The organism is Mycobacterium sp. E796, from assembly GCF_001672815.1.
Lineage (GTDB): Bacteria > Actinomycetota > Actinomycetes > Mycobacteriales > Mycobacteriaceae > Mycobacterium.
The window spans coordinates 1-57,671 of sequence record NZ_LZKK01000212.1; the positions used below are offsets into that span (position 1 = coordinate 1).

The following is a 57,671-nucleotide window of genomic DNA, read 5'->3' on the forward strand; positions in this document are numbered from 1 at the left end:
ACGCCACCGGAGGCCGCTACGGACTGCAGACGATGTGCGAGGGCGGGGGCATGGCCAACGCAACGATCATCGAGCGGATCTGACCACGACCGGGGCGACAGCACAGCACCCACCGGCCACCGGGTGCCGACTCGCATCGGCGAGCGGATCTCGCACCACCTGTCCCGCTCGATGATCGTTGCGTTGGCCATGCCCCCGCCCTCGCACATCGTCTGCAGTCCGTAGCGGCCTCCGGTGGCGTGAAGATGATTAACCAGCGTGGCCAGGATCCGCGTGCCAGATCCCCCGAGTGGATGTCCGAGGGCGATGGCACCGCCACGGGGGTTGAGCCGGTCCTCGTCGGCGTTGAACTCGTGGGCCCACGCCACCGGGACGGGGGCGAAGGCCTCGTTGACCTCATAGGCGTCGATGTCGTCGATGGACAGCCCCGATTTCGCCAAGGCCTTGTGGGTCGCGGGGATGACCCCGTCGAGCATTATCAGGGGGTCGGAGCCGGTGACGGCGAAGGTGTGGAATCGGGCCTTCGGTGTCAGGCCGAGCCGACTGGCCTTGTCCTCACTCATGATCAGCGCCGCCGAGGCGCCGTCGGTCAAAGGGGAAGAGTTGCCCGCGGTGATCACCCAGCCGATCTCGGGGAAGCGCGCGGCGAATGTGTCGTCGACGAAGACCGGCTTGAGTTGCGCCAGACCCTCTGGACTGGTGGCGGCGCGTACCGTCTGGTCGTCGGCATGGACTTGCCCGTCGGGCAAGGTGATGGGAACGATCTCCTCGGCGAAGGAACCGTCGGCGAAGTGTGCCGCCGCTCGGGCGTGTGATCGCGCGGAGAACGCGTCGAGTTCCGTGCGATCCAGCTTCCAGCGGGCAGCGACCAGTTCAGCGCCGATTCCCTGGTGGGCCAACCCGTCCGGATACCGCTCCGCCAACGGTGCGTGCGGCTGGGTCCCGGGTAGCGCGGCAGCACCCATAGGCACTCTGCTCATCGACTCCACTCCGCACGCGATCACAACGTCTTGTGCTCCCGAGAGGACCGCCTGGGCCGCGAAGTGGGCGGCCTGCTGGCTAGATCCACACTGGCGGTCGATGGTGGTGCCGGGCACCGACTCGGGGAAACCGGCATGTAACAAGGCGGTGCGCGCGATGTTAAGGGCCTGGTCGCCGGCCTGGCCCACACATCCGGCAATCACATCGTCGATGACCTCGGCGTCGATGTCATTGCGTTGGAGCAGCTGGCGCAGGGTTTGGGAGAGCAGCACTGCGGGATGCACACCGGAAAGTGCCCCCCCGGGCTTGCCCTTGCCCGATCCCGTGCGGACAACGTCGACAATCACAGCGCTAGTCACAAGAGTCCCCATCCATCGCATTAATAGTAATCTGATTTAACCATTAGTCTACGTTGGTCTCAACATGCCGCAGCGCGTCAGGAGGGCCCGTCATGCGCTTCACCGTCGAATACCCGGTTGGGGGACCCGATTACGACCCTGCCTTGCTCACTCATGCCGGTTTGTCGCGGATCGCGGCTGCTGCTGACGAGCTGGGCTTCGATGCGCTGGCGTTTACCGAGCATCCGGCACCGTCGCTGAAGTGGTTACAGCATGGTGGTCATCAGACGTTGGATCCCGTTGCCGCTCTGGCCTTTTGCGCGGCAGCGACCCGAAGAATCGGTTTGATGTCGTATCTGTTCGTCGCGCCCTATCACAACCCGTTCGCTGCGGCCAAGGCCTTTTCCACCATCGACCTGCTCTCCGACGGTCGCCTGACGGTGGTGGCCGGCACTGGGTACCTGCGTTCGGAGTTCCGCGCCCTGGGCGTCGACTTCGATGATCGAAACGCCCTTTTTGACGAGTGTCTGCAGGCGATGCGCGGCGCGTGGACCCACGTTCCGTACGACCATGATGGAGAGCATTTTCAGGCTAAGGAATTGGCCTCGCTACCACGGCCCAGGCGGGCCGGCGGGCCGCCGGTGCTGATCGGCGGCAATTCCACGCGGGCACGCCGGCGGGCCGCCCAGCACCAGGGCTGGAGCCCGCTGCTGGTTTCCGAGCTCGTGGCACAGACTTCACGTACCACCCACATCACGCTCGCGGATCTTGCGGACCGCATTGCCGCTGTGCGCCAAGACGCCGTCTCTGACCAGGGCGACGGGACGACGTTGACCGTTCAGGTGCACTCCGCCGAGTCCGCCGTTCTGCGAGGCGATTTCGACGCAGACTCGCACCGTCAATACCTGGGCGAGCTGGCGCGGGCCGGTGTCGATCAGTTCGTCGTTCAGATCCCCTCCACGAGCGTGTCGGCCGCTACCGAGGGTTTGGCTGCTTACGCCGAGTCGTTCATCGGCAACCCTGAGGACTACAACGTCGGTTGATCGGCGGGGATGCCCGCGCGCAGCGCTTCGGCGATCGCCTGACTGTCAGAGACCGCGGCCAGCAGCGGGATGGTGTTGCGGACCTGCCAGTCGTGGGCTTCCGGGGACGAGCCGGCGATGCAGTCCTCGGCGACGACCACGGCGAAGCCGCGGTTGACGGCTTCCAGTGCAGCGCCCGGAATGCCGACATCGGTGGACACCCCCGCCAGGATGACCGTGTCGATGCGCGCGGCGCGGAGATACGGTTCTAATTCGGTGTTGTGAAACGGTGTTAGCCCATGCACCCGACGGATCCAGATGTCGCTGTCAGCCGTGTACAGTCGCGGATCCAATTGTGCCTGTGGGGTGTCGCCGGTCAGCCCGCCCCTGCGTAGCAGGCTTAACAACAAGCACGACGCGGTCGATCCTTGCCAGTCCGGGCGTGGCTCGATGGTCGACCAGATGACCGGGGCACCGATGTCGCGCATCGCTGAGGCGAGCGCATCGATGCGGGCGGTCGTTTGTCGTGTTTCGGCGTGATCGGCCAGCCCTCGGTTGGAGGACATCTCGGGATCGATCATGCCGCGTTGCCACTCGTGCACAACGAGAGCGGCGCGGCGCGGCGGCTCTAGTCCGCGAGGAAAAGTTGACATAGTTATCCCCCTCGTATCAGGTCCTGCACGTTTCGTGCGTGCTGCGAGGCCGACAAATCTCCACGAGTCGTCCGTCAGGGTCGATGAGATAAGCGAAGTCGGCGTCGGCGCCGCGTCGCAACCCTGAGGGCTCGATGTCGAAACCGTCCACGGGGTGATGAGAGATGTCGACGCCGCGCGCACGCAGGTGGCGCAAGATCTCCTCGAGGGGACTCCGGGTCATCAGCGATAGGTGGATACCACCTGGATGGACCTGTCCGCTGCGCGGGTCATGCGACTGATGGAGCCAAATGAGGACCCCGCCGAGGCGCAACCCGACGACGTCGGTGGCTATCGTGCCATCACGGCTGTGGTCTATCAGTGTCGCTACCACCGTGGCCGCCAGATTGTCCACATACCAACGCACTGACGTGTCGAGATTCTGCGCTTCCAGGGTGACGCTAAGGCGTACGTCCAGCGCCGGGGCATCAGCTTCCGCGGACGCCTCTGATTTGCGTCCGCTTGCACCATATGAGTTATCTGATTGAACCATTTAAGTCAGGGTATCAAACAGCTGCTGAGGTCTGGTGACGTGCACCGATTCGGGGGACTCCGGGCGATGCGTGAGTCTGACATGCGATCGCATCGGCGTCGCTTGACCGGGCAAGCCGAATCGCTTAAAACTAAATTATCTAACCAATAACCTTCCATCCAATGAGCCGATGATGGAACCGACGGCGGCGCCGTGCGCGCTTGACGCGCGGTATTGATTGCCCCGGTCAGCAGGAGCTCGACGGCGTCCTGGCATCCGATGAGCGGGCGGCATAATTCGGCGAGGCGAGGACAGAACCGGGCAACGCGGTTGGATAAGGCGAATCGACTGAGGAGGGCGCGTGGATCTTAGGGAGCACCTGACAAGGGCTAACCCGGCGTTGATCTTGCATCCTTCAGGTTTGCACCTGAGCTTCGATGAGCTCGAGCGCCGGGCCAACAAGCTGGCCCACTACCTAAGGGATGCTGGCCTGGCGGCGGCCGACACGATCGCGATCGTTATGGACAACAACGAACACATGCTGGTCGCGATGTGGGCCGCGCACCGCGCCGGCCTGTACTACGTCCTTGTGAGCACTCACCTCACCGCCCATGAGGCTGCATACATTGTCGGGGACTGCGGCGCGCGGGCCGTCATGGGCGCGGGCGCGACTGCGCCCCTGTGTGAAGGCCTCACCGAACACCTCGGTGAGCGCGCCCCGGCGATTCGGCTGATCGCCGACGCCGAGCTCGCCGGTTGGCACCGTTATCCCGAATGCGTCGCCGAGGACCCTCATACAGCGATCGCCGACGAGAGCGCAGGTGACCTGCTGCAATATTCGTCCGGAACCACGGGGCGGCCAAAGGGCATTCGGCGCGAGTTAAGCGGTGCCGCAACGGAAACGGCCCCGTTGATCCTTGCACCGCTGCTGCGGGCAATCGGGATCGACGCAGGTGCCATCTACCTCAGTCCAGCGCCGCTATATCACACTGCGCCTGCCTATTGGTCGATGTCGGTGCAGGCGGTCGGCGCCACAGCCGTTGTCATGCAACGATTCGATCCCGTGCAGGCCCTTGCCGCCATCGAACGCTACCGGGTCACTCACGCACAGTTCGTTCCCGCAATGTTCGTGCGGATGCTGAAGTTGCCGGAATCTGTTCGCCGCAGCTACGACGTCTCGTCGCTGCGCCGTGTCGTTCATGCCGCTGCGCCGTGCCCCGTCGACATCAAACGGCAGATGATCGACTGGTGGGGTCCGATCATCGATGAGTATTACTCGTCATCGGAGGCGGTGGGCGTCTCGTTCATCACCGCTGAAGAATGGCTCGCCCACCCCGGATCTGTCGGCAAACCTCTTGTGGGGGTGCCCCATATCCTCGATGACGACGACATCGAATTGCCCCTCGGAGTGACCGGAACCATCTTCTACGAAGGGGGTCTTCCCTTCACCTACCTCAATGACGAGGTCAAGACTTCCCATGCGCATAGCCGGCAAGGCTGGGTGACAGTTGGCGATATGGGGCATCTCGATGAAGGCGGTTATCTTTACTTGACGGATCGCCGGCACCACATGATCATCTCCGGCGGGGTGAACATTTATCCCCAGGAAGCCGAGAACCTGCTCCTCACCCATCCAAAGGTGCTCGATGCCGCCGTCTTCGGCGTCCCGGATCGTGATATGGGCCAGTCAGTCCACGCCGCGATTCAGCTGGTGGACCCAGCCGAGGCTGGCGACGAGGTCGCCGCTGAATTGTTGGAGTGGCTGCGGGACCGACTAGCCCATTACAAATGCCCGAAGGCCATCGCCTTTGAAGAACAGCTGCCGCGCACGGACACCGGCAAGCTCTTCAAGCAGCAGCTGGTTACCAAGTACTCGCCGGCGCATCGCATGCTGTGATCGCGCGCCGCGGGCGTACACCTCTATGCCGTACGACCGGTTTAGCGATCAAGCTCTGCTCAGCCCTGCCGATGAAGCGGGTGGCCCGGTTGTCCTGTGTACACAGTGATCGGATGAAGTGCGACTCTACGAGGACCAATGCGTGGGTGGGACAATCTGCATTCATCGAACAAATTCGGCACCTGGCGTTTTAGCGCGCGATCTCGCGCACCTTCGCTCCGTTGAGACCCCGGGTCATCATCTCGCGTGTAACGTCCATGTGGCGTCGCCAATGCGCCTCGGCGCCCTCACCATCGCTGGCCCGTAGGAGCGTCAAGAGCCGGCGGTAGGACCTCAAGAGTCCCTGGTATTGAGGCTGTGTCACTTCGCGCGGATTCTTGATCACCGCAGCGGTGTGGGTCACGGTGATCTCGTGCAACATCCCGGCGATCATGGCCAAAACTGGATTTCCGCACCGCTCGGCGAGTCGGCGGTGAAATACCGCCGTTGCCACGGCGAGCCTGCCTGACCGCCATGCTTCCGGGATGGTGTCGGTCACGAGAGCTTCCAGCTCATCGATCCCGGCCACGTCGCCGGATTCGGCCAAGAACCGCGCGGCCAATGGCTCGAATCCGGCCCGGGCAAACATGACGTCGGCGACCGTGGTGTCTGACAGCTCCAGCAGGAGCCGGGCTGGGCGCGCAAGAATTTCCGGCCCCGGCACGTGCACCCGAGCGCCGGTTCTTGAGCCTCGCCGGACCTCGACAAGTTGTTCGGATTCGAGGACGCGAATGGCCTCGCGCAGCGTTGGCCGACTGATACCGAAGTGTCCTGTTAGTTCGGCCTCGTTGGGTAGATAATCGCCTTCGTGCAAGGCGCCGTCCACGATCATCCGGCGTAGCGTCGCAGCGACCAATTCCGCGGTCTTCGGTGAGCGAAGGCGCTCACCGGGCAAGGCGAGTGTCTCCGCTCGAATCATCTGCGCCAACGGTGGTGTTCGTTCCACCCGCTTCTCCTTGGTAGCGTTTGCCGGACCCGCTCTAGCTACCCAACCTAGTAAACCATGTTTCCGGTGTGGCGCGGCGGCGCGCGTCGATTCCGATCGCCGGATGCCCGCTCGGTCCAATCGCAGGGGCCGCGCGCTGGATATGCTTCGGGACCATCGCAGTCGACCTGGTCGAAGAGTGGCGACGGCGAGAAGGGGCGGAGAGCGGCAACGCCTTCCGTCATCGCCGGGGGCCCACAACTGCCCGTTCACTTGTAGGCACGTCGCAGTCGCCAGTGTGACGACGTTACCCAGCTATGCCCGTACGACGTCGGGGCGTCGGTATCGGCGAGAAGGGAGCTGTCACTATCAATCCATGACGTCGCGCACTTTGATGGTTGGGAGCAGCCGCAGCACGGTGCTGCGTGAATTGTCCATGTGGCGGCGCCAATGGGTCTCAGCCGCGTCCCCGTCGCGGGACCGCAACAGCTCAATGAGGCGGCGGTATGACCGGACAAGTTTGTCGTAGTCGTTCTTCGGGACGCTACGTTTTCGGGCAATTGCGACCGCGGTGTGCCTTTCGGTGATCTCGTGGAGCATCCCTGCGATCATGCTGAGCGTCGCGTTGCCCGAGAGTTCGACCAGCCGGCGGTGGAATCGGGCTGTGGTGGCGGCAAACTGGGAAGCCTCGGTAGACAGTGGAATTTCGTCGACGAGGATCTTCTCGAGGTCGTCGAATGCTTTCGGCTTGCCATGACAAGCGAGCAAGCGGGCGGCCAGGGGTTCGATCGCCGAGCGTGCAATCAGGACATCGGCGATCGTCGCGCCCGACAGTTCCAGCAGCAGGCCGGCTGGGCGTGCCACGATTTCGGGTCCGGGGACGCGAACCCGAGCGCCAGTGCGTGAGCCGCGGCGGACTTCGACGAGGCGTTCTGATTCGAGCACCCGAACTGCCTCGCGCAATGTTGGGCGACTGATGCCGAAGTGATTCATTAACTCCGGCTCATTGGGGAGGAAGTCGCCGTCTTTGAGCTTCCCGTCCACGATCATCCGACGCAGCGTGCCGGCGACCAGCTCGGCCGTCTTCGGTATGCGCACACCCTGTGTGGCGTGCCCGGCGGGACTAGCGATCGTCATCGGGTCGAGCGGCGGAAGCGTTGGCACGAAACCTCCCAATACGTGGTACTGCTGAGCATTTCGCTGCGGAACTCCTCGACTATCCGCTCGGGCAGCTCTTCAGTCAGTGAGTTGAATTATAGAAGTCGAGCAGCATTGCCAGACAAGCATAGAACTTAGTTGCCAAAGTCGACTGGGTGTGCTTCTAACCCGGACGGCCCGGGGGTGCGCTACGGATCCATGATCGCGCCGGCCGCGCAGAGTCACCGGCGCGGTTTCGGGATCGAGAAAGAAATGGCCATCTTGGGTGAATCGAGGTGGTCCGGCCCAACTCAGGTGTGCCGACTCGGTGATGCGGCGTTACCGTCGAAGTGCCCGATGGATGGGTGGCCGTTTGACTTCCGGTTTTGGTGAACGCGTCAGTCGCTGGCGGGCAGGGGTTTGGCTTCCTTGGTCTCCAGCGGTTTCGGTCCGATGGACAAGGAGCCTTTGCCCGCCTTGGTGACGAGCACTTCGGCGCCGGTGTCGTCGACGTAACGTTTGCCCATCACGGTCCCGCCGGAGAAGGCGTCGTCAAGAACTGGTGCGGAATCCCCGAGGGGGCTTTCGGTGCCGAAAGGGACCATTGGCCAGCCGCCGGCGCGCAGATCATCGAGGCTCTCAGAGCTGCGGACCACGATTACTTGGGTGTCGCAGACCTGACTTTGCAGGCGTGTGCCGTTCTTGATCATGTTGGCTGCCGCCTCCAGCGCTTGTGACTCACGGCAAATCTATCGGTTCGACTGTACGGTAAATTCTTTGGTAACATAGGTTACATAGTAATCTATGTCTCCCCGTCTCTGATATGAGCTTCTGGTGGCTTCTTCAGCTTCGTAATCGGTAGGCGCTCACACACGCAGTATCGATGGCCGCCGTGCCAGTTGTTGCATGCTGGCGTTGCCAAGGGGTGCGCTCATGCCCCACACACGGGCGCGCGACGCGCGATGGCTACCGCTTTGTGGGCTTCTGGGGTAAGACGTACTTTCAAGATCGGTCCGCGCGGACGGAATCGGGTATGGGCAGGTTCAGCCTCGAACACGGGGAGCCGATCAATAAGTGATCGAGGTCTATGTCGATGGGGGGCCAAGGTGGATTCAATGGGAAGGTCTTGACCGCCATTGGTCGTTGCCGCATCGGCATCCGCTATGCCGTTACCGCCGCCTTAGATAACCTAGTAAACTATCCGACTGTCCAGCGCGCGGGTGGTGTGGGAATTGGGTGGCGCGTTGACGTGCTGAACTACGTCGGATAGGCGAGCGGATGGTGCAAAAGTGAAATGGGGCCTGCCGTGGCCCGGCCGGGAATCAGCAGCGCACGCGGAGGTTTCCGGTGCCAGCGCGTTCTGCGCTGGTGAATTCAGCGACCTCAACGCATATGTGACTGGTGCAGAGATGGCGCTAGCAACCTCGACAGCGATGATCGGTCCCGGCGTCGCCTACGCTTTCGCGCGTTCGCCGTTTGTCCACGCCGCAGCCGCCCGTCATTTGTCGAAACTGGCGCCGGGTCGAGTCTTCTTGGGACTTGGGGCGGGTACTCCGCGGATGAACCGGGACTGGTTCGGTGTCGACGCGAGCCGCCCCGCACTTCGGATGTCTGAGCTGGTCCTAGCGATCAAGGCCTTTCTGGGCGCGGACAATGGCGACCGGATAAGGTATGACGGGGATTTCTACAGCATCGACGCGGATATACGGGCGCCAGTTCTCGGGCCCCTCGACGTCCCAATTCTCATCGGCGCCTTCAACAAGCACATGCTGCGCACAGCCGGATGCGTCGCAGACGGCATGTTGGGTCACGGCCTGTTCACCGATCGCTGGTGGAACGACGTCGTTGAGCCCGAACTGACCCACGGGGCCGAATCGGTCGGACGTGACGCCAAGGACTTGCGGCGCTGGGGTTGGTTGATTACGGCGATTGACGATGAGGACCCCGAACGTGCGATACGTGAGGCGAAACTGCAGATCGCCTTCTATCTGACCGTGCGCAGCTATGACTCACTCGCGGAATTGCACGGATGGCAAGACCAAGTTGCCGCGATCCGCGCAACTTTTCGTTCCGCTCGCCCAGACGCCATCGCCGACCACGTCGATGACGACATGCTCTGGTCGATCGCCGTCTGCGGCGACCAGGCGCAAGCGAAAGACATGCTGCGTGCCCGAAGTCACTTGCCCGATACCGCGTTCATCTCGCCACCGAGCTTCCTGGTCGGCCGGCGACGACGCGCACAATATGATGGCGCTGCCATCCGATTCGCGACTCAATGTATTGGAACGGACGCCACTGCCAGACCCTAAGTGCCAGCGACCGTCTCGCTAAACCTTGTCACTAGTAGTCATCTGCTGATCGCCCGGATCGTGGAGCCCACCAGCTTGCTCGATGTCGATCGGGTTGTGGCTGAACTTGGCTGCACATCAGTTTCATTGTCGACGCGCAAACGCACCCCGCGCCGGGCGTCCGTGCGGGTGGCTACCGCGACCAGATCGCCGCGGCGTGCTTCACTCATGCTTGCAGCGCCGGCGATGTCAGCCGGCTACTCCAAGGAAGGCCGCGTCGGCCCGCAGATCGTGGTCGGGATGCTGGTCGACCGGTGCGGATTCCCTTTGGAGATAGGCTGTTTCGAGGGCAACAAGGCCGCGACTTTGACCATCGTGCCGATCGTCAAGGCATTCCAGCAGCACCATGACATCACCGACATGGTTGTCGTCGCCGTCGCCGGTATGCTCGCTGCCGGCAACCTGCGCGACCTTGATGATGTCGGGTTGGGTTTCATCGTCGGATCCCAGGTCACCAAAGCACCCAGCGATCTGGCATCCCTTTTTCATTGGCATGGTGACGTTTTCGCCGACGGCCAGATCATCCGCAAGGTGAAAGGCGACCCCGTGTGGAATCCCTAGACCCACACGAAGTCTTGGCGGGCGGTGTATTCGACCAAAACGGCGGTGCGCGACAACAAGACGCTGAACCTGTGAGGGGGACAAAGCCCGCGCGGTCGGCGACGGCGACCAACCTGCCCGCCCGAGTCCGGAGTTCGCCCCAGCACCAGTCTTACGATGTCGACCTCCAGCGCCGGCTCTGGGCGGTATCCGAAGACCTGACCGGCGTGACCTTCTAGCTCGACGACATCCCTACCGCCACGATGTTGTAAAGGCCGGCAAGGTGCGCTATCTCGGGGCGTCGTCGATGCGGGCGTGGCAGTTCGCGCGGATGCAGCACACCGCGGAGTTACCCGCGACGGTTTTGACCTCGGGATGCAGCAGTGGAACCGTGCCGGGTCAAGTCCAGTCACGTGGTGTACGACGTGACTGGACTTGACCCCGCCCAATTGCGGGACGCCCTGTGGTGCAACGGGTTTGATCTCTTTGGCAGTTGCCGTCCTGACGTCGCAGTGCAAGTTGGGCATGATCGACTCTGCCCGGGCTCCCGTCAAGGTCGCGGCGTTGCCGTGGGCTTTGGATCGGTTGGGTCGATGTCCGCGTTTGCCTGTTGTTCGTTAGTCTTCCTCGATTGCCAACGCAACTTCGGGGCAGGACTGGACGCCTTGCCGCGCACGCGGCTCCTGGTCCGGGCCAATCTCGCGGTCGTGCACCGCCGAGTACCCGGAATCGTCGATAGGGAACAGCTCGGGGTCCACGGCATAGCACAGAGCGTGGCCAGCACACCTCGATTGGTGCAGGGTGAGTCGCACTGAGGATGTCTCCTTTCGTTCTGATGATCTGCGGAGGGCTGTGCAGTCGGAGGCCCAAGCGGCGCCACGCCTTGCTTTTCGCTACAACTGGAGGTCGGCGCCTTCGCGAGGTCCCGGCGTGAACGTCGCGGGCAGGTTGACCCAGCCGTTGACGACGGCGATCGATCGATATCGGCGCGCTTCCGAGCTGATCTCGAAGTCCGGCAGGCGCCGGAGCACCTCCTCGAGCATCACCTTGAACTCCACGCGCGCGAAGTTCGATCCCAGGCAACGGTGGATGCCGATACCGAAGGTTTGATGCCGATTGGGGAACCGGTCGATGCGCAGTTCGCTGGGGTCGTCGAAGGCCTCTTCGTCGAAGTTGGCCGATGACCAGGAGAGCTGAACGCGTTCGCCTGCGCTTATTTGCTGTCCGCGGATCACACAATCTTTCGTGGCAGTGCGCGCTAGAGCTTGCACGGGGGCGAAATAGCGAAGGAACTCCTCGGTGGCCTGTGGAATCAATGCCGGATCGGCGGTGAGCTGCCGCCGCACGTCTTCATGACGCGACAGATACTCGAGCACGCTGCTGAGGAGGGAGCCGGTGGTGTCCACGCCACCCATGATCACGAGCGTGACAATCTCGGAAAGCCTTGCGTCATCGAGCGGTTCGCCGTTGACGCGGGCTTGCACCAGCGTGGACAGCAGATCGTCCTTCGGTGATTCCCGACGCTGGGCGACGGTATCGAAGACGCGGCCCATCAGCGTTCCGAATTCCATCAAGGCTGAGGCGAACTCAGGTGTGTCCTGGGGGTTGTGGACCATCGCGTGGGTGGCGTCAGAAAAGGCGCGCCAACCGTCCTTCGGCAGGCCCAGGAAATCCATGGTGAAGATCGAAGGCACCGGATTGGCGAGGTCGCTCACGAGGTCGCAGCGGCCAGACTCGATGAACTGGTCGATGCAGAAGGTCGTCACTTTTCGAATATACGGTTCCCAATCCTTCGCCGCCGCAGGGGAAAAGGCGGGATTGAGAAGCTTGCGATATGCGGTGAACTCCGGGGGGTCCATCTCGATGGGGACTTGGCGCATGGCCGCCGTCGGAATCGTGACGCCGTGGTGTGAGCCGTCTGGCTTGACGTAGAACGAGGAGAACCCGACGTCGTCGCGAGCCACCTGTGCGATGTCGTCGTACTTGCTGAGCTGCCAGAAGCCGCCTTGCGCTTCGCTGTATGCGACGGGACACTTTTGTCTGTTCTCGGCGTTGATCTCCCGCCATCGTTCGGCGTACTCGGGCGAGTTGTGGTCGAAGTCGATGGTGGGGTGAGACATCGGGGTTTCCTTCGGATCGGGACTATTCGCGCGCTTGGCTACATGACCCTGTGGCAGGTGAGGTGCGCTGGGTCACACGTTATACCGGACGGTAATCGTCCGCAAGAAGGTTTCGGCGGTATTGTCTGCATTTATGACGATCCGTGGCCGCGCAGCGACGACAGGGGAGGGACGCGGCCGACCGCGTGATCCGGCGGCCGACGACCGCATCATGAGGGCGGCGCTAGAAGAATACGCGCGCTCCGGCTGGTCTGGCTTCTCGATTGATGGGGTCGCCCGGACGGCCCGCGTCGGCAAGTCATCGATCTACCTGCGCTGGCGCACAAAAGAGCAATTGTTGCTCGACAGTGTGCGGGCCTACGCCTCGCCGCTGACGACGGATATCGACAGCGGCACGCTTCTTGGTGACCTGCACACGCTCACCGTCTCGTTGCTGCGGTACTTCTTAGATCCTGCGGGTTGGACAACCGTACGCATCGCGATCGATTCCAAGTCGAGCGGACCGATGCAAGTCCTCAGTGCACAGGTACGGCCATTGTTTCTGGCCATGTCGAGTGTCATCCTGCAACGCGCCGTCGATCGAGGCGAGGTGGATGCTGCGGTGTGCCCCCAGGCCGCCACCGAGGTTTTGTTTGGCGCAGTGCTGATGCACGTCATCTCGCTGGATCCCGACAGCTTCGATGACGCGTGTGCCAACGCCGACGATCATGTGGCCCCGCTGGTCAAAATCGTGGCGGGCGGATTGAGTCGCAGCATCGGTGTCTGAGCTGGTTCGGCGGGGCGTCACGGAACGATGGCGCACGCGCGTTGAGCGCAGAATCGATCACCGGTCGCAGTGTCGCCGCGTAGCGCTACGCCTTGCGCGGTGATGAGGTTGAGATCATTAGTGACTGAAGGACCCCACGGTTAGCATCGGGAATTTCCTCGGGTCCACTGGAGCCGACCAGGACGAGCGCGGTGTCGCAGATACTTATGCAGCTGTCGCCGATGAATAGCGCGGTCGAGGCGATGATGGAGCTGCGGCCGACCTTGCTGACCCCCGCCGCGGCGTCGAATTCCGCCGGCCAGTGTGCCTCAGCAAGGAAGTGCACGACATTTTGGGCCGTCACGACCCGCAGGTAACGGCTCCCAACGTCGTAGATGTCCGGAAAAGCGGCCCGATTCAGTCGAGCGCGCATATCCTCGTGCAGCGCCTCGAGCGCCAAGTTGTTCAGGTGGCCGTTGACGTCCATGTCGCCGTACCGCGCCTGCAACGATTCCCTGAGTGGAAAGGCTTCCGGTCGAAGGCGATCGGCGTGCGGGCGCGGCGCCATCTGGTGAGTGAGTGTGGACATGTTCTCGATACTCAGCGTCGTAACTCCGGGGAGGCGATGGTCGGTGAGCGGTCAGGACCGCGTGCACCCTTTGTGGTGCGCCGGGCCAACGACGATGACAGATCTGTCCTCGATCTCCGTTCCGGCCGCGGTTTCACTCTTCAGAATCCGAGGTCTCGACCGATGATGTCCTTCATGATTTCGGTGGTACCGCCGAAGATCGTGGAGATGCGAACGTCGCAGTAAGCCTTGGCTACCGGATACTCGAGCATGTAGCCGTAGCCGCCGTGGAGCTGTACGCAATGGTCGACGACCTTCTTGTGCAGTTCGGTACACCACCACTTGGCTTTCGCGGCGTCAACAGCGGTCAGGGTCTGGTCGAGCACCCGCGAAATGCAGCTATCGATGTAGGCGGTGGCGATGTCGAGCTCGGTTGCCATCTCGGCAAGGGTGAACCTATTGGCCTGAAACGAACCGATCGATTGGCCAAAAGCCTTCCTGTCGCTCGCGTAGGTCACCGTTTGTTGGAAGATTGCGCGTGCCCCGGCGACGGACCCGATGGCGATCGAGAGGCGTTCTGAGGGAAGGTTTTCCATCAGATGGTAGAAGCCGCGACCCTCTGTTCCCAATAGATTCGATATCGGCACCCGGCAGTCGGTGAAGGACAGCTCTGCAGTGTCTTGGGCATGTAGGCCGACCTTGGCAAGTTTGCGGCCCCGCTCGAAGCCGATGGCGCCGTCCTCGACGGCGATGAGACTGAACCCCCTGTGCCCGGCGCCGGGGTCGGTTCGGCACACGACTATGATGACGTCAGAAAGGATTCCGTTGGAAATAAACGTCTTCTGACCGTTGATGACCCATTCGTCGCCGTCGCGCTTGGCCGAGGTGCGGATCCCGGCAAGGTCGGAGCCCGCGTCGGGCTCGCTCATAGCGATGGCAAACGTGAGCTCGCCGGCGGCCAGGCCAGTGAGCCATCGGCGGCGTTGCTCTTCGGTGGCGAGCCTGAGCAGGTACGGCGCGATGATGTCGTTGAGCAGCGTAAGGGCAGGGCCGTACAACATCGACTTCGATTGTTCCTCGGCGACGATGGCGTTGTAACGGAAGTCGTCGACCCCGAGACCGCCGTACTCCTCGGGTACGGCGAAACCGAGCACCCCGGCCTTGGCGGCCGCTTTGTATACCGTCGGGTCAACCTGACCGTCACGCTCCCACTGTGAGTGAAAGGGAGCAACCTCCCGCGCCAGGAAGTCCCGAACAACAGTCCGGAAGTCTTCGTGTTCCGGGGTGAACAACGGGCGCGCTGCAGGCATTGCGAAGAGCCTTTCTTCTCGACTTCGGACAGCATAATGATTTAACTGATTGCGTGCTAGTCTTGCGGGATCGCGGCGGACGGTCCTGAAGGCCTGGCCCCAGAAAAGGAAGCGCTCATCGTCTGTGTCGATGGGCCGACATCGTGGGTTGACCTCGCGAGCCGCATCACCTAAAACTTAATAATCTAACCATTAAAGCTGGTTGCAAGGAGTAGAGATGACTGATCGCAGTGCGCCTCCCGTGCATTTGCGGATAAACGGCGAGCATCTGGCGGAGGGGTCCGGCGGGATCTATGAACATGTGGATCCGGCGACCGGCAAAGTCAACGCGAAGATTCCCCTGGCGGGTAAGGCCGACATCGATCGCGCGGTGCGCGCCGCACATACCGCTTATCAGTCATGGCGCGCCACGCCGCCCGCCCAGCGCCGCGCGCACCTGTTCAAGCTCGCGGATCTAATCGACGCGAATGCGGCGGAATTCGCTCGGCGCGCTGCGCTGGACAACGGCACTCCGGTGACAATGGGTGCCATGGCCCTTCCGCTGGTCACGGAGTGGACGCGGTACTACGCGGGCTGGGCCGACAAGATCAGTGGCGACGTCACGGGCCAGCCGACGCAGGACGGCGAGTTGGCCTACACGCTGCGCCAGCCCTATGGCGTGATCGGCATCATCGTGACATGGAACGGGCCGCTGATGTCGGTGGCAATGAAGGTTCCTGCCGCGGTCGCGGCGGGCAACACCGTCGTGGTGAAACCGGCGGAACTGACGCCGTTCGCGCCCGAGTTGTTCATGGATCTCGTCGAGCAAGCCGGCTTCCCGCCGGGTGTGATCAACATGGTGCCCGGGACCGCCGAAGCGGGGGAGCAGTTGGTCAGCCACGAGCTGGTGAAGAAGGTGTCCTTCACAGGTGGGCCGTCCACGGCGACGAAGATCCTGCAGACATGTTCGGCAACCATGAAACCTGTGGTGTTAGAGCTCGGTGGCAAGTCCGCCAACATCGTCTTCGAGGACGCCGATTTGTCGTTGGTCAGTTCTCATGCCGCGTTCATGTCGGTGGGGTTGCTCAGCGGGCAGGGGTGCGCATTCCCCACGCGCCTTCTGGTGCACGAGGCGGTCCACGACCAGGTCCTCGACGGCGTCAAGGCGACGGCGGCCGGCATCGTCACGGGGGATCCGTTCGACCCGACCACCGTGTCAGGGCCGGTGGTGAGCGCCGCCGCCGCCGAGCGCATCATCGGCATGATCGAGCGCGCTACGACCGAGGGCGCCACCCTGGTCTGCGGCGGCAATCGGCTCGACCGTGACGGATTCTACGTCCAGCCAACGGTTTTCACGGACGTCGACCCCGGATCTGAACTTGCTCAGAACGAGGTCTTCGGCCCGGTGCTGGCCATCACCAAATTCCGCACTGATGAGGAGGCGATCGCCATTGCCAATAGCACGCGTTACGGGTTGTCGGGATATATCCAGACGAAAAATCTTCGGCGCGCACACCGGGTCGCCGCGGAACTGGAGACCGGCGAGGTTCTCATCAACGGCGCGATGAATCTCGCCGCCCACCGCCCCTTCGGAGGGATCGGGTTCAGCGGCGTGGGTAAGGAAGGCGGTCGTGCCGGCTTGGAGGAATTTGTGCAGAACAAGAGCATCGCGGTGGGGCTGGCCTGATGTTGAACGCCAAAGGCGAGAAGATCGCGATCGATTCATTGGAAGGTCGGGTTGCCTTCATCACCGGCGTTGCGCGCGGTCAGGGGCGTGCTCATGCGGTGCGGCTGGCCCAACTCGGAGTCGACATCATCGGTGTCGACATCTGTGCGGATCTGGAATCGTTCAACTATCCGTGCGCCACCGTTGAAGATCTCGAGGAGACGCAGCGCCTGGTGGAGAAGGAGGGGCGTCGCATGGTGGCGGGCATTGCCGACGTCCGCGACTTCGCCGAACTCAAGGCGGTCTTCGACGCCGGCTGGGCCGAATTCGGCCGCGTCGACATCGTCATCGCTAACGCAGGAATCATTCGATTAGGGCCCGAAAGCAACCCGGCCACCGAGTGGCAGGACACGATCGACATTCTGCTCACCGGAACGTTCAATACCGTTCGCGTGTCTGTTGATCGGATGCGGGAGGCGGGGCGCGGTGGGTCGATCGTCATCACGTCGTCCTCATCGGGTCTGAAGGGCACGGCATCTCCGGATGCGAGCGCACAGGCCTACACTGCGGCCAAACGCGGATTGGTCGGCTATATGCAGGTGCTTGCCAACCTGTATGCACCAGAGATGATCCGGGTGAACACGATCCACCCCACCGGGGTGTTGTCCGGGATGACGATGAATGCCGCCATGGCCGAGGTGGCAGCGGCTCCCGGCAGCAACATAGCCCAGATGCAGAACGCGTTGCCCATCCCGATTCTCGACGCTGAAGATATCGCCAACGCGGTGGCTTACCTGGTATCGGATGAGGCCCAGTTCATTACCGGAACACAGTGGGCGCTCGACGCGGGCTTTTCCGTGCGCTAGGCCGGGCATCGAAGTAGGAGGTTGGTGGTCCACCGATTATGTTTGGCTTAGTAATATTGTTAAACTATATCGGTGGCACCACCTACAGAGGTTTTCGGCTGTCCCACCCCCGAGGATGTCGAGCGGTTGTTCGAGCGCCAGCGCCGACACCGCTGGGTCGCCAAGGACACTTCAGCGGCCGAGCGCGTCGCGGTTCTTCAACGCCTGCGCGATCAGGTTCAGCATGACGTCGAATTGATCTGTGCCGCATTGCATCAAGACTTGCTGCGTTCGCCGAAGGCCAGCATGATCGAGGTGCACTCCGTGCTGGCTGATCTCGACGACGCCATCGCCAACCTCGAGTCTTGGATGGCTCCCACTGAGCTGCCCATCGGGCCGCCGCCGCTGGACCGCGTCGCCAGCCAGATCAGGTACGAGGCGCGGGGAGTGTGCTTGCTGTTCGGGCCGTGGAACTTCCCCTTTGCGTTGGTCTTCCAGCCCCTGGTGGCTATCGTGGCCGCAGGCAATACCGCCATCGTCAAACCCAATGAAATGGCCCCCGCGACCTCGGCCGTGGTAGCCAGGATCATCAAGACCGTGTTCAGCGACGAGCACGTCGCCGTTGTCGAGGGCGACGTCACGCTCGCAGAACGCTTGCTAGAGCTTCCGGTCGACCACATCTTCTTCACGGGAAGCCCTGCGGTCGGCCGTCGGGTGATGAGGGCGGCGGCAGCCCATCTGGCATCGGTGACCTTGGAACTCGGTGGCAAGTGTCCGGCAGTCGTGTTCGCCGGCTCCGACATCGCCTCCGCTGCGGCTCAAATCGCCGCCGGCAAACATCAAAACGCCGGCCAGGTGTGCCTGTCTCCTGATCACGTGTGGGTCCAGCGCAGCGTTCGTGAGGAATTCGTCGAGCACTACGGGGCCTGGATCAGACGCAAGCTTTACGACAACGGTGAGCTCTCTGCCGAGAAGTTGGGCAAGATCATCGACCGGCGCAACTTCGACCGCATCGAGGGCTACGTTGACGACGCGCTGCGACGGGGCGCGCCGGTGCACTGGTTCGGCGACAGTGATCCTGAAAGCACCGTCATGGCGCCGGCAGTCGTGACTGACGTCAAGCCTGATTTCGCGATCATGAAGGAAGAGATCTTCGGCCCCGTGCTTCCTGTGCTGGATTTCGACAATCCTGACGAGGTGGTTGCCTGGTTGCAGGACAACGAAAAGCCGTTGGCTCTCTACGCTTTCGCCGAGGATGGGGACGCGTCGGTCGACGCGCTGCTGGCGGCCACGTCGTCGGGCGGAGTGACTGTCAACGGCTGGGCGCTGCACTACGGCGACAATCGCCTACCGTTCGGCGGTATCGGTGGGTCCGGCATGGGTCGCTATCACGGCGCGCACGGCTTTCGTGAGTTGTCGCACGCACGGTCGATATCCACGTTGTCGGCAATCCGGCAGAGTTAGTCGTGGCCATTAGTTCTGCATCCGCGCCCAGGCCCTTGGCCGGCGTGCGCGTAATCGACATCACCGACACGGTCGGGGCGATGTGTGGGCGAATACTCGCCGACCTCGGCGCCGATGTTGTACTGGTCGAACCGCCCGCCGGATTGCGCTCGCGCCAGCTGGCGCCCTGTGTCGACGGAATGAGTCTTCGGTTCGCGACCGCGCATGCCAACAAGACGGTTGTGACACTGGATCTCGAGACCCCCGAAGGACGCGAAGAACTTTTGCATCGCGCCGGCACCGCGGACATCCTCATCGACGGACTGCCCGCTGGACGGCTCGGCGACCTCGGAGTGGCCGCCGAACTGCTACGCGTCCGCAATCCGCGACTGGTCATCACTGCGATCACGCCGTTCGGCCAAACCGGGCCCTACCGGGACTATGCCGGCTCGGAGGCGGTGTATTTAGCACTGAGCAGTGTGCTGTCCCGATCGGGTCTGCCCGGACGGGAACCACTGCTACCGCCCGGTCGCTTGGCCGACGAGCACGCCTCAGCCCAGGCGGCGTGGGCGAGCCTGGTGGCCTACTGGGATGGCCTGGGCACCGGCGTCGGACAGGACGTCGACGTGTCGGTGCTGGAAGCCGTGATCAGTTCGATGGATCCGGCGTTCGGCATCGCCGGTTCAGCGATGGCGGACCTGAGGGCCAGCGATCTTCCGTCTGGGCGGCCCGACGCCCGCCATCTGTACCCGATCTTCGCTTGCCGGGATGGATTTGTCCGGATATGTATGCTGGCGCCTCGGCAGTGGCGGGGGATGTTCTCCTGGCTAGGAGAGCCGGAAGAGTTTCGGGATCCCAAGTACGACAGCACAGTTGAACGCTTCCGCGCCCGGCGCGAGCTCTACGGGATGATCGGCGAACACTTCGCCGGCCAAACCGCCGCGCAACTGGCCGAGGGCGGGCAACACTTCGGAGTGCCGATCGAACCCGTCAACACTTTCGCCGATGTCCTGCAGAACGCACACTTCATGGCGCGCGGAAGCTTCGTCACACAGCGCACACCAAGCGGACGAAGCGTGCGCCTGCCCCGCGGCTGTCTCGAAGTCGACGGAGCGCCGATAGGCCTGGGCGCGTCGGCTCCACCCGACGCGGCGGTGACAGGGCACCGGGACGAACCGTCCATCCCGTCAGCGGCTAGCCCATTGGGCGCCGGCGGCCCGCTCACCGGCTTGCGCGTACTCGACCTCGGGGTCATCGTGGTAGGTGCCGAGACCGGGCGCCTGTTCGCCGACCTCGGTGCTGACGTCATCAAAGTCGAAAGCAATGCCTTTCCGGACGGCGGCCGGCAGGGCGGCAAACCGGGCGCTGTCACGGCGTCGGTGGCGTGGGGCCACCGCAACAAACGCAGCCTCGGCATCGATCTCAGAAATCCGCACGGCCGGGAACTGTTCCTGCGCCTGGTTGCGGCCAGCGACGTCGTGGCGTCGAACTTCAAACCGGGCACCATGGCGTCGTTGGGCCTGGACTACGCCACCCTCAAACAGGCCAATCCAGGCATCGTCGTCATCGACTCCAGCGCCTTGGGCAACAGTGGCCCCGCCAGTAGGAGGATGGGATACGGACCCTTGGTGCGCGCGTTCACAGGCTTGACCAACGCATGGCGCTACGACGACGACCCAGCGGGATTTTGCGACAGCATCACCGTCTATCCTGACCACACCGCCGCGCGGATGGGCGCGCTGGCCGCGCTGGCCCTATTGATCCGCCGCAGGCAAACCGGCGCCGGGGGTACCGTCAGCGTCACCCAGGCCGAGGTGATGCTCATGCAGTTCGCCGCCGAATTCGGTGCGCAAGCTCTGGCTCCCGAAACCGTTGAGGCAGCCGATCTGGGCAGCGACGACCTGATAAGTGGCGTCTTCCCCTGCCGAGGGGAGGATCAGTGGTGTGTCGTCACGATCCGTGACGACGACGATTGGCGTGCACTGTGTGGCACCGTGGACGCCAACGATCTGACCCTCGATCCGGCGTTCGGTAGCGCGGCCAGCCGCCACAACCGACAAGCCGATATCAAAAAGCGGCTCAGCGCATGGACTTCGGTGCATACCCCCGACGAGGTGATGCTCGCCGCGCAGGCTGCCGGCGTGCCGGCGGCGGCGATGCGCCGGGTCAACGAATTGCTCACGGACCCGCACCTGGTTGCCCGCCGGACATTCACGAATTTGCATCAACCTGGCCTCGGTGACCTCCCTGCCGAACGTTGGCCCGCGATCATGTCGGCCACCACGGAGGCGCGCCTGCGACCGGCGCCCCGGCAGGGCGCCGACACCCGCGACATCGCCGCGGAGCTGCTCCAGCTCAGCGACCAGGAAATTAACGCGCTGATCACCGACGCGGTTCTGCAGGAATGCGAGCCGTGACCGCAGAGGTTGCCGCCCGGATTCCGGTGATCGTCGGAGCCGCCCAAGTGGTGCAGCGACCGGGGACGTGGTCCGATCCCGCGGACGCTCCCAGCGCTCTGGATCTGATGACCGACGCGCTGCACGATGCGGCACGTGATGCCGGATCACCGTCTTTGTTGAGCCGGCTGGACTGGGCCGCGGTGGTGGGAGGATTTTGGCGCTACCGCAATCCCGCGCAGGTTCTGGCCACCCGTCTCGGGGCGACACCGCGCGGTCTCGCCTTGACCGCAATCTCGGGTAGCGCGCCACAGGACGCGGTGGGACTGGCTGCGGCGCGTATCGCGGAGGGCCAACTCAATGTGGCCGCCGTCGTCGGAGGCGAAGCCGCCTGGACAGCGCGACGGCTGCGCAAGCTCGGGATACGAGGGCCAGAGGCGGGTGACGATGACGGCTCTGCGCCAGAAATGTTGGGCCGCTTTCCCGCCGAGGTGATCGACGAGGGGCGCAGTTTCGGTCCCGCGGCCGCCGCGTACGCACTGTTCGACGATGCCCGGAGATTCGACCGGGGCGAATCATTGACGGAGCACCGCCGCCGGCTCGCGCAACTGTGGTGGGAGTTCAATCAGGTGGCCGCCGACAACGACTACGCATGGGACCGCCGCCGCCGTACCGTTGAGGAGATTGGGCTGCCAACGCCGGACAACCGATTGATCGCCTATCCCTACACCCTTGACATGGTGGCCAATAACACCGTCGACATGGCGTCGGCAGTCCTCATGACCGACCTGGCCACGGCGCGCGGACTCGGGATTTCCGAAGACCGGCTGGTCTTTCCGTGGGTCAGCGCGCACGGACACGAGACATGGCAGATCGCCGACCGTCCCCGGTTGCACCAGACCTCGGTCTTACGGGCGATGGGCGTCGCGGCCTCGGCCTACACGGGCGTGGCACCGGGCGAGGCCGCGCACATCGACCTCTACGCGTGCTTTCCCAGCGTTGTTCAAATGTCGACAGAAGCGCTTGGCATCGACACGCAGCGCGTGCTGACGCTCACCGGCGGCCTGTCCTTTGCGGGCGCGCCGGTGGCTAATTCGAGCGGGCAGGGTCTGGCGGTGCTCGTCGATCGTGTGCGGCATGGCGGTCACGGATTCGTTCACGCAAACGGCGGGTACGCGACCAAACATGCCATCGGCTTATACAGCAATTCGCCTCCGGCCCAACCCTTTCGGCGCTTGGAGCTGGGCGACGAGGCGGCGTCGACGCCAAGATCCGACGACCGCCCCGGGCTCGTGGAAGCCGCCACCGTGGTGTTCGACCGCGAAGGTGCCGAGCACGTTCTGGCAGCGGTCACCGACCATGGTGGAAGGCGGCGATTCGCCAAGACCGCCCGACGCGAGGTCATCGACGAGGTGTTGAGCACCGGACTGGCCGGACGACAATGGGAATGGGACGAATGACCGACGACGTCAGCTCAAGTTATCCGATTCGATGCCCCGCAGAACTGTTCGACTTGTCGGACCGGGTCGCGATCGTTACCGGCGCCTCCAGCGGACTCGGTGAGCGGTTCGTCCGGGTCCTTCACGGGGCAGGAGCGCACGTGGTGGCCGTTGCGCGTCGTCAAGAGCGTCTTGATCGCTTGGCCCACACGCATAAACGCGTCGTCGCGATGCGCGCGGACGTTACCGACGAGACCGCTGTGAGCCGACTGATCCAGAGCGTGATTGACCGGTTCGGGCGCATCGACGTGTTGGTCAACAACGCTGGGGGCGGATCTCCTGGACCTGCACTGGACGAAGAGCTCGACGACTTCCGGAGATCACTGGAGCTCAATGTCACCAGTGTGTTCAATCTGGCCCGCCTAGCCGCCGCGCCGATGGTGCAGGCCCGGCGTGGAGTCATCATCAACGTCGCCTCCATCTATGGCCTGGGGTCGTCGTGGCCCATCCCGAACACCGGATACACCGCAGCGAAAGCGGCGGTAGTCAACCTCACTCGCGAACTCGCCTGTCAATGGGCAGCGCACGGCGTGCGCGTCAACGCGATCGCGCCAGGGTACTTTCCGTCAGAATCAACGCAGGAGATGGTTTCGGATCAAGCCTCGACAGAATTCGTCGCTCGTAGGACGCCGATGCGCCGGTTCGGATGTCCACACGAACTCGACGGTGCCATCGTCTTCCTTGCCAGTGACGCCTCGACCTTCCTCACCGGACAGACCATCGCCGTCGACGGCGGATGGACTGCTTACTGATCAGCCGCTTGCAGAACGGCTCGGACGCCGCTTTGATGGCGCACAATCACTTTCGCCGCCAGATGAGCTCCCAACTGTTCGCTGGTTCTCCGCGAACCCGGTCAACAACATTTGGACGGCCTGCGCAGCCGCGTCGGCGGCTTGATCCATGGACAACATCGACATGCCGTCGAGTGACATTCGGACGTGGCCCAACACCGTCGCCATGATCCCCAGTGCCACAACGTGACAGCGCTCGGGACGCACACCGGTCGCACGGGCCACCATCGACAAGAAACGCTGGTAGTCACGCTGGCCGTACCCGGCAATCACCGTCGACAGGCGCTGGATATCGCTATCGAAGATCAGCGCGAACGCGGCGGTCTCGTCGCGGGCCAGCGCAAAATAGTCGTGTAACAGGGCCAAGATCTCGCCCCGGGCGTCCGGCGTGTCGAATGGCCGGTGTGCGCGGCGCCGATTCCATTGGTCGTAGCACGACTCGGCGGTGGCCACCAGCAGGGCCTGAAGGCTCGCGTAGTGCCGGTACGCCGCGGCGTGGCTGACGCCGGCCCGCCGGGCTGCCTCGGCGAGCGTCACACCGCCGACGCCTTTTTCGCCGATGATCGCCAACGCGGTCGCCTGTAAGGCACTGGCCAAATCGCCGTGGTGATAGCGGCGACGCTTACCCGCGGTCTCCATGGTCACCATTGTCCGATCACGCGGGTCCCCATTCCTTGCGAGGGCAATGTTACAACATGTAACATCTAGGTGGTCAGCTCGCCGCCCATCGCACCAAAGGATTGGCAACGTTGAAGAACGTCAGACAAGTCGTCGAGATCGTCGACGACAACTGCACCGGTTGCTATCGATGTGAGCGCACCTGTCCCACGGGCGCCATCGAGATGGTCGGCCCACGGAAAAAAGCGCTAGCGGTGGTGGCACCGGAGGCGTGCATCGCCTGCTTCCGCTGCATCGATGTATGCGACGACGACGCGATTACCGTCGCCGAACTGGAGCAACCACGCATGGTGCGTACGTCCACCAAAACGGTCGACGCCCAAACGTTGCGCCAATTGTGTGAGAAGGCCGGCATGGATCCTAATCAACAAGCCTGCCTGTGCAGCTCCACCAAGGTGAAAGAACTGGCTGCCGCGGTGCTCACAGGTGCGTCAACATTCGAAGATCTCGCGCGGGCGACCGGGGCAGCGTCGGGATGTCTTCTCTACTGCGGGGTACCGATGCGTCGGGTGTTGGTCGCCCACCTGGGCGAGAACTATAACGACTCCCCGCACGTTCGCCGCTATGACTCCGACCAAGTGCTGCTCGACGTTCCAGAGGACGCCGCGGACGCCTATCCACTGTTCGCATTGCGTCGAGAACAGGCCGCCGCGCGCGAACGAAGAGCAGCCCAAGCTACCCAGGAGGCATCACGATGACCGCCGTCGGTTCCATTCATCCGCCGGTCGAACCGCCCGAGGTGATGCCCACGGTCTACGGGCCGACGCCTCAGCAACTGCGCGGCCGCGACATTCCAGGACTGGTCTCTGTTTCGGTGCAGGACTTGTTCCCCGATACGCACCGGGCGATCTACCAGGGCGGCAAGGACACCGAAACAATCCGCGTCTCGGCTCTGGCGGCGCTCTCATCGGTCGACATGTCGATGATCAAACCCACCGAGGTCGTCAACGTGCTGTGTTCTGAGCACGGCTTCGGGATGCTCGGTGGCCACGCCTACGCCCAGATGCTCGAGACCATCAAGGACGAAATCGAGAGCCGAACCGGATGCACGAAGGTGCGGCTGGTGGTCATCGCCTGGCTGGGCGCGAAGGAACCCGGCGAACTCATCGAATTCTACGAATTAGACCGTCGATTCGACGGTCGAGTGCGCGGCGCGACCCCGATGGATCAAGGCATACCTATCGAAACGGCGATGGGGACACTGTACGGGCTGCGCAAGGTCTATGACGGCGACTGGATCGTGCATGCGCACTACGACGATCCACGTGAGATCTATGTCCACCGCGCCATCGACCGGATCACCAAGCCGTTCGGCATGTCGTATGCGCGTATGGAGACCCGGTCGATATTCCATCTCATGATGGGTCCGCGGAGCGGCAACTTCATCGGCCGGGCGATCGCCGATTCCGACTTCGTGCGCTCAAAACTCGCGTTCACCACGACTCTGGTGACATCTCCGGACGGCGTTGTGGGCATCGACGCCGACAACGACCTGAACGCGATCGGCAACCGCATGACCGCGAACATACTCACGTCCTACGGCAAGATGCTGACGCTTTTTCGTCGTCTGAGCGATTGCGTTGCGGTGATCGACGGCGGTAAGTGGCCGTATTACATCCACGCCGGCGGTTTGATCTTCGGTCATCTGTTCTACGGCAACGTCGATTGGTTCGATCTCGACCGCGATGAGGGTGGTGTGCCCGTAGAACAAGCCGTGGCCGCGGGCTTCAGCAAGTCCATCAAGGCGCTCGTGCTCAATCAGGCCCTTATCGGGCTGAACTTCACCAGCATGGCGATGCTGTACCCGACCATCATCGCCAACGAGGAAATGGCCCATACCATGCGCCATGACTTCTCAAACCCGTTGTTCATGGATCACGCGGAAGTGGCGAGCAACCTTTTAGAGGCGGTGGACACTGCGAAGGCACGCGGCGGTACTGACAAGGTGATCGTCTTCGACGGTGTCTACGGGTCGCTGAACGTGAGCCCGTCGATGGCAGAACATCTCTTCGAGCTCGCGCCTGAGTGCTCCCGGGAAGTCGACGAGGAACTCTTGCCGAAGTGGCTCAAACAGCGCGGCATCGATCCTGCGACACTGCACCGATGACTGCCGAATACGATCTGCTCCGCAAGAGTGAACTACGGCTCAGCGCAGTCAAGCTCGACGGAGCCGATCTGGGCCAGCTCGCCGCAGCGGTGGCGTCGGTGCTGGAGCTCGACCGCGGCGAGGTAGTCGTTACCGACTATCTGGACGACGTGTTGACCTTCGACATCCTGCGTCCAACGCTCTATTCGCATCAGCTACTCGGCCGACGAGACGCCCTTCTGGATGCGCTGCGCGCCCAGTGCGGAGTCAGCCTCGGCGAGGATGCGACGGTGACGGCCAACGGCATGCTCGGCTGGATCGCTGGTGAGCGCGCCGACGTCGAACCGGCGCTGCGCGCTGCGCAGCACACGGCCGCGGAAATCGAATCGCGGATCGCTCGGCGCGTCGGTGTGTTCTCCACCGGCGCCGAGCTGGTTGGGGGTGACGTGAAGGATACGAACGCCCAGACGCTCGAGAACGCTTTGACCGCAAACGGTTTCGCTTTCACTTTTCTGGCCGCACTTCCCGACGATCGAGATTTGATTGCCGGCTCGATCCGCCGCGCCGTCGACGACGGCTACGGGGTGGTGATCACCACCGGTGGCGTTGGCGCCGAAGCGAAGGACTGTACGGTCGAAGCGGTGCTCACCCTGTGCCCGGCCGCGGCAACACCGTACACCTGCCGATTCGAACCAGGGCATGGGCGTCATGTCAAAGACGGTGTGCGCATCGCCGTAGCGACCTTGCGTGGATCGCGCATCATCTGCCTGCCGGGCCCCACTCATGAGGTTCGGGAATGCTTGCGCCCTTTATTGACTGGACTCAACAGCGCGCAATCCGACAGTGGGTTGGCCCAGGCGCTCGCGGAAACTTTGCGGCAGACGCTGCATGAGCGGATGGGCCATCCCAACCACCGGGACCAGTAATGGAGACAACGTCTCGCCCCCGCCAGCTCACCGTCGAATTGCTCAGCGCGGTATCGGGTCGATATCGCGCCACCGTGTCGGCCACCGAGCCAGGAATCGTGGCAGGACTTGGCAATCTCGAGGAAATGGTAGCCCAACATGCGCTCGGAAAGCTGAAATACCTGCTGTGCGAGGGCGACGAAATCGGCCCCGGCCAGCCCATCATCGAAATAACCGGATCGGCCGTCGAAATCGCCAACGCGGAGAACCTGGTGCTCGGGCCTCTCGGATTCGCAGGCGGAATCGCCACCAGATGCCGAGAGATCCGCGCTCGTGCCCCGTCCGGTCTTCACATTGCCTGTGGCGGTTGGAAGAAACTCCCGGCGGCACTCAAACCGCTGCTGAGAAGCGGGCTGGACGCGGGCGGAGTGAGCCCCCGTCTGGTGCCGGACGACTTCGTCTACATCGACAAGAACACCGTCCGACTGCTCGGCGGGCTGGCTGCTGCAGCCAGCGCCGGGCGGCGACTCGATCACGGCGACGTCGCACTCCAAGTGACCAGTCCGGCTGAAGCTTTGGTGGCAGCACGCGCCGGTGCCAACATCATCATGGACGACACGGGCTCCGTTGATGTTCTCCGCGAGATCCAAACGAGTCTGGAAGCCGAGGGGATGCGTGACCAGATTACTCTCGCCTTTGCCGGCGGAGTGACCGTCGATGACCTGCCGGCCATCCGCGCGGCGGGGGCGGATGTCGTCGACCTGGGCCGCGCTGTACTGAACGCGCCGCTATGGGATCTGCACCTCGAGGTTCAGAAATATGAGTGAGCTGCACGGTGAACTGGTGCGCTGGTTAGCCGCGGTGCCACGCCGTGCCGTCGCCTGCAGCGGTGGTGTCGATAGCATGCTCCTCGCCACCGTTGCCCATCGAGCCGATGCTTCTGCGACCCTGGTTGTGCACGATTTCACGCCGGCGGTTCCCTCGGTCGCGGCGGCGCGTGTGCGTGCGCATGCCCAGTCCGAGGGTTGGCGGCTTCGGCTGGTGGGTTCTGGTGAATTCGATGACGAGCGATACCTGAGCAACCCGGCGAACCGGTGCTACTTCTGCAAGACCCACCTGTACTCCGTGATGACAGAATTGGTGGCTGCCGTGCAACCGGGCACGGTGTTGCTCAGCGGTGCCAATGTCGATGATTTGGGTGAATTCCGGCCGGGCCTCGTCGCTGCCAAAGAACATCAGGTCCGACACCCATTCATCGAAATCGGTTTCGGCAAGGACGAAATCCGCGCGTTGGCGAGGGATCTCGGCCTCGACTTCGCCGACATCCCCGCGTCGCCCTGTCTTGCCAGTCGTCTGTACACCGGGACGCGGGTGACTCCCGGCCGGCTGCGAGCGGTCGACGTAGGCGAAAACCTGCTCAGGTCGCGCACGGGGGTGGAAGTGGTGAGATGCCGTCTCGTGGAAGCGCAAGTTCGCGTTGAGGTGCTGTCTGAGGACGCCGCGCGGGTATCTCGCGAAGACCTCGACGTGGTGCTTGCGGCGATGCAGACGATCGAGCCGACACTGACCCAGATCAGCCTCGAGCCAGACGGTTACCGATCGGGACGAACCTTTGTGCTTCACGACCTCAACAGGCCTGAGTTGGTCGATGGCCGATAGTTCTTCTGCGCCCGGGTGCGATAAGTCTGTGCATCTCGGCTATGCCACGGTCGACGTCGACCGCGCCGCGCGCACCGGCGATCCCGAGGTCGTCTACGCCGCGGGCAAGACGCCCGAGGAGACCTTGGGTATCGTCGCCGCTTTGCGCGCGGCTCACCCGGATCGCGCCACCCTGGTTACCCGGGCGGGTCCGGAGCACATCACCGAGCTCACCGCACAGTGGCCGGAAGCCACCGTGTCGAAGAGCAGTGTTGCCGTCGGCCCGCTACCGCAACCGAGAGGCACGGTTGCCGTCGTCTCCGCGGGAACATCGGATGCCCACGTCGCCGCCGAGGCGGCGCTGACGGTGCGAGTCTTCGGATCGGAGGCTGTGTGCATTTCTGATGTGGGCGTGGCGGGGTTGCACCGTATTCTCGCCGTACAGCCGCGATTACAAGCCGCGGATGTGGCGATCGTGATCGCTGGTATGGAGGGCGCCCTGCCCTCGGTCGTCGGGGGACTCGTCGGCACTCCGATCATCGCGGTGCCCACTAGCGTCGGGTACGGAACGGGTGCCGGCGGCGTCGCTGCCCTGTTGGGCATGCTCAACTCGTGTGCACCGGGAATCGTCGTGTGCAACATCGACAATGGTTTCGGCGCAGGGGTTTTCGCCGCCCGGATTGCCAGAAGGGTGCGTTCGGCATGAGCAGGGTCGGTTGGCTGGACTTGCGCAGCGGCGTGGCCGGCGACATGATCATCGGCGCACTGTTCGGCGCTGGCGTACCGCTGGAGGTGATGGCGGCATCAGTCGCCGAACTCGGACTGCCGATCACCTTGCGGGAGGAGACCGTAACTCGCGGCGGCCTGGCTGCTACCAAAGTCTTGGTGGACACGCCTGCGGGCGAACAGCCGTCGCGGAGGTGGCGCGACGTCCGCGCGATTCTGCAGGTGCTCAAGCCGCCGCTGAGAGATTGGGCGTTAAAGATCTTCTTGGCGCTCGCAGAAGCCGAAGCGCATGTCCACGGGATCCATCCGGACGACGTTCACTTCCATGAGGTAGGCGCACTCGACGCTATCGCCGATGTCGTCGCGTCGTGCGCGGGTTTCCTGCACCTGGATTGCGATCGCATCGTTGTCACGCCTATTGCACTAGGAGGTGGGTCGGTCGCCGCCGCACATGGTCAGCTGCCTGTTCCGGGTCCGGCGGTGCTGGCCCTCATGCAACGGGCCGGTGCTCCGGGCTTCGGCGGGCCCGACCAGATGGAGTTGGCCACCCCTACCGGAGTGGCGATCGCCACCAGTGTGGCCCACGAATACGGCGACATGCCGGTGATGCGTATCGGCGCACTGGGTGTTGGTGCGGGCGACGCCGATCCGGCCCACCGGGCCAACGTCGTCCGTCTAGCGGTGGGCGAAACCGACGCGTCAACAGGTGCCGCCACAGATGACCGTGCCGTCGTGCTCGAGGCCAACGTCGACGATATGGACCCCCGGCTGTGGGCGACGGTGCTGGCGCGGTTGCTTGACGCCGGCGCCGGCGATGCGTGGTTGCAGCCCATCATGATGAAGAAGGGCAGACCGGCGCATACCCTTTGCGTGATCACCTCGCAGAGCAACGCCGAGGCGGTGCGGGAGGTGATCTTTCGGGAGAGTACCACGATCGGACTGCGGCAAAGCTTCGTCGAAAAGTTCTCACTGCGACGGGATTTCGTCACGATGGAGGTGGCGGGCGAACCCATAGCCATCAAGCGCAGCCTCTCCCCGGAGGGCAGTGTCCTCAATGCCTCGGCCGAATGGGACGACGTGGCAAGGGCCGCTGCGGCTCTGGGGCTGCCCGCCAAGCACGTGCTGGCGCTCGCCAACGGGCTTGCGGCTCAGCACCTGCCTGAATCGTCTGGTCTGGACACCTAGAATCAGGCGCCTACGGTTCTGGCCGTGCCGCGCTCGCTTCTCCTGCGAGTTGACGCGACTTCCCAGCGGGCGGTTGTCAGGGCAGCTGTTGTTCGATGGAGGTGAACTCCGGCATGATCAAGCCACGGCGCAACCAGTTGGCGCCGTCCAAAACAAGCGTGTGTCCTGTGAGGTAGGAAGCATACGGCGAACAAAGGTAGGTTGCGGCCCAACCTAATTCGTGAGGCTCGCCCACGCGTCCGCCGGGAATTCGTCTGGCGTCCTGCTCCGGGTCCGACATCTTGCGTAGCGCCTCAGGTAGGTCGTCGTGCGGAAATTTCCCGGGCGCGAGGCAATTGACGCGTATCCCGTGCGGTGCCCATTCGACTGCCAAGGACTGCGTCAAATTTGTGACCCCCGCTTTGGCGGCCGCTGAGTGGGCGGTACCGGGACCGCCTGTCCACGAGTAGGTCGCGCCGATGTTGAGAATCGCGCCTGAAGCCTGGCGTGCCAGCGACCGACGGGCGAATTCGGTGCTGCACAGGAACGTTCCGTTGAGCACAATGTCTACTACACTGCGCCACGCGTTGGCGGACATCTTCACGGCCCGGGCCGGAAAGTTGCCGGCTGCGTTATTTACCAGCACGTCCGCGGGGCCCAACTCGCTTTCCACAGAATCGAACATCGCGGCGACCCCGTCGGGGTCGCGAACATCGAGGGCAACCCCCAAGGCCCTGGCGCCCAGCGATGTGATCGCGTGGACGCCACTTGCGCGGTGTTCGGGGTTGCGACTGGCGATCGCGACAGCGGCTCCGGTTCTGGCGAACTCCACCGCCATGGCCTTGCCGAGGCCGGTGCCGCCACCGGTGACGACGACCACCTGACCGGCGAAGGTGTCAGGAGGAAGCATTGGCGTGCCCAGGGGCGGGGGAGACGGCAAGGGCATGTCAATTGGTCCTTTCCTCGGTACGTGTGGCCCGGACCGTCAAGTAGTCGTCAGATCTGAACAGCGCAGTCTGGGCCAACAGCTCTTGCCCGAAGCCGTTTCGAACGCGCCCCGCGGTGGCCTGATCGACCAGCAGCTTAGCCATCGAGACGGCCAAGCGGGGCTGCGCCGCGAGTTCTCGACACAGCTGCAACGCGCGTTCGGCCAGGTCGCCCACCGGGACGACTTCCTCGGCGAGGCCCCAGGCATAGGCCGTCGCGGCGTCGATGCGGGCACCGCTGAGCACCAGGTACTTCGCGCGGGCAGGTCCTACGAGGGCAGGCAGTATCTGGGTTCCCCCGGTGTCGGGAACCAGACCCAGGCCCACTTCGGGAAGCGCGAAAACCGCAGTGTCGTCGATGATTCGGATGTCAGCGCCCAAAGCGATCTCGAATCCGCCACCGATAGCCGCGCCCTGTACGGCCGCGACGACGGGCTTGGGTGAATCCATCATGTCCAGCCGAAGACGCTGGTGTTCCCGCACGAAAGTGAAGTCGTCCTCGTCGTTGCTGCGCTGGCCGAGTTCTGCGGTGTCGCGGCCCGAGCAGAATGATCTGCCCTCTCCCCGTATGAGCAGGCAGCGCACCAGCGGGTCATCGAGGTTGCGGTAGATGGCGGCGCGCATCTGCGCGAAGAGTGAATCGGTGATGGCGTTATGGCGATGGGGCCGGTTCAAGGTGATCACGCCGACTCCGTCGAGAACCTCGCTGATCAGTTCCGTGTTGGTCACAGTTCATTCCTTGTCGGGGTAGGGGAGGCGGGCGAGTCGGCGTGCGGCGTGGCCCAAATCCTCCAGTGCGCAAAGCAGGTGGGCTCTCTTCACGTAGCGATGGGCGCTCGTCTCAGCCGTGAAACCCATGGCCCCGTGGATCTGGATATTGCTGCGGGCGTTGGCTAGCGCGGCACGTCGGCAAAATGTCGCAGCGGCCAGAGCGTCATAGTCGGACTCGGGCGAGTTGGACGTTTCGTTGAGCGCCGCCATGAACATGAGGTTGTCGGCTGCGAACGCGCTCGTTGCCATATCCGCGCACTTATGTTTGATCGCCTGAAAGGCACCGATGGGCTTGCCGAACTGAATTCGGCTCTTGGCGTGCTCGGTAGCAAAATCGCTTGTCGCGAGGGCAATTCCGGCGAGCTGAGCCGAGGTGAGGATGAGAAGCGTGCGTCGCAGCCGGCCCAGTTCGACCGGATCATCCACGTGGGCGACCGCCGGGCCGAAACTCGCGGTGGCCAATCGGGCGAGCACGGTTCCGTCTTCGATTCCCGGATGGGTCGAAAGCGACTCGGGCATCTGGTACAACGCTGCTCGGCGTTCCTCGAGGAGAAGCGCATAGCGCGCTTCGCACGGGTCGACGACCAGCGCCTCGCCGTCGTTATCGGCAACGACTGCGCGTCCGGCGCGTTCCTTACCGGCGATGAGATCTGCTGCCAGCCCGGCGTTTCCGGCGATGCTGGCCACTCGAGCCGCCGCCAACGTGCTCAGGATAGGTCCTGGCGCCAAGCCCCGACCGATCTCACGGAAGACAAAAGCCTCGTCGAGAAGGGTGGCGCCGGCACCGCCGACTTCTTCGTCTGCGGCCAAACCGAGCCAACCCAATTGCGCAATCTCAGACCATTGGCCGTTATCGACATGAGCCCGGACGTGTTGTATCGGGAAGCGGGCCTCGAGAAAATCGCGTGTCGCTGCGGCCAGCGCCAGCTGGTCGGGGTCGGGCAGAAAGTCCACGTCGATTCCTAACGGTTTCTGGGCAGCCCGAGGATGCGTTCGCCGATGATGTCGCGTTGGACCTCTGAGGTCCCGCCCCCAATCGTCGATGCATACGAATACAAGTACTGACTAATGGTGGCCGAGTACCGGCCAGCGCGATCGATCGCGCCGATGCCGATGAGCTCCATCGCCGTCCTGTTGATGCGTTGGGCGAGGTCGGCGTAGAAGACCTTGATCATCGACCCTTCCGGTCCTGGCACATCCGTCCGCGCAGCGCTGGACACGGTCGCATAGGTCATCGCCCGCATCGCCAACACATCGGCCCGGAGCTCGCCGAGTTCGGTTGCGACGGCGGAGTCGTCGAGCATCCCTTGTGCCGCACAGTCGTCGGTCAGATTCTGCAACGTGACGGACAATTCCGTTTGAAGCTTCATGAAGCCGGTGCCGCGCTCGAAAGCCAGAGTTGACATTGCAACCGACCAGCCATCGCCCACCCCGCCGACTACATTTCCGAGAGGTATTCGAACGTCGTCGTAGAAGACCTCGCAGAACTCCGCCACCCCATCCATCGACACGATTGGTCTGATCGTGATTCCGGGGCTGTCCATCGCGCAGATGGCCCAAGTCAAGCCGTGGTGGCGAGTGGAGTTGGCATCGGTCCTCACCAGCAACTCCTGGAAGTCGGCCATGTGGGCGAAGCTGGTCCAGATCTTCTGACCGTTGACGATCAGTTCGTCACCCACAATCTCGGCCTTGCTGGTGATCCCCGCAAGGTCTGAACCGGCACCGGGTTCCGAGAACCCCTGGCACCACACCTCCTCACCGGCGAGTATGCGCGGCAGATGACGCCTCTTCTGTTCCTCACTTCCCTTTGCGATCAGCGTTGGGCCGCCGTGGTTGACACCCACGAATGCGCAGCCGATTCCAGGTCCTTGGGCGCGCGCATACTCTTCGAACCAGATCAGCTGGCGCGCCAGCGGCAGGCCCTGACCGCCATACTCCCGTGGCCAGGCGATCCCGCCATATCCGGCCTCGAACTGGCGACGCTGCCAGGCCATGTCCCATGCCCGCGCGCCCTGGTCATCGAGCGGTCTCGGCGTCGTAGGAAGATTCGCTTGCAGCCATTGCCGAACGTCATGACGAAACGCGACGTCTTCGTCGTCGAAAGCCAAGTCCATGTCGCCTCCTGCGCCGGTCGTGGAAAATCGATCGCTGGATCGAAGCGCGCGACTCCTCTGGCCAGTACAGCATAATGATCTAGCTTATCTGGACCCGGGTTGCATCCGTGGTGTCAGCACGACGCAGATTGCCAGCTGGCGGGTAGAGCGCCGACACGAGGCAGACGATCGGTTATGGCAAGAAGCCAGATGACCCTATGCCGGGTTCGCCCCAGACCTGGCGGAGGAATCGAGGATTGAGTAGTCCTGGTTAGTTGTGAGCCGGCAGCACGTAGTTCGGCGTCCGCTGGCAAACGGTGAAGTCAGACCGTCTTCGGGATACCGTCATACAAAATCCGGTGAAGGCGCTGACGATGCGGATGACGCGTCGGACAGACCCGATAGAGAGGTAGAGCCGTGACAGATCTCAATAACGCGGTGGTCGCAGTTACCGGCGGCGCGACGGGAATCGGTCTGGCGCTGGCCCGCGAGGCGGTGCGGCGTGGCGCCCGAGTGATGATCATCGACGTCAACGGCGCCGGAGAGGCGGTCGCCGCTCTGCGTCAAGAGGGCGGCACGGTGGAATCGACGATTGCCGACGTGTCCGAGCTGGCTGATGTTCGGCGTGCGGCGGCCGAGACAGTAGACCGCTTCGGTGGCGTCAACGTCGTCTGCAACAACGCCGGCACTGGGGCGTTCGGCCCGCTGCACGAGGTGGATCCGGACCACGCCAGACGGGTCTTGAGGATCAACGTGGAAGGCGCCTTTCACGTTGTCCATGCCTTTGCCTCGGCGCTGCGCGCGTCCGCTGCCGCGGGCAGCGCCGCCTACCTGCTGAACACCGGGTCGGAACATTCGCTGGGGGTCCCACCGCATGTCAAACCGATGAGTATCTACACGGTGAGCAAGTACGCCGTTCTCGGGTTGACGATGACGGCGCACCGCGATCTGGGTCCATCGGGGATCGGTGTCTCGATGCTCGCTCCCGGCTGGACCCTGACCGACAACATCCGACGCTTGACCGAAGCGCGGCCCAAGGCAGCGGCGGCGATCATGCCCTACGCACAGGACCCCGCCGACGTCGCCTCGATGGCCTTCGAGGGACTGCTGGCTGGAACCAGGATCATCGTCACCAACCCGCACAGCCGAGCGTTCGCGATCGAGCACGCCGAGGACCTGATGATCGATATTCAGCGGCTCCCCGAGGTCGACGGCCAGCCGACCACCGCCGTGACGGCCACCTGAGCGCCGGCTCGGTGGCCCCTGCGGTCAGCCGCAACAATGGAGGCAGCGGTCCCAGCCGGCCGCTGTCGTGAAACAATCAGGATCGTTTCGAAAGCGCTTCAGTCATCCGTACGTTGACGCAGGGATCGGTAAGGCCGAGATCAGGAACCTGGCAGGGGAACTCGAACTGGAGGACATCGCGGAACTGCCCGCAGCGCCTTGCCTGGCAAGCCGCGTTCAGCGCCGCACATACTGATTGATACGCAGGTCCCTTGGAGCCATCAACAGGGTTGAGAGAGGTCTGCGGTCGATGCTGAACCAAGCGCAGGACGGTGTCGGCTTCGTGACCGCGTGTCGTCATGGAACTCGACGATTACACGCTGGAAGGCCTTTCAAACCGGCGACGCTATCCGATCGAGCAATGGGCGCGCCGCCAGTGGCCCCAATCCGGTACTGCGGCGGGAATCGAACGATACGTCTGGGATAGCGCATTCGTCGCGAATCAACCCAGCCAGGTCCATGATGGGTGAGCCGTCCGCCCCGGCGGCCGCACGAATCCTGGTGGTTTAGCACGGCGGCGGGGCAAGCACCTCGGTCGGGACAGGCTGCCATCGCGGCACCCCGGCGGCATCGCGCACGACGCGGCCGAACGGCTGATCGCCGAAGTGAATGGCGAAGCCGTATGTGTCTGGCGCGAGTAGCTCGTCGAGGAGACGTGCGCGGGCCCGCGGAACCGCAGATGGCATCTCATCAGCCGCGGAACCCCAACGCGGGTGGGCTAATTGCGCCGGAACATGAAATGCGTCACCGAAAGCGATGAGCCGACGTCCGTGTGATGAGGTCACCACGTAGGACGCGTGCCCGGCGCTGTGTCCCGGCGTAACCAAGGCGGTCGACCCGGGAGCGATCTCGCCACCGTCCGAAACCACGCATCGCTGTCGGTGCCGACCTAAGGGTTCGATCACGGAGCGCTCATCTGGTGTCTCCGCGGTCCGCTGACCGTCGGCGTGTGGCCTCCACTCCGCCTCGGCAAGAACGTAGGACGCCTTCGGGAATGTCGGTGCGAAGACGCCGTTCGAGGATTTGGTGAACATCCATCCCGTGTGGTCCACATGCAGATGTGTCAGTGCGAAGACATCGATGTCAGCCGGGTTGACGCCCACATCGCGCAAGCATCGTAGAAATGCGCCGGACTCAACAAACCCCACAGGATAGTGCGCAGCGGCGCGACCGAACCCCGCGTCGATCAGCAGACGGTGTCCTGCGCGCTCAACCAGCAACCCGCCCGTCGACATCAGCACTCGACCGTTTGCGTCGAGCTCCGCGGTGTGGTCGACCCAGTAGCTGCGCGGGATCGCGGGAAGGAACGCCTGCGGGAGCATGGCCATGATGCCGTCGACGACGTAGGTGAAGACGGCGTCGTCCATCTGCCATCGCCGCACGAAAGCTCTCGCGTTCAGGGCGCCCACACTCTGGTTCATTTGGGGTCCTATTGAATTGGGGGCATCGAGAATTGACGGTCCGGAAGGTCATTGACCAGGTTCGGGGCCGCCATGTTCGCACCGTTCGCCGGAGATAGATAATATAGCGGCAGTCATTGCCATAGATGCCGATTATGCCAAGGCATGTAGTCGGCCCGTGGACGCCATCCCCTCGACCATTGCACAACATATTAAACTAGGTACACTTAGACCGGTCGCAGCGCTTATAACCGAGATCACTGGGAGTCGGCAGGTGGCCAAAACGGTGCGCATGGTAGCCGAAGTGCTTCTGGACAAGTGCACGGGCTGCGGTCTGTGCGTGAACGTATGCCCTACTGTCGCTCTGTCGTTGCGTGGCCGCACGGAGGAAGATCCGAAGGGGCCGGGAACCCGTCGCGTGGCTGCTCTCGTGGAAGATGCATGCTACAACGCACAGAACTGCGTCGAGATCTGTCCAGAGGATGCCCTCACGATGCATGTCCTGCAAGAGCCATTCCACGTGACGACCACTGCCGACGACACGGAGCGCGAGGCCGTCGCCGCCCTCTGTCGGCATGCGGGCGTTCACCCCAAGCAACCGATCTGTTTCTGCGCGGAGACGCGCGCCAGCGAGATTGCGGCTGCGATCCTTCGCGGCGCGAGCTCCCCTGAGGAGGTCTCACTGGCAACGGGCGCGCGGACCGGTTGCACTGAACTGTGCCAGCAGCCCATCTTGCGACTCTTGGAGGCGGCGGGGAACGTCAATATCGCGAAGAACCCACCGGGCGGGTTTCAGTGGTACGGCGTCGCCGCCACGGCGGTCGACCTGCTGGACGGTAGCGGACACGTCGCCCCCGAGTACGCGCGGCAGTACCCGATTTACCCCTTGGATCGTGACGCGCAGGCCCTTAGAGGCAACTTCGAGGAGGCTTAGGAGATGCTCTACCCCACAATGTCCCCTCCTATGTTGCAAAGAACCTGGAAGGGCAAGCATCCCGACGAGGTCGTGGCACAGCGTGCTGCCAATCTTCCAGGAATCGTCACGTTGCCGGTGCGCAACCTCGACCCGACATTGCGGAAAGTGATGTGGGCTCTCGACAAACGCTGGGGTGCAACCGATCTCGATGCCGTTCGCGAGAAAACCCGAACGCGTTTACAGGGGATGAACCTTGACAAGATCTCGGCAGGCGAGACCGTGAATTTGCTCGCCAACCCGCACGGCTTCTCACTGTGCGGCGACGCCTACGTTGCAATGCTCGAGGAGACGCAAAAGTACGTCGTCGACAAGACGCGCGGACGGGTTCGCCTCCGAATAGCTGAGTCAATGGGGCATATCGAAAATCCGGACTGGGTCAAGATATTTGACCTAGATGACCGCTTCGGACCCGTCAAGGAGATTCCACAGATCGACCGCGGAGTCGAGATCGACACACGCATCGGAAAATTCTGGCTGTGTCGCCCACTCTTCGCTGCAGACCACTTCATTCACACCCACGTGACCGAGATGCGCGAAGGCTACCTGCACCGAATGGTCGACCGCCTACACAAACCGTTCGGAATGGGGTACACGCGCATCGAGACCCGATCGGCCTACCACTTCGGTTACGGTCCCCGAACCGGACAGATCGTATCTCGCGCGGTGTTCGACAGCGATTATGTCCAAAGCAAGTACGTCGGCACCGTTGTACTTGATACGACGCCAGAGGGTGTTGTCGATGTCGACGCCGACAACGACCTGGACGCCCTCAACCAACGTCTAACCATTGAGGTACTACGTACGTATGGCCCACTGATGCGCCTACTGGGCGAGATCGAGGACGTGGTAGTCGTTTTCGACGGCCACGGGTGTTTCCTTTACTCCTACGCCGCGGGGTTGCCGTTTGACGCGCTGCTGTACGCTGCGGTGGACTTCCTGGACTTGGACAATCTTGCATTGTTGTCCGCTTTCACGTCGAAGTTGCCAACGAATCCAGGACTTTTTCTCAGGAGCAATCCGGCAATCAAGGCTATCGTCGTCAACTACATGCCTGGCGGCGTGCCGTTCACGTCCACTGTTCGCAACATACCAACCTTCTTGGTAGACGGTCCTGCTGCGGAGTGGTTGATCACCGATCCCTCTAATGCTCAACTCGCGGAATATGTCTCGTTGATCACCGATCTGCCTGCGGCGATGGCGCGGGCAAAGCAAGCTGCCGGTACCGACAACGTCATCGTCTACGACTCTTTACCAGGGGCGTTTCATCTTTCCGAGGGTCTAGCCAACCGCATGATGGAGCGCGCACCTGGCGTGGTCTCCGATGTTCATCACCGACTACTTCCAAAATGGTTGGCGCAAAGATCGTTTCGATGAGTAGGCGGGCGCGGTGCGGGTGGGTTTGACGCTCACGAGAGAAATCGGATCGTCGATAGCTGTCTTGGCCCGCGTCAAAGACACAATTGGCGCAAGCGAAACCTGAGGCAAGTGGATGGAGCTAACTGTCGATGACTGAAATCGAGCTGCTAGATAAGACGGAATTGTGGGTTTCTGGAGTGACGGTCGACCACGTCCATCTTGTACGACTGGCCGACGTGGTAGCAGCCACGTTATCGCTTCCGCGGGAAAAGCTGCTGGTGACCGACGTCCGTGACGATCGCATAGTCTTCGACGTCCTTCAACCGCGCATGCGGATCGCTGACCTCGCCGGCAAAGAAGCCGCCCTGCTCGCTGCCGTCGCTGACGTACCGGGAGTCCAGTTGGCTAAAGGTGCGGCTGTGCACTCTCGCGGCGTTCTGGGCGTGATTGGACTACCGACGCAAGAAGTTTCGTCAGTGCTAGAGGATCTCTGCGACATCGACCGGAACGTTCGAGCTTATGTGGGTCGGCGTGTGGCCGTCATATCGACCGGAGGTGAGGTCTCGGACGGAAGAGTGCGAGACACCAACCTAGAAGCCGCCACATCGATCCTCGGTGGCGCTGGCTACGAGGTCGCGGCCGGAGGCGTGGTACCCGACGACGAGGTTGCGATAGCCGGTCGAGTGGCTCTTCTCGCTTCGGAAGGATTCGGCATCATCCTCACCACTGGTGGCATCGGTGCAGAAGACAAGGATCGCACCATTGAGGCGCTTCAGATGCTAGATCCGAACCTGGCCACTGCAGTACTTGCCCGCTTCGAGCCCGGCAAGGGCAGGCATGCTAAGGACAGCATCCGCGTTGCCGTGGCAGTGACCAACTGGTCTATCGTCATTGCGCTTCCGGGGCCCACCGACGAAGTGCTAAGGGCCCTACCGGAGTTAGTAAGCCAACTCAATGCGGGCGCCACGCCGGGGACGATGGTCGAGGCGATCGCGGAGGTCTTGCGGGCTCCGCTGCGGCCTGCCCGATAGAACTATGTCGATTATGTAGCTGTTACGAAACTTGTCCGGGGTGCCGATGTCGGAAGGATCGGGTGACTGCTGGACGGTCGGCATCGCGGGGGTGCCCACCTCGGTCAAGGTGCACATGGACATGATGGCGTCGCGCGGCCCGTGACCTGGTCTGCGGGAGTCCCTGGCTGCGCCCGCTAGCGCGCGTGGCGACGGCACCGGGGGCGGCCCCGTGTTCTGGTGACCTTTCACCCTAGGCATGCCCTCGATCGGGCACCGAGCGTTGCTCGGGGCCAGTGTAGGTCGGCAGGAGGGGAGGCGGGATGGGGCCCTTGATGCGGCGTCCGCCACGGCGCTCTTCCCACGCATGTGCCAGGATGCCAACGGATCGAGACAGGATGAACAGCCCTCGGCCGAGTTCGGCAGGAAAACCCAGCTCGGCGCAAATCACCGCCGTGGCGCCGTCGATGTTCATCGGAACAGGCCGGTCGCGTCCGGCGGCGAGCTGGAGTTCTATCTCCTCGGCGATGGCCAAATACTTCCCGGTGATCGTGCCGGCCGCGACCTGTTTTCGGGCGGCGTCCATGAGGGGGTCGCGGCGCGGATCTCGGGGATGGAAGCGGTGGCCGAAACCGGGGACGTAGCTGTTCGCTTCGCGGTAGCGCGACAGCATCTCACCCACAACGACTTTCAGCTCGCGAGGGTCGGAGGCGATCTCCTCGAGAAGTTGCATACATTGTTGCCCTGCGCCGCCGTGGATGTCGCCTAGCATTCCTATACCGGTCGACATGGCTCCGTGTAGTCCGACACCGCAAGTGGCTGCCATTCGGGCAGCGGCGATGGACGGCGCTTGCGGGCCGTGATCGACCGCGGCGACGAGGACGAGTTCGAGGAGTTCGGCATGCTCGGGGCGTGGCAGGTCGCCGCGGATCATCAACCAGATCATGTCGGTGAGGCCGACGGAGCCGATCATCTCTTGGATCGGGTAGCCCCGCAGTCGTATAACGCCGGGTTCGATGTCGGAGACGGCCGTCGACCACCAATCGGTTACGTCGCGCGTGGTGGTCGACGTTTCGGCGTGATCGCGCGCGGTGTTCATATCGCCTTCTCGTTGCGTAACGCAGCGATCGTGGCGTCGTCGTAGCCGAGCTCGAGCAGGATCTCGTCGGTGTGTTGTCCGAGGGTCGGCGGCGGCGTCGTGGGGGAGATGGGTTGTCCGTCAACGTGTGTTGGTAACCCCAGTACCCGCAGCCCGTCTGCTGTCGCTGCCGGCGACTCAAGCATTGCGACGAGGCCGCGATGAGTGATCTGCTCGCAGGACAGCGCCTCCGGTACGGATCTCACTGGAGCCGCCGGAACCCCAGTGTGCATGAAGATTGCATCCCACTGCGCGGCACTGTGTTCCTTGAGAGAAGTCTCCAGAATCGAGCGCAGCTCGTCGCGATTGCGTATGCGATCCTCCCGGGTGCGGAAGCGCGGATCATCGATCAGTTCGTCTCGCTTGAGGGCCCTGCATAGTGCGTCGTATTGCTCTTGCTTGTTCGCGGCGATGTTGAGAGCGCCATCACCGGTATTGAAGGTGCCTGATGGGGCGGACGTGCTGTTCTCGTTGGCCATTGCCTTCGGTTCCCGCCCGGCGATGAGATGGTCGGAGACGACCCAGCCCATTGACGTCAGCGCCGCATCGAGCATGGAGGTGTCGAGGAAAGCGCCCTGACCGGTGCGCTGTCGTCGGACCAGTGCCGCGGCGATCGCGAAGGCCGCCGCCTGCCCTCCGAAACTGTCACAGACCGGATATCCAACCCGCAGCGGTGCGCTCTCAGGACTGCCGGTGACGGTCATGATGCCCGAAAGCCCCTGTATGACTTGGTCGTAGGCGGGCCTGCTACGCATCGGCCCGGTCGAGCCGAAGCCTGACACTGCGCAGTAAATGAGCCTCGAGTTCAGCTCGCGCAGCCTTTCCCATCCGAACCCGAGTCGCTCGAGCACACCGGGTCGGAAGTTCTCGAGCAAGACATCAGCGTCGCCAATCAATTCCTCGAAAACGCCTTTTCCTGGCTTGGACTTCAAATCTATTGTGATCGAACGCTTCTGAGCGTTTTGAGCCAAGAAGGATGCTCCGAGCGACATGGCGCTCAGGTTGGCGTCGGCACCCAACTGTCGTGCTAGGTCGCCGGTGCCGGGCGACTCGATCTTGATCACGTCGGCACCCATCAAAGCCAGCTGGTAGCCGGCGAAGGGGCCGGCCAGCACATTCGTCAAGTCGAGCACTCGGATGCCCGCGAGTAAGTCAGCGGTCATAAGAAGACCTCCACGCTGCCCAGGCCGACCGAACCGATCTCCACTGCGGTCGCAGTCACCTCGTCCACGTATCGTCCGACCCGGTCGGCGGTAAAGCGCGAGGTGGGACCGCTTACAGATAGCGCCGCGATCACTCGGCCATCGCTGGCTCGAATCGGCGCCGCCACAGCGGATGCACCGAGTTCGCGTTCGCCATGAGTCACCGCGTATCCAGCCGCCGCGATATCGGTGATCTCGCGGCGTAACGCCTCCAAGTCCAGATCGGACTCGTTGGCCGCCAGATGTTGCAGTGTCCGTTGGGACGCGCCGGTGAGCAGGATTTTGGCCGCCGCGCCATACGCTAACGCGTACGGCACGCCCACGGCTACGACGCTGCGCACTGTGGCGGTGCCCTCAACCTGTGCGATCGATACTCGGTGGGTGTCCTGGCGGACATAAACGTTGACGGTTTCGCCGCAGGTGTCCGCAAGGCGAGTCATCAGCCTGCGGGTTTCGGCGCTGACCTCCCACATAGCCTGCGAAAGCGCGACCCAGCGCAGGAAACCTGCCCCCGGCCCGTACGTCGAATCACCGCGGTCTGAGATGAGCCCTAGGGACTCCAACGTCGACAGCAATCGCACCACAGTGGTCTTCGGCAGCCCGGTCTGAACGACTAGCTCTCGTAGGGCACGAACGGGATGTTCGACATCGAAGAGATTCAGCACGCCTACGGCACGGGCAATGCTGCGCACCCCATTGTCGGTCTTCAGGGCGGCTGTCTGGAGAGGCTCCACACCGTTGACTGTAAACCACTGTGTGGACCGTGTATACCGCACAGTGGGTTGACCGAGGGTCGGGAACGTGCTTCGATCGGCCTTGAACCGAGCAGAAAAGAGAACCCGGTGGACCAAGACGTGCTCGACCTCGTCGTCGTCGGTTGCGGCGCTGGAGGTTTGGCGACGGCTTTGCGGTTCTTGCAGGAGGCCCCAGGCGGCCGGGTGGTCGTTGTGGAGCGGGCGCCAGTGGGGCGCCGCGGCGGAAACACCGCGTGGACCGGTTCATTTTTCCGTCTAGAAGACGATGGTTCCCCAGCTGCCGACTTCACCTCGCGCATGATCGAACTCAGCGAGGGCAAGACCGACGCCGCCATCGTCACCAAGCTCGCCGAGTTGGCCAAGCCCACCATTGAATGGCTCAACGACAACGGGGTGGCCACCAAGTCCGACTTGACCTACTTTCTTACCTCAAAAGGTCCACGGCTCATGCCCGTCGGTGGTGGCGCGGCGATCGTTGAGGCCTTTGCAACCAGGGTTGAAGGTTATGGCGGTGTCATCGAATACGACACTACGGCAACGGATTTGATCACGGACAATTCCGGTGTTGTCGTCGGGATCGAGGTCGTAGGGGCTTCTGGTCTAAGGCGCCGCTTGCTGGCCCGAACCGTCGTCCTGGCCTGCGGCGGCTTCGAAGGCAACCCTGACTTGCTCGACCGTTACCTCGGCAGGCGCGGGCACGAGTTGTCGCCGATAGCGCCGGGCGGACGCTTCAATCAGGGCGAAGGCCTCGAGATGGCCGTCCGGGCCGCGGCGCAAACCGACGGGCAGTTCGACCGGTTCCATGGCGAGCCTGTTGATCCTCGCGCTCGCCATGCCGAAGCGCTGATCATGGTGTACCCGTACGGGATATTGGTCGACCACCGCGGCCTGCGCTTCGTTGACGAGGGAGCCGACACCCCCGACAACACCTTCGAGCACATCGCTTATCGAATTTGGCGCGACGCTGACCAGTTCGCCTACCTGATCGCCGACCAGAAGCTCGTGCGCCAGGACTATTCTCGCGCTGTGCTGAGCGATCGCCCGCCGGTACTCGCCTCCACCATTGAAGAACTCGCGGCCCGTCTGGATTTGGATGCGGATACGCTGCGTCTCACCGTCTCCCGGTACAACGACGCGGCCGTTCCGGGACCGCTGGACGTCACGCACCTCGACGGCGTGGCCGCCCGGGGCCTTGAGCCGCCAAAGTCCAATTGGGCCAGACCTATTGACGAACCACCGTACGTTGCTTGGCCGGTAACCTGTGCGATCACCTTCACGTTCGGCGGGATCAAGACCGACGAACAGGCTCGCGTCCTCGACCATGCAGGCAAACCGATTCCCGGTCTGCTTGCTGTGGGCGAGGTCGCCGGCATCTACCACCACAAATACCCAGGAGCCACATCGGTCCTGCGTGCGCTGGCCTTTGGGCGCCTGGCCGGAACGACCGCGGCCCAGCGCGCGTCGACCTCCGGCCGCGGCGCTGACATACGAGAGACGAAAGCAAAACGTTGAGCGATAATCACATTCCCGCCTCCGCCGGCATCGAGCAATACCTGATGCTGATCGGTCCGGAGTGGCGCGGCGCCTCGGACGGTTCCACCTTCGAATCGATCAACCCGTTCGACGGCCTGGGGTGGGCGCGAGTGCCGTCGGCCACCGACGCAGACGTCGATGCAGCCGTCGCCGCCGCCCGCCGGGCTTTCGAAGTCGGCCCGTGGTCGCAGTCCAGCCCGCTGCAGCGCGCCACGCTGCTGCGCAAGTTCGGCGACCTGATCCGCGCCAATGCCGATGAACTCGCACGAATCCAAGTGTTGGAGAACGGCAAGCTCATTCGCGAGGTTGCCGGCCAAACTTTGGCGTTGGCCAACCACTGCTACTTCTTCGCCGGAGTCGCCGAAAGCCCGACTGGTGAAACGCTCGCCAGCAGCGTCCCCAATATGCAGGTGTTCACCGTTCGCGAACCCATCGGCGTGGTGGCGGCCATCACCCCGTGGAACAGTCCGCTAGCACTGCTTCTCTGGAAGCTCTGCCCCGCCCTGGCCGCCGGTAACACACTCGTGATCAAGCCCTCCGAAATCACGCCTGTCTCCACCCTCGTCCTTGCCCGCCTCGCCGCGGAAGCCGGATTCCCCGACGGCGTCGTCAATGTCGTCACCGGAGCCGGGCCGGTGGGTGCGGCGTTGGCATCCCACCCCGGCGTCGACAAGATCGCCTTCACAGGGTCCACCGCCGTCGGGAAGAAGATCGCCGTCACGGCCGCCGAGCGCCTCGCTCGCATATCGCTTGAACTCGGCGGCAAATCACCCAACATCGTGTTTCCCGATGCCGATCTGTCGAACGCTGTTAACGGCGTGATCTCCGGTATCTTCGCGGCCACCGGCCAAACCTGCATGGCCGGCTCCCGGGTGCTCGTCCACGACGACATATATGACGAGTTCTGTGCAGCGTTGGCGGAGCGCACTGACAACATCAAGCTCGGCAATCCGCTGGATCCCGACACCGAAATGGGCACTGTGGCTTGCCAGTCCCAATTCGACAAGGTGTTGCACTACATCGAATTGGCCAAACAGGAAGGCGCGCGCCTCACGGCCGGCGGCGCTCGACCCACCGAACCTGAACTAAGCCGAGGCCTTTTCGTGCGGCCCACGGTCTTCACCGATGTCACCAACGACATGCGCATTGCGCGCGAGGAAGTCTTCGGGCCCGTCGCCGTGGTCATCCGATTTGCCGACGAAGACGATGCTGTGCGCATCGCCAACGACACCGCATTCGGCCTCGCCGCCGGTGTCTGGACGCGTGACGTCGCGCGAGCACATCGGATGGCCAGGCGGCTGCGTGCTGGGAATGTCTGGATCAACAACTATCGCAAGACGAACTATGTCGCGCCGTTTGGCGGCTTCAAGGAAAGCGGACTGGGTCGCGAGAACGGCTTTCATGCCATCGAGGAATACACCGAGACCAAGACCGTGTGGATCGACCTCGGCAACAGCATTACCGATCCGTTCAATCCACGGGCGTGACACCAACTTCAGTGGCGGCCACGGACAATTGTCGGCTGCTTCCCCCGGGGGCCCCGATCTCGGATCCTCGCCGAGGCCAGTTCACTCTGAATGTTGACCAGCGAATGGGCGGAGCGCGCTTGTTCGGCCGCGAACCCACATCGGCGCGAACGTTGCCGATCCGGGCGTAGGACATCAGGACATACCGTGGCGCGGCACAATGCTGGGCGAAGTGGATCAGCCTGGGGTATGAGCAGCCACTCGAGGCGCTCCGGGGTCTGGCGCTGTTTGAGGTCATTCCGCCACAACGCCTCGGCGCTGCCGCCGAGAAATGCGCCGACACCTATGACGTCTGCCATACCGTTCTGGGGCTGTCAGACAACATGATCGAGGAAGTTGGATCTGCCGGTTCCCTGGAACTGCCCGCGCGAGCACAGTCGTAGAGCTGGGGGGATTTAGTAAGATAATTCGGATAAACTCGCAGCATCGAACTTTGATCGGAGGCGCCTCATGTCGACCCGCAGCAGGGCAGCCGTCGTAGCGGCCGGCCGTACGGCTATCGGCACGTCGCGCCGTGGCACGTTGGCGAACGTACCCGCCATCGAACTGGCCAAGCCCGTGGTCGCATCGGTAATCACGCGGTCTGGTCTGGGCGCCAGCGAATTCGATGATCTCGTTTTGGCGGAGAGCCTTCAGGGCGGTGGTGACAGCGGGCGTTACGTCGCGGTTGATCTGGGCCTCACCCACATCCCGGGCATGGCGGTCAATCGTCAGTGCGCATCGAGCCTTTCGGCTATAGCGATTGGTGCCGGGCAGGTCGCATCGGGTATGAGCCGCGCGATTCTGGCCGGGGGCATGGAATCCTGCTCCACCTCGCCGGTGCTTCGCAAGCGCAAGCTATTCACTAGCGGCAAGTCCGCCGAAGACTACGACGAGTGGGTGCCGCTGTCGCACCCGCCGACTGCCGACGCGCCCGCGCTGGACATGTCGATCACGGTCGCGCATAACTGCGCGGTGCAGTACGGCATCACTCGCGAGGATCAGGACGCTTGGGCGGTGCGCAGCCACCAGCGCGCCGCCAAGGCAGTCGACTCAGGCTGGTTCGACGAAGAAATCGTGCCGATCAGAGTGCCACAAGCGGACGGGTCGAGCATCGAGTTCGCTCGCGACGAACACCCCCGCCGCGACAGTTCGATTCAAACGCTGGCCGGCTTAAAGGTGCTGCACCCCGAGATCGAAGGGTTCACCGTGACGGCCGGCAACTCGTCCGGAATCAACGACGCGGCCGCGGTTGTCGCACTCAGCGTTGCCGAGCCAGGAACTGACGTGCTCGCCCACGTGCTGTCGTGGGCGCAGGTGGGTGTCGCACCCAGCCGCACCGGGAGTGGCCCGATCACGGCGATACCAAAGGCGCTCGAGTTAGCGGGTCGGAAGTTGGAAGACGTGGCTTTGTTTGAGATCAACGAGGCGTTCGCTGCGCAGGCCATCGCGTGCTCGCGTGAGCTTGGCCTCGATGAGAACATCCTCAACGTGTACGGATCTGGCATCAGCCTAGGCCATCCCATCGCGGCGACGGGCGCACGAATGGTGACGTCGGCGATCTATGAGCTTCGGCGACGCGACGGGGGCATTGGCGTGCTGTCGATGTGCGCAGGCGGCGGCATGGGCGCCGCCATGGTCATCGAAGTGCTCTAGCGACGCGCGGGGTCTGCCGCACCGACAGGTTGGTTAGGCGGCGTGTTTGGCCGCCGGTGTCATGACGGTCTCGTATTCGATGGGGTCAATCTGCCGAGCGGGACCTTGTCTGCGCCGTAAGTGGTAGGTGCGTTCGATCCAGGTGATGAGGGCGATGCGCACCTGGTCTCGGGTGTCCCAGGTGTGTCGGTCCAGCGCGTACTGCGAGACGTCGTGTAGATCGTTCGATGACGCGGCCAGCGCTAGCGAAGGACATCTTTAATCATTGCTGTGCGTTCATAGATTCCACCGCCGATCTCGTCGTTCCACCTAAAGCGGGGAAAGGCTTCGACCAGTACGGTGCCGTCTGTCTCGAGCCGGTCGATACCGGGATCGCCGTCTGCCGCGCCCTTGAATGTGAGGATGAACGCGCTCACGCTTTCGCCGTGGATTTCAACGACGTCACCCTCCTCCATGTGCAGGCGAACGATCAGTGGTTCACCGGGGGTGGCGTCGATATCAGTCAGCGGGGTGTGTTCAGTCCTTACCGCGCGCCGATATTTCCCGTCCTCGTAGAGGTATCCCTCCTCCAGACGTATTGTTCCGTCCCGGCCGATCACTACAAAGAGTCCGAACGCCCGTCCACTCGGGAAGGCGCCGCCGATGAGCGCATGGGTGCCCCAGCCGGTGAGGTCGCGGGGTCCTCGGGAGTGATCCCGCAGGCCGAAGCCGTTGACGCTGTGTTGATGCCCGTTGATGGTCACGGTTCCCGAGAGCCGATACATCTGCTCGTAATGAGATGAAAAGGCCTGTCCCTCATAGGGTTCAGCGCGTTCACCGCCGGCGGCGGCGAGAAAGACAGGCGCGACGGTGACGACATCCAAGTCGACAACGATGTGTTCGGTTTCGGTGGATTGCCTGCTCACCAGACCGGATTTGAGGGCGCTCAGCGTCACCGGGGCGGCGGGTCCGTCATAGCTCAAGTGCCACTTATGGAACGGTTCGATATTGTGCAACAGCATTCTGGGTCCGGCCACCTTGTCGGGGCTGCGTTCGCCGCCGTAGCCCCAGTGGAAGTAAAGCTGCTCAGAACCCACCGCGAGGACGATTTGTTCGATCCACACCGCGAAGTTCGTCGAGTCGGCGCCGAGGTGTAGATAGTGACCGACGCCGCTGTCGTGGTCATAGCCGACGAACCAGAAGTTTTCGCTGAACATCGGCACATCGTCGGGTTCAAGCAGGCAGAAGTCCGCTTCCGGCGGCAATCCGGCTGACCATTGCGACGGCGCTGGCTCAGGCGAAATCTGGGTCATACTTAAGTCCTTTCTCGCATTAGTTGTGCGGTTTGGTACCTAGTGGCCACACGCCGATACGACGATCGAGCGCATGACGCGAGAGGAGGTCATCGGCCGGCGAGAGTGAAGTCAGCCACGATGCGGGCCTGGTTTTGTTCGCGCAGGCGTAGTGCGTCGAGAGTTGCACGGGCCGCGGGTCCGTCGCTGGCTTGTGTCGCGTCGACGGCCAGACATAACACTTCGCTAGCGAGTGCGTATGCCTGAATGTCGTGTTCCGCAGGGGTTCCCGCGGAGCTATGGCGGTGCAGATCGTCCAGCGCCGCGCGCATCGCGGCGACATCTCCGAGCCCTTCTGCTAGGACCATTTCGCCAAGTTTTCGGTAGACGCCGACCTCTGATGCGATGTAGGCAGGCTCGAACTCCGCACGCCGTGCGACCATGGCCAGTAGTTGCGCCGCGAGGACAAGCTCGCTGCCTTCGTGCGCGTTTGGTCGCGCAACTGCGTGGCTCAGCAGGGTCAACACCGCGGGTACCGAAGGACGTGTTAGCACGAGTCATCCCCTCTGCGGACGCGTATCGTGGACGGCATTGCCGTCGAGGTCGCGGATGGTTTGCATAATGTTTAGCTGTAGGCGCCCGAGCACTGCTGACATGTACGCCGTCAACACGGGTCCGCCCAGGTTGCTCTCCACCGTCGCGCACGTCTGAACCAGGCTGCTGTAGGCGTTGACGGTGGCCAACAATCCGAAGTACCCGATGGACGCGGGGTTGATCACGTCCGAGCCCAAGCCGGTTGCCGTGCGGTAGCGCTCGCAGAAGCCGTCGAAATCTCCAGCGAGTACGTCGGGTGGTGCCGCTCCGTTAGATGCGGCGCGGTACCACCCGATGTCTTCGCGGGGGTCCCCGATGCGGGCGAATTCCCAGTCCACCGCGCTCAATTCACCGTCGGATCTCAAGAGGATGTTGTCGTTGTTGAGTTCGCCGTGTATGAGCGTCATTGGCGCCGGCGCAGGTTTGTTACGCTGCAGCCAGTTTGCGAGGTAGCGCACGAAGGGATCGGGTTCCGGTGCGCTGCGTTCGATCTGCCTCCAGCGCTGGATGATCGAATCGACGTAGCCATACCAGTCCGTTGGAACATCCAGTTCGGAAGGCAGCGAGTCGATCGGGGTGGAGTGAATCGCGACCATTAAGTCACACAGCTTGTGGCCCAGTTCATCTCGAGCGGTCTCGGAAAGTCCGCGACATGCGACGGACATGGACGTACCGTCGATATGGTCAACAACAAAGCACGGCACTCCCAGGGCGGCTCCACCATCAAACCAATGCGGGGCAGGCAACGGTACGTTTCCGCGACCGCTGAGGCTCGCGATCGTCGCGTACTCGAGCGACCGGTCGGTCGCAGTCACTGCTTCATTGGACGGGCGATTCGCCCGCAAAACCAGTCGGCGCGCGTGCTCGTCGTCATGCAATGTGAACGCGATCATCATCTGGCTGTAGCCGCCGGAGAGCGCCTGGACGCCATCGATACGCGTGCCCGCTCGCAGGTCATCGATTAACCATCGAGTGAGGTCTTTGATCAGGCTTTCTTCGTCGATCATCTTCTCTCCGGGCATCGTTGACCTGGTTAACTAACTAGGCGAGTATTGCTTAGTTAGACGACAGCTGTCAACGATCGATGTGGTGCAGATCATGTGGCCGCGGCCCGGTGAACTCGTCCGCCCAGGATGACCGACTGCGCACCAAGTGCGCAGACATGATCGTTGACCGAGAGGATGGACATGGACGCACGTATTGTGCGCACCCGCGCGGCGCTGGTTGGTGCGGCCATTGCGCTCGTGGACGAACATGATCCCGACCAGATTTCGATGGCCGACATCGCCGCTGCGGCTGGGATTAGCCGACAGGCCATCTATGACCACTTCACCGACCGTGACCACCTTCTTGCTGAGGCGGCCATCAGCCGGATACGAGAGGCGACGCGGCGAGACGCGGGTCCAACCCGTGTACCCGCCGATGGCTCACCGCCGCAAAGTCTCATTGTGTTGATGACACATCTGTTGGACCATCGTGTTTTCTACCAGCGACTGCTCACAGGTCGCACCAGCGCAGTCGTCCGCGATGAACTGACCCGCCACAACAGATTTCACTTCGAGCGCATGATGATGCTGCCCGGGCCGGGTCGCAACATCCCTGTTCACGAGCAAGCTGAACTAGTCACCTTCCTTGCCGGCGGCAGTACTGCCCTTATCGTCGGCTGGCTGACCGACGACAACAAGCTGAGCACGGCCCGTGTCATGGCTGACCGGCTGTGGCAGTTATGGACGTCGTTACGACCGGTGGCTACAGGCTAAGCGATGCCTATCAATCTTTTGGGAGACGCAACATCGGTATGCGGAGCTGCGCGCCGAGATCGCAAGTCTGCCTACTGGACCGTCGCCGGCCGCGCAGCCCTCAAGCGCTGTGAGCGGCTGGACCCGAGCATTGTCACGCACGCTCTAGCCCGCACACTGCTGCACGCGGGCTCCAGCCGGCGCCGGTCGAATGCGGCCGTAATGCCGAAGGATAAGCGCGACCATACGCGGGAACTAATGATCTCGATCACCTCGAGGACCTTCATCGCGCAGGCGCTTCCCGTTGAGCGCATAGGGATCCACCGGCAGCGGCGCTGTGGCGCATGACCAACACGACGCGACACCAGCTCGTAAACGAGCGGCCTCGGCGGCATCGAAATGCATTGTTGTGGAGCGTATTAGGCATCGCACTGATCGCCCCTGTGATCGGACGAAAACACGACATATGTTGTTCTACGACCGGCGTCGACGGCGAGCCGTCGCGCCGCGAGCGATTTGACGAGGCGGGTTTGGATGATGGTGGAGGCCGCAGTGGTCCACGCCACTCCTGCACGACTTCCTGCTCACACCTACGTCGGCCGACAGCTCATAGCGCTGCGGTGAACTTCTTGACGACATCCTGCAATATGCCCCGCAGGTCATCGTCGGCGATTCCGCGCAGGCGCGCGTCGGCTGCACATCCGTAGATTCCGGCGGTGAGCAGCGTCATGGCCACCAGATCAGAGCAGCTCCTTTGCGCACCGAGCAGCAGCTCGGTGAAGCTATCGACAGTGTGCCGCAGATCTGGGTGAGTGTTGACCAGCTCGTTCATGGCCGGATCGCCGTAGATGACGTTGGCCACTTGGCGGTATCGGATGACGAGGTCGATGACCCCGCTCAGGGCGACATCGCGGCGCGCTTCCGGCGTGGGAAGCATCTCCGCGATGCGGTGGATGTGCGCGAGGTCATCGAAGATCGGCTGGGCAACTGCTAGGGCGATGTCGTCCTTGGACTGAAACTGGTAGTAGACCGAGGCTTTCGTAACGCCGAGCCGCGCGGCGATCATCTGGATGGAGGTGCCGCGGACCCCGTACTGGGCGAAGAGGTCGAAGGCCGCTTCGAGCACGCGCTCACGCGCGAATCCGCGAGCAGCCACTGGCTTGGCCATCCCGAACGCCTCCTTTCGTGCAGGCTACCGCCAGATGACGTGGTGACCTGGACCACCCTGACGGATGCGGCGTCGCCCCGCTCACAAATCTATCCGCAAGGTGGAGCTAACTCATACGATCGTATAGGTTAAGTCTGCCGATCGGATAATACGTTGCGGGCCCGTGGTCGAGGGAGGGTCGGGATGAATTTGCTCAAACGTGTGTGGCTGCCGTTGGTGATGGTGGTGGTCGTTGGCTTCGGTGGTGTGGCCGTCAGCCGGATCCGGGGCATCTTCGGCTCGGACCCGGTACTGGTGGCGCCGATGAACTTCGCCGGAGACGCCAAGCGGTTCAACCCGAAGGTGGTGCGTTACGAGGTCTCCGGTCCCGCCGGTGCCGTCGTCGACATCAACTACACCGACCTAAAAGCACTTCCCCAGCGGGCGAGCAACGTCGCACTGCCCTGGTCATTGACCCTGTCGACCACGGATCCGTCCGTGTCTGCGACGCTGGTCGCCCAAGGTGATGCCGACTCGCTGGGCTGTCGCGTCTACGTCGACGACCAACTGCGCGCCGAGCGCATCGTCGACGGGTACGACGCCCAGACCTACTGCATTGTGAAGTCCGCATGAGCGCGCCGGTCGCGGAGGCGGTGACAGAAGAGATCTCGGCGCCGATCCGGCCGCGCGCGCACTTCGGCGGCATCGCGCTGATCATGCGAAAGCTCTCGGTGCCGATCATCATTGCCTGGATCGGGTTGGCCGTATTCCTGAATACCTCCACACCGCAGCTCGAGAAGGTCGGTGAGTTGCGCTCGGTGTCGATGAGCCCCAAGGGCGCACCTGCGGCCCTAGCGATGCAACGAATCGGCCAAGTGTTCGAGGAGTTCAAATCCGACAGCTCGGCGATGGTCGTGCTTGAGGGCAAGGACAAGCTGGGTGCCGAGGCCCGGGAGTACTACGCGAAATTGGTTGCGGCCCTGCGCGCCGACACCGCGCACGTCGAGCACGTGCAGGATTTCTGGGGTGACCCACTGACTGCCTCAGGAGTGCAAAGCGGCGACGGAAAGGCCGCCTATGTCCAGGTCAACCTCGTCGGCAACCAGGGCGAGGCCAAGGCTAACGACTCAGTGGCCGCCGTGCACCGGATCATCGACCAGATCCCGGCCCCCGCGGGTGTGAAGGCCTATGTCACCGGCGGTGCGGCGTTGGCCGCCGAGCAGCAAGCGATCGGTCACAGCAGCATGCACTCGGTGGAAAACCTCACCATGGTGGTCATCTTCGTCCTGCTGTTGGTGTTCTTCCGCTCGATCATCACGACGCTACTGATCATGGTGACGCTGGGAATCAGCGTGGCGACCGTCCGCGGCACGATCGCCTTCCTGGGCTACCACAACATCATCGGGCTCTCGACGTTCGCCACCAGCCTCGTGGTGACGCTGGCCATCGCTATCGCGGTCGACTACGCGATCTTCTTGATCGGCCGCTATCAGGAGGCGCGCAGCCTCGGGCAGGACCGAGAGTCGGCCTACTACACCATGTTCGGCACCACCGCCCACGTGATCGTCGGATCCGGCCTCACGATTGCGGGGGCCACATTCTGCCTGAGTTTCACCCGCCTGCCGTACTTCCAGACACTAGGCGTGCCGTTGGCCATCGGCATGCTCGTGATGGTCACGTTCGCGATGACCTTCGGGTCAGCATTGGTGGTGGTGGCAAGCAAGTTCGGCTTGCTCGATCCCAGACGTGCGCTGCGTTCGCGCGGCTGGCGCAAGATCGGCGCCGCAGTGGTGCGCTGGCCCGCGCCGATTCTCGCTGCCGCCCTGTCGATCTCGATGATCGGGCTGATAGCCCTGCCCAGCTATAAGACGAGTTATGACGACCGCAAGTACCTGCCGTCGAGCATTCCGTCGAGCCAAGGCTACGCGGCGGCCGAGCGGCACTTCGCTCCCGCCCGGCTCAATCCCGAAATGCTGATGATCGAGACGGACCACGACCTGCGAAACCCGGCGAACTTCCTGGTGATCGACAAGATCGCTAAGGCGGTGTTCAAGGTGCCCGGGATCGGGCGCGTCCAGACGATCACCCGCCCAGACGGACAGCCCATGGAGCACAGCACCATTCCCTATGCTCTGTCCCAGCAGAGCATGTTGAGCAAGCTCAACCAGCAGTACCAGGATGACCGGACGGCCGATATGCTCAACCAGGCTCAAGCCATGCAAAAGAACATCGACACGATGCAGAAGATGCAGAACATCACCGTTCAAATGGCCGAGACCACCAACAACATGGTGACCAAGATGAAGGACATGTCCGTCACGCTCGCCCAAGTGCGAGATGAGATGGCGAATTTCGACGACTTCTTTCGGCCACTGCGCAGCTACTTCTACTGGGAGCGGCACTGCTACGACATCCCGGTCTGCTGGGCGTTGCGCTCGATATTCGACGCGCTCGACGGCATCGACGCGATGACCGACACCATCCAGGATTTGGTCCCGCAGATGGAACGGCTGAATTCGCTGATGCCGCAGATGGTTGCGCTGATGCCGACCATGATCGACACGATGAAATCGGTCAAGCACATGATGCTGACGATGTACGAGACGCAAAAGGGGATGCAGCAGCAAACCACCGAGATGCAGCAGAATTCCCAAGTGATGGGGCAGGCGTTCGACGCGGCGAAGAATGACGACTCCTTCTACCTGCCGCCGGAAGCCTTCGACAACGCCGACTTCAAACGTGGCATCAAACAATTCGTGTCCCCGAACGGGAACGCCGTGCGCTTCATCATCGCCCACGAGGGTGATCCGATGTCGGTGGAGGGCATCGGAAAGATCGATGCCATCAAGCAAGCCGCCAAAGAAGCGGTAAAAGGCACACCGCTGGAGGGGGCGCGGATCTACCTCGGCGGTACCGCCTCGACTTTCAAGGACATGGCCGACGGCACGAAGTACGACCTCATGATTGCGGGCATCGCCGCGCTCGGGCTGATCTTCCTGATCATGCTGATCATCACCCGGGCCATCATCGCGGCAGCGGTGATCGTCGGCGCCGTGGCGACGTCGCTGTGCGCCTCGTTCGGTATCTCGGTATTGCTGTGGCAGCACATCATTGGGCTGGAATTGCACTGGATGGTGCTGCCGATGGCGATGATCATCCAGCTTGCGGTGGGTGCCGACTACAACCTGCTGGTTGTCTCACGATTAAAGGAGGAAGTCACGGCGGGCGTCCGGACAGGGATCATTCGCACCCTGGGTGGTAGCGGTTCGGTGGTTACCGCGGCCGCGATGTTGTTCGCCTTCACGATGATGACCATGGCGGTCAGCGATCTACGGGTGATCGGTCAGGTGGGCACCACTATCGGATTGGGATTGATCTTCGACACCCTGATAGTCCGGTCATTCATGACGCCGGCGATCGCCACCCTGCTCGGGCGGTGGTACTGGTGGCCGCAGCGGGTGCGGACGCGCCCATTGCCCGCCCCATGGCCCAAAGTCGGCCGGTTGCAAACAGATCCAGCGGTCGCAGTGATGCCATGAGGTGGTTCAGCACAGTCATCGCGACGGCCCTCACCTGGGTGCTGCCGGCTGCACCCGCGGCCGCCGATCCCGACACAGACTTCACCAACGAGCTGCAGACCTACGGCATCTACGGGCAGCCGGACCACAACGCCTGGATCGCCAAGACCACCTGTGAGCGGCTGGACCGCGGAATCGACAAGGACGTCTATGCCTCAGCCACACTCGTCGGTCGCAACCTCGCCCACGGCGCCACCACCGGGCAAGCCTGGCAGTTCCTGGCCGCAGCGCTGAGGACCTACTGCCCTCATCAGCTGGTGCGCCTCGACGTGGCCACTCAGTAGACGGGTGCTTCAGTGCAAGAGGCGTTGATGCGAGCAGGAATCCTGCAGGGCGTTCCTCCCGACGCTGCCGCAGCGTTGGTTGGTGAGCTTCAGCAGGTGTCTTTCCCGCCGAGATGCACCGTCTTCACGCAAGGGGAGCCCGGCGTCGACCTGCACATCGTGCTGGCAGGCAGAGTGAAGATCCGTCAGAGAGCAATCGACGGCCGTGAAACATTGGTTACCGTGCTGGGCCCCGCCGACATGTTCGGCGAGCTCGCCCTCTTCGATCCCGGCCCGAGGACCTCGACGGTGACGACCTTGACCGACGTGACCGCGCTGCGGATGGATCGTCGTGCGCTTCGGACCTGGATCACCGCCTACCCTGACGTCGCACAACAGCTGTTGCGGGTCCTGGCGCGGCGGCTGCGGCGCACCAACGACACGCTGTGCGACTTGATCTTCAC

54 protein-coding genes and 2 pseudogenes (1 of these 56 running past the window's edge) are annotated in these 57,671 nt (G+C 63.1%); 33 read left to right on the forward strand and 23 right to left on the reverse strand.

Annotated elements, in window-relative coordinates; translation table 11 throughout:
- On the forward strand, positions 1-83 hold an 83-nt coding region (locus tag A5706_RS33685), incomplete at its 5' end, for a hypothetical protein (RefSeq protein ID WP_156767208.1).
- A gap of 81 nt (positions 84-164) precedes the next feature.
- Here A5706_RS33685 and A5706_RS15695 read toward each other — a convergent pair.
- A pseudogene (locus A5706_RS15695) lies at positions 165-1,340 on the reverse strand (acetyl-CoA C-acyltransferase); the annotation flags it as partial.
- Positions 1,341-1,432: 92 nt separating this feature from the next.
- Here A5706_RS15695 and A5706_RS15700 point away from each other — a divergent pair.
- On the forward strand, positions 1,433-2,362 hold the full coding sequence (locus A5706_RS15700; RefSeq protein WP_068132199.1) for a TIGR03619 family F420-dependent LLM class oxidoreductase: 930 nt from the start codon (positions 1,433-1,435) through the stop codon (positions 2,360-2,362).
- On the opposite strand, the gene A5706_RS15705 is transcribed toward A5706_RS15700, so the two are convergent.
- The gene (locus A5706_RS15705) at positions 2,347-2,994 is read right to left on the reverse strand and encodes a cysteine hydrolase (protein WP_068132201.1); all 648 of its coding nucleotides are present in this window, start codon (positions 2,992-2,994) and stop codon (positions 2,347-2,349) included. The two genes, A5706_RS15700 and A5706_RS15705, sit on opposite strands and share 16 nt — an antisense overlap.
- A 16-nt stretch (positions 2,995-3,010) precedes the next feature.
- Entirely contained in the window at positions 3,011-3,526 is a 516-nt protein-coding gene (locus A5706_RS15710) for a VOC family protein (RefSeq protein ID WP_156767153.1), read from the reverse strand.
- Between the two features lie 340 nt (positions 3,527-3,866).
- On the opposite strand from A5706_RS15710, the gene fadD4 reads away from it, so the two are divergent.
- On the forward strand, positions 3,867-5,402 hold the full coding sequence (gene fadD4 / locus A5706_RS15715) for a fatty-acid--CoA ligase FadD4 (RefSeq protein WP_068132206.1): 1,536 nt from the start codon (positions 3,867-3,869) through the stop codon (positions 5,400-5,402).
- Between the two features lie 190 nt (positions 5,403-5,592).
- On the opposite strand, the gene A5706_RS15720 is transcribed toward fadD4, so the two are convergent.
- From A5706_RS15720 to A5706_RS15730, 3 genes are all read right to left on the reverse strand, one after another.
- A complete protein-coding gene (locus A5706_RS15720) occupies positions 5,593-6,387 on the reverse strand; it encodes a FadR/GntR family transcriptional regulator (RefSeq protein ID WP_068132207.1) in 795 nt (264 codons plus the stop codon).
- Positions 6,388-6,735: 348 nt separating this feature from the next.
- Positions 6,736-7,503, reverse strand: a complete 768-nt coding sequence (locus A5706_RS15725) for a FadR/GntR family transcriptional regulator (RefSeq protein ID WP_068132209.1) — start codon at positions 7,501-7,503, stop codon at positions 6,736-6,738.
- A 398-nt stretch (positions 7,504-7,901) separates the two neighbouring features.
- Positions 7,902-8,213, reverse strand: coding sequence for a hypothetical protein (locus tag A5706_RS15730; RefSeq protein ID WP_068132211.1), 312 nt, complete (start codon positions 8,211-8,213; stop codon positions 7,902-7,904).
- Between the two features lie 579 nt (positions 8,214-8,792).
- Here A5706_RS15730 and A5706_RS15735 point away from each other — a divergent pair.
- The 3 genes and pseudogenes from A5706_RS15735 to A5706_RS34320 all read left to right on the forward strand — a co-directional run.
- Positions 8,793-9,812 carry an LLM class flavin-dependent oxidoreductase gene (locus A5706_RS15735; protein ID WP_068132212.1) on the forward strand — a complete coding sequence of 340 codons (1,020 nt, stop codon included), beginning with the start codon at positions 8,793-8,795 and terminating at the stop codon, positions 9,810-9,812.
- A 60-nt stretch (positions 9,813-9,872) separates the two neighbouring features.
- Positions 9,873-10,412, forward strand: coding sequence for a hypothetical protein (locus A5706_RS32315; RefSeq protein WP_197517848.1), 540 nt, complete (start codon positions 9,873-9,875; stop codon positions 10,410-10,412).
- 116 nt (positions 10,413-10,528) lie between these two features.
- A pseudogene (locus A5706_RS34320) lies at positions 10,529-10,630 on the forward strand (short-chain dehydrogenase); the annotation flags it as partial.
- 378 nt (positions 10,631-11,008) lie between these two features.
- Here A5706_RS34320 and A5706_RS15745 read toward each other — a convergent pair.
- Positions 11,009-11,203, reverse strand: coding sequence for a ferredoxin (locus A5706_RS15745; protein ID WP_068132217.1), 195 nt, complete (start codon positions 11,201-11,203; stop codon positions 11,009-11,011).
- 81 nt (positions 11,204-11,284) lie between these two features.
- Positions 11,285-12,511: a cytochrome P450 gene (locus A5706_RS15750; RefSeq protein WP_068132219.1), complete on the reverse strand. Its 1,227-nt coding sequence runs from the start codon at positions 12,509-12,511 to the stop codon at positions 11,285-11,287.
- A gap of 133 nt (positions 12,512-12,644) precedes the next feature.
- Between A5706_RS15750 and A5706_RS15755 the strand changes: the two genes are divergently transcribed.
- Positions 12,645-13,277, forward strand: coding sequence for a TetR/AcrR family transcriptional regulator (locus A5706_RS15755; RefSeq protein ID WP_068132221.1), 633 nt, complete (start codon positions 12,645-12,647; stop codon positions 13,275-13,277).
- Positions 13,278-13,362: 85 nt separating this feature from the next.
- Here the strand turns inward: A5706_RS15755 and A5706_RS15760 are convergent, their stop codons facing one another.
- The gene (locus tag A5706_RS15760) at positions 13,363-13,824 is read right to left on the reverse strand and encodes an acyl-CoA thioesterase (RefSeq protein WP_231985314.1); all 462 of its coding nucleotides are present in this window, start codon (positions 13,822-13,824) and stop codon (positions 13,363-13,365) included.
- Positions 13,825-13,985: 161 nt separating this feature from the next.
- Positions 13,986-15,134 (reverse strand): acyl-CoA dehydrogenase family protein, encoded by a 1,149-nt coding sequence (locus A5706_RS15765; protein ID WP_068132224.1) that lies wholly within the window; start codon positions 15,132-15,134, stop codon positions 13,986-13,988.
- A gap of 217 nt (positions 15,135-15,351) precedes the next feature.
- On the opposite strand from A5706_RS15765, the gene A5706_RS15770 reads away from it, so the two are divergent.
- The 6 genes from A5706_RS15770 (at position 15,352) to A5706_RS15795 (ending at position 23,714) form a co-directional block, all read left to right on the forward strand.
- On the forward strand, positions 15,352-16,800 hold the full coding sequence (locus A5706_RS15770) for an aldehyde dehydrogenase (protein WP_068132225.1): 1,449 nt from the start codon (positions 15,352-15,354) through the stop codon (positions 16,798-16,800).
- Positions 16,800-17,645, forward strand: coding sequence for a mycofactocin-coupled SDR family oxidoreductase (locus A5706_RS15775; protein WP_068132227.1), 846 nt, complete (start codon positions 16,800-16,802; stop codon positions 17,643-17,645). Before A5706_RS15770 ends, A5706_RS15775 begins: the two co-directional genes overlap by 1 nt.
- Positions 17,646-17,717: 72 nt before the next feature.
- Positions 17,718-19,088, forward strand: coding sequence for an aldehyde dehydrogenase family protein (locus tag A5706_RS15780; RefSeq protein ID WP_068132228.1), 1,371 nt, complete (start codon positions 17,718-17,720; stop codon positions 19,086-19,088).
- A gap of 44 nt (positions 19,089-19,132) precedes the next feature.
- A complete protein-coding gene (locus A5706_RS15785) occupies positions 19,133-21,484 on the forward strand; it encodes a CaiB/BaiF CoA-transferase family protein (protein WP_197517849.1) in 2,352 nt (783 codons plus the stop codon).
- Positions 21,481-22,923, forward strand: coding sequence for a hypothetical protein (locus A5706_RS15790; protein WP_156767154.1), 1,443 nt, complete (start codon positions 21,481-21,483; stop codon positions 22,921-22,923). Before A5706_RS15785 ends, A5706_RS15790 begins: the two co-directional genes overlap by 4 nt.
- Positions 22,920-23,714, forward strand: coding sequence for an SDR family NAD(P)-dependent oxidoreductase (locus tag A5706_RS15795; RefSeq protein ID WP_068132233.1), 795 nt, complete (start codon positions 22,920-22,922; stop codon positions 23,712-23,714). Before A5706_RS15790 ends, A5706_RS15795 begins: the two co-directional genes overlap by 4 nt.
- Here A5706_RS15795 and A5706_RS15800 read toward each other — a convergent pair whose 3' ends face one another.
- Complete coding sequence (locus tag A5706_RS15800) at positions 23,715-24,323, reverse strand: TetR/AcrR family transcriptional regulator (protein ID WP_231985315.1); 609 nt, start codon at positions 24,321-24,323, stop codon at positions 23,715-23,717.
- A 179-nt stretch (positions 24,324-24,502) separates the two neighbouring features.
- Here A5706_RS15800 and A5706_RS15805 point away from each other — a divergent pair, with 179 nt between their 5' ends.
- From A5706_RS15805 to larC, 7 genes are read left to right on the forward strand one after another with little or no spacing between them, the layout of a single operon-like run.
- Complete coding sequence (locus tag A5706_RS15805) at positions 24,503-25,129, forward strand: 4Fe-4S binding protein (protein WP_068132237.1); 627 nt, start codon at positions 24,503-24,505, stop codon at positions 25,127-25,129.
- A complete protein-coding gene (locus A5706_RS15810; protein ID WP_082964418.1) occupies positions 25,126-26,538 on the forward strand; it encodes a hypothetical protein in 1,413 nt (470 codons plus the stop codon). Before A5706_RS15805 ends, A5706_RS15810 begins: the two co-directional genes overlap by 4 nt.
- Complete coding sequence (locus A5706_RS15815) at positions 26,535-27,443, forward strand: molybdopterin-binding protein (RefSeq protein WP_068132239.1); 909 nt, start codon at positions 26,535-26,537, stop codon at positions 27,441-27,443. Before A5706_RS15810 ends, A5706_RS15815 begins: the two co-directional genes overlap by 4 nt.
- The gene (locus A5706_RS15820; RefSeq protein WP_068132241.1) at positions 27,443-28,249 is read left to right on the forward strand and encodes a hypothetical protein; all 807 of its coding nucleotides are present in this window, start codon (positions 27,443-27,445) and stop codon (positions 28,247-28,249) included. The genes A5706_RS15815 and A5706_RS15820 overlap by 1 nt, the downstream gene beginning before the upstream one ends.
- Positions 28,242-29,081, forward strand: a complete 840-nt coding sequence (locus A5706_RS15825) for an ATPase (protein ID WP_068132242.1) — start codon at positions 28,242-28,244, stop codon at positions 29,079-29,081. The genes A5706_RS15820 and A5706_RS15825 overlap by 8 nt, the downstream gene beginning before the upstream one ends.
- 28 nt (positions 29,082-29,109) lie before the next feature.
- Positions 29,110-29,766 (forward strand): nickel pincer cofactor biosynthesis protein LarB, encoded by a 657-nt coding sequence (gene larB, locus A5706_RS15830; protein WP_369831876.1) that lies wholly within the window; start codon positions 29,110-29,112, stop codon positions 29,764-29,766.
- Positions 29,763-30,971 (forward strand): nickel pincer cofactor biosynthesis protein LarC, encoded by a 1,209-nt coding sequence (gene larC / locus A5706_RS15835; protein ID WP_068132246.1) that lies wholly within the window; start codon positions 29,763-29,765, stop codon positions 30,969-30,971. The genes larB and larC overlap by 4 nt, the downstream gene beginning before the upstream one ends.
- Positions 30,972-31,047: 76 nt before the next feature.
- Here larC and A5706_RS15840 read toward each other — a convergent pair whose 3' ends face one another.
- From A5706_RS15840 to A5706_RS15855, 4 genes are read right to left on the reverse strand one after another with little or no spacing between them, the layout of a single operon-like run.
- Positions 31,048-31,896: an SDR family oxidoreductase gene (locus A5706_RS15840; protein ID WP_068132247.1), complete on the reverse strand. Its 849-nt coding sequence runs from the start codon at positions 31,894-31,896 to the stop codon at positions 31,048-31,050.
- A gap of 1 nt (position 31,897) precedes the next feature.
- Positions 31,898-32,665: an enoyl-CoA hydratase/isomerase family protein gene (locus A5706_RS15845; RefSeq protein WP_068132249.1), complete on the reverse strand. Its 768-nt coding sequence runs from the start codon at positions 32,663-32,665 to the stop codon at positions 31,898-31,900.
- A 3-nt stretch (positions 32,666-32,668) separates the two neighbouring features.
- The gene (locus A5706_RS15850; RefSeq protein ID WP_068132251.1) at positions 32,669-33,661 is read right to left on the reverse strand and encodes an acyl-CoA dehydrogenase family protein; all 993 of its coding nucleotides are present in this window, start codon (positions 33,659-33,661) and stop codon (positions 32,669-32,671) included.
- A gap of 8 nt (positions 33,662-33,669) precedes the next feature.
- Positions 33,670-34,821, reverse strand: coding sequence for an acyl-CoA dehydrogenase family protein (locus tag A5706_RS15855; RefSeq protein WP_068132253.1), 1,152 nt, complete (start codon positions 34,819-34,821; stop codon positions 33,670-33,672).
- 396 nt (positions 34,822-35,217) lie between these two features.
- Here A5706_RS15855 and A5706_RS15860 point away from each other — a divergent pair, with 396 nt between their 5' ends.
- Both A5706_RS15860 and A5706_RS33080 read left to right on the forward strand, forming a co-directional pair.
- Positions 35,218-36,045, forward strand: a complete 828-nt coding sequence (locus tag A5706_RS15860; RefSeq protein WP_068132254.1) for an SDR family NAD(P)-dependent oxidoreductase — start codon at positions 35,218-35,220, stop codon at positions 36,043-36,045.
- Between the two features lie 338 nt (positions 36,046-36,383).
- Positions 36,384-36,554, forward strand: coding sequence for a hypothetical protein (locus tag A5706_RS33080; RefSeq protein ID WP_156767155.1), 171 nt, complete (start codon positions 36,384-36,386; stop codon positions 36,552-36,554).
- 36 nt (positions 36,555-36,590) lie between these two features.
- On the opposite strand, the gene A5706_RS15865 is transcribed toward A5706_RS33080, so the two are convergent.
- Positions 36,591-37,505 (reverse strand): MBL fold metallo-hydrolase, encoded by a 915-nt coding sequence (locus A5706_RS15865; protein ID WP_068132256.1) that lies wholly within the window; start codon positions 37,503-37,505, stop codon positions 36,591-36,593.
- Positions 37,506-37,758: 253 nt separating this feature from the next.
- Between A5706_RS15865 and A5706_RS15870 the strand changes: the two genes are divergently transcribed.
- The 3 genes from A5706_RS15870 (at position 37,759) to A5706_RS15880 (ending at position 40,847) form a co-directional block, all read left to right on the forward strand.
- Complete coding sequence (locus A5706_RS15870) at positions 37,759-38,418, forward strand: 4Fe-4S dicluster domain-containing protein (protein ID WP_082964419.1); 660 nt, start codon at positions 37,759-37,761, stop codon at positions 38,416-38,418.
- A gap of 30 nt (positions 38,419-38,448) precedes the next feature.
- Positions 38,449-39,834: a hypothetical protein gene (locus tag A5706_RS15875; protein ID WP_156767156.1), complete on the forward strand. Its 1,386-nt coding sequence runs from the start codon at positions 38,449-38,451 to the stop codon at positions 39,832-39,834.
- A 131-nt stretch (positions 39,835-39,965) separates the two neighbouring features.
- A complete protein-coding gene (locus tag A5706_RS15880) occupies positions 39,966-40,847 on the forward strand; it encodes a molybdopterin-binding protein (RefSeq protein WP_068132260.1) in 882 nt (293 codons plus the stop codon).
- A gap of 232 nt (positions 40,848-41,079) precedes the next feature.
- Here A5706_RS15880 and A5706_RS15885 read toward each other — a convergent pair whose 3' ends face one another.
- From A5706_RS15885 to A5706_RS15895, 3 genes are read right to left on the reverse strand one after another with little or no spacing between them, the layout of a single operon-like run.
- Positions 41,080-41,925 (reverse strand): citryl-CoA lyase, encoded by an 846-nt coding sequence (locus A5706_RS15885; RefSeq protein ID WP_068132262.1) that lies wholly within the window; start codon positions 41,923-41,925, stop codon positions 41,080-41,082.
- Entirely contained in the window at positions 41,922-43,127 is a 1,206-nt protein-coding gene (locus A5706_RS15890; RefSeq protein WP_068132264.1) for a CaiB/BaiF CoA-transferase family protein, read from the reverse strand. The genes A5706_RS15885 and A5706_RS15890 overlap by 4 nt, the downstream gene beginning before the upstream one ends.
- Entirely contained in the window at positions 43,124-43,900 is a 777-nt protein-coding gene (locus A5706_RS15895) for an IclR family transcriptional regulator (protein ID WP_068132266.1), read from the reverse strand. Before A5706_RS15895 ends, A5706_RS15890 begins: the two co-directional genes overlap by 4 nt.
- Positions 43,901-44,008: 108 nt before the next feature.
- Here A5706_RS15895 and A5706_RS15900 point away from each other — a divergent pair, with 108 nt between their 5' ends.
- The 3 genes from A5706_RS15900 (at position 44,009) to A5706_RS15910 (ending at position 48,615) form a co-directional block, all read left to right on the forward strand.
- A complete protein-coding gene (locus tag A5706_RS15900; protein WP_068132269.1) occupies positions 44,009-45,433 on the forward strand; it encodes an FAD-binding protein in 1,425 nt (474 codons plus the stop codon).
- A 44-nt stretch (positions 45,434-45,477) separates the two neighbouring features.
- The gene (locus tag A5706_RS15905; RefSeq protein WP_082964425.1) at positions 45,478-46,941 is read left to right on the forward strand and encodes an aldehyde dehydrogenase; all 1,464 of its coding nucleotides are present in this window, start codon (positions 45,478-45,480) and stop codon (positions 46,939-46,941) included.
- A gap of 489 nt (positions 46,942-47,430) precedes the next feature.
- Positions 47,431-48,615: a thiolase family protein gene (locus tag A5706_RS15910; protein WP_068132271.1), complete on the forward strand. Its 1,185-nt coding sequence runs from the start codon at positions 47,431-47,433 to the stop codon at positions 48,613-48,615.
- Positions 48,616-48,857: 242 nt separating this feature from the next.
- Here the strand turns inward: A5706_RS15910 and A5706_RS15915 are convergent, their stop codons facing one another.
- The 3 genes from A5706_RS15915 to A5706_RS15925 all read right to left on the reverse strand — a co-directional run bounded on the left by A5706_RS15915 (position 48,858) and on the right by A5706_RS15925 (position 51,487).
- Entirely contained in the window at positions 48,858-49,907 is a 1,050-nt protein-coding gene (locus A5706_RS15915) for a hypothetical protein (protein ID WP_156767157.1), read from the reverse strand.
- Positions 49,908-49,996: 89 nt separating this feature from the next.
- On the reverse strand, positions 49,997-50,413 hold the full coding sequence (locus A5706_RS15920; RefSeq protein WP_068132275.1) for a hypothetical protein: 417 nt from the start codon (positions 50,411-50,413) through the stop codon (positions 49,997-49,999).
- Between the two features lie 30 nt (positions 50,414-50,443).
- Entirely contained in the window at positions 50,444-51,487 is a 1,044-nt protein-coding gene (locus A5706_RS15925) for a phosphotransferase family protein (RefSeq protein WP_197517850.1), read from the reverse strand.
- A 180-nt stretch (positions 51,488-51,667) separates the two neighbouring features.
- Here A5706_RS15925 and A5706_RS15930 point away from each other — a divergent pair, with 180 nt between their 5' ends.
- Complete coding sequence (locus A5706_RS15930) at positions 51,668-52,240, forward strand: TetR/AcrR family transcriptional regulator (RefSeq protein ID WP_197517851.1); 573 nt, start codon at positions 51,668-51,670, stop codon at positions 52,238-52,240.
- Positions 52,241-52,826: 586 nt separating this feature from the next.
- Here the strand turns inward: A5706_RS15930 and A5706_RS15935 are convergent.
- Positions 52,827-53,387 carry a TetR/AcrR family transcriptional regulator gene (locus A5706_RS15935; RefSeq protein WP_068132282.1) on the reverse strand — a complete coding sequence of 187 codons (561 nt, stop codon included), beginning with the start codon at positions 53,385-53,387 and terminating at the stop codon, positions 52,827-52,829.
- Between the two features lie 183 nt (positions 53,388-53,570).
- Here A5706_RS15935 and A5706_RS15940 point away from each other — a divergent pair, with 183 nt between their 5' ends.
- The 4 genes in view from A5706_RS15940 to A5706_RS15955 are tightly spaced (at most 12 nt apart) and all read left to right on the forward strand, a layout consistent with a single transcriptional unit that may run on beyond the window.
- Entirely contained in the window at positions 53,571-53,999 is a 429-nt protein-coding gene (locus tag A5706_RS15940; protein ID WP_068132284.1) for an MmpS family transport accessory protein, read from the forward strand.
- Positions 53,996-56,905: an RND family transporter gene (locus tag A5706_RS15945; RefSeq protein ID WP_068132286.1), complete on the forward strand. Its 2,910-nt coding sequence runs from the start codon at positions 53,996-53,998 to the stop codon at positions 56,903-56,905. The genes A5706_RS15940 and A5706_RS15945 overlap by 4 nt, the downstream gene beginning before the upstream one ends.
- Positions 56,902-57,228, forward strand: a complete 327-nt coding sequence (locus A5706_RS15950) for a DUF732 domain-containing protein (protein ID WP_068132289.1) — start codon at positions 56,902-56,904, stop codon at positions 57,226-57,228. Before A5706_RS15945 ends, A5706_RS15950 begins: the two co-directional genes overlap by 4 nt.
- Positions 57,229-57,240: 12 nt before the next feature.
- On the forward strand, positions 57,241-57,671 hold the 5' portion of the coding sequence (locus A5706_RS15955; RefSeq protein WP_068132291.1) for a Crp/Fnr family transcriptional regulator. It continues 247 nt past the right edge of the window; the window shows 431 of its 678 coding nt (coding positions 1-431); its start codon is at positions 57,241-57,243; its stop codon lies off the right edge, out of view.

Coding starts and splice junctions, on each gene's coding strand:
- A5706_RS15700 (WP_068132199.1), top strand. CDS start 1,433: ATGCGCTTCACCGTCGAATACCCGGTTGGGGGACCCGATTACGACCCT.
- A5706_RS15705 (WP_068132201.1), bottom strand. CDS start 2,994: ATGTCAACTTTTCCTCGCGGACTAGAGCCGCCGCGCCGCGCCGCTCTC.
- A5706_RS15710 (WP_156767153.1), bottom strand. CDS start 3,526: ATGGTTCAATCAGATAACTCATATGGTGCAAGCGGACGCAAATCAGAG.
- A5706_RS15725 (WP_068132209.1), bottom strand. CDS start 7,503: ATGACGATCGCTAGTCCCGCCGGGCACGCCACACAGGGTGTGCGCATA.
- A5706_RS15730 (WP_068132211.1), bottom strand. CDS start 8,213: ATGATCAAGAACGGCACACGCCTGCAAAGTCAGGTCTGCGACACCCAA.
- A5706_RS15750 (WP_068132219.1), bottom strand. CDS start 12,511: ATGTCTCACCCCACCATCGACTTCGACCACAACTCGCCCGAGTACGCC.
- A5706_RS15755 (WP_068132221.1), top strand. CDS start 12,645: ATGACGATCCGTGGCCGCGCAGCGACGACAGGGGAGGGACGCGGCCGA.
- A5706_RS15760 (WP_231985314.1), bottom strand. CDS start 13,824: ATGGCGCCGCGCCCGCACGCCGATCGCCTTCGACCGGAAGCCTTTCCA.
- A5706_RS15765 (WP_068132224.1), bottom strand. CDS start 15,134: ATGCCTGCAGCGCGCCCGTTGTTCACCCCGGAACACGAAGACTTCCGG.
- A5706_RS15770 (WP_068132225.1), top strand. CDS start 15,352: ATGACTGATCGCAGTGCGCCTCCCGTGCATTTGCGGATAAACGGCGAG.
- A5706_RS15775 (WP_068132227.1), top strand. CDS start 16,800: ATGTTGAACGCCAAAGGCGAGAAGATCGCGATCGATTCATTGGAAGGT.
- A5706_RS15795 (WP_068132233.1), top strand. CDS start 22,920: ATGACCGACGACGTCAGCTCAAGTTATCCGATTCGATGCCCCGCAGAA.
- A5706_RS15810 (WP_082964418.1), top strand. CDS start 25,126: ATGACCGCCGTCGGTTCCATTCATCCGCCGGTCGAACCGCCCGAGGTG.
- A5706_RS15815 (WP_068132239.1), top strand. CDS start 26,535: ATGACTGCCGAATACGATCTGCTCCGCAAGAGTGAACTACGGCTCAGC.
- A5706_RS15820 (WP_068132241.1), top strand. CDS start 27,443: ATGGAGACAACGTCTCGCCCCCGCCAGCTCACCGTCGAATTGCTCAGC.
- A5706_RS15825 (WP_068132242.1), top strand. CDS start 28,242: ATGAGTGAGCTGCACGGTGAACTGGTGCGCTGGTTAGCCGCGGTGCCA.
- larC (WP_068132246.1), top strand. CDS start 29,763: ATGAGCAGGGTCGGTTGGCTGGACTTGCGCAGCGGCGTGGCCGGCGAC.
- A5706_RS15840 (WP_068132247.1), bottom strand. CDS start 31,896: ATGCCCTTGCCGTCTCCCCCGCCCCTGGGCACGCCAATGCTTCCTCCT.
- A5706_RS15855 (WP_068132253.1), bottom strand. CDS start 34,821: ATGGACTTGGCTTTCGACGACGAAGACGTCGCGTTTCGTCATGACGTT.
- A5706_RS33080 (WP_156767155.1), top strand. CDS start 36,384: ATGGAACTCGACGATTACACGCTGGAAGGCCTTTCAAACCGGCGACGC.
- A5706_RS15865 (WP_068132256.1), bottom strand. CDS start 37,505: ATGAACCAGAGTGTGGGCGCCCTGAACGCGAGAGCTTTCGTGCGGCGA.
- A5706_RS15875 (WP_156767156.1), top strand. CDS start 38,449: ATGTTGCAAAGAACCTGGAAGGGCAAGCATCCCGACGAGGTCGTGGCA.
- A5706_RS15880 (WP_068132260.1), top strand. CDS start 39,966: ATGACTGAAATCGAGCTGCTAGATAAGACGGAATTGTGGGTTTCTGGA.
- A5706_RS15885 (WP_068132262.1), bottom strand. CDS start 41,925: ATGAACACCGCGCGCGATCACGCCGAAACGTCGACCACCACGCGCGAC.
- A5706_RS15890 (WP_068132264.1), bottom strand. CDS start 43,127: ATGACCGCTGACTTACTCGCGGGCATCCGAGTGCTCGACTTGACGAAT.
- A5706_RS15905 (WP_082964425.1), top strand. CDS start 45,478: ATGCTGATCGGTCCGGAGTGGCGCGGCGCCTCGGACGGTTCCACCTTC.
- A5706_RS15910 (WP_068132271.1), top strand. CDS start 47,431: ATGTCGACCCGCAGCAGGGCAGCCGTCGTAGCGGCCGGCCGTACGGCT.
- A5706_RS15915 (WP_156767157.1), bottom strand. CDS start 49,907: ATGACCCAGATTTCGCCTGAGCCAGCGCCGTCGCAATGGTCAGCCGGA.
- A5706_RS15925 (WP_197517850.1), bottom strand. CDS start 51,487: ATGATCGACGAAGAAAGCCTGATCAAAGACCTCACTCGATGGTTAATC.
- A5706_RS15930 (WP_197517851.1), top strand. CDS start 51,668: ATGGACGCACGTATTGTGCGCACCCGCGCGGCGCTGGTTGGTGCGGCC.
- A5706_RS15935 (WP_068132282.1), bottom strand. CDS start 53,387: ATGGCCAAGCCAGTGGCTGCTCGCGGATTCGCGCGTGAGCGCGTGCTC.
- A5706_RS15940 (WP_068132284.1), top strand. CDS start 53,571: ATGAATTTGCTCAAACGTGTGTGGCTGCCGTTGGTGATGGTGGTGGTC.
- A5706_RS15945 (WP_068132286.1), top strand. CDS start 53,996: ATGAGCGCGCCGGTCGCGGAGGCGGTGACAGAAGAGATCTCGGCGCCG.
- A5706_RS15950 (WP_068132289.1), top strand. CDS start 56,902: ATGAGGTGGTTCAGCACAGTCATCGCGACGGCCCTCACCTGGGTGCTG.